Raw genomic sequence first — 56010 nt, 5'->3', positions numbered from 1 at the left:
GCATACATCAACCCCATATAACCAGATCCCACATAAGCCATGACTTTGAACAGCAGGATATTGGGGATAACGTAGGAAATCAGCCCGGAGATGAGGACATAGCGCAGCATATGACGTTTGGGTAGGTGCAGGCGTCTTTGTTTTAACAGGATCGGTAAGAGGATCACCACTGCTCCAAGCGATACCACCATGGCCCAAAGAATGGGGGAGATTTGATTGAGGCTGGCGATTTTGCCAAGCGGCAGATAGAGGCCAAGGAGAAAGCCTGTCATTAACAACAGACTGACGGGGTTTTCCAGCAATTTAGACATGAGTTTGCTTCTCCCACCGTATTTGAAGGTATGTCATCCCAGCGAAGGCAGGGGTCTCGCGATGGAAGATTCCTGCCTTCGCAGGAATGACGAGGAAATTAAACATTGGGAAGGCCTTTTTTAAACGCGATTTCGTCAAAATCTTTACGTTGGCTTGGGCTTTCCATCTGTTGCAGATGTTTTGGTAGATCAGATGGATCACTGCGTTTGCCGACGGCGATGGCGATTTCCAGTTTGAAACGATCCGGTGCGTTTAGTTGCGCTTGGGCTTTATCGAACAAAACGCCTGCCATAGCATGCGCGCTATATCCCATCTGGGTTGCCTGCAGGGCCAGCTGTGCCCAGGCAGCGCCCGCATCAAAGCTATGGTAATTGGAAGGGCGTGGTTCTGTTTCGCCTTCGCGATCCACCAGTTTATCCGACAGCAAAAAGATCAGGGCAGAAGCTTCTTTCGCCCAGGCAGCGTTGAATTCATCCAGAAGTCCGACATAGTCCGGCCATTGGCTGTCTTCACGCTGAATATAGACAAAGCGCCAGGGCTGAATGTTATAGGCACTGGGCGCCCAGCGGGCAGCTTCAAGCATGCTTAAGATGTCTTCTTCAGGCATAGGTTGGGCATCAAAAGCACGTGGGGACCAACGGTTGGTGAAGAGGGGATCGACGGGGTGAGCGCTTTTTCGGATCATATCCATGGTCTTATCCTTTACATAAAGGGGCTGAGAGGCTAATTTGAGTATGTAATTCGATGTAATATAGTTTGATATCGAATTACTTTACATCAAGCTATATAGGATAAGTCTGAGATGAGTCAAGCTTCGGGCACAAAAAATATTGATGATATTCTGGCGCAATGGCGAACGGAACGCCCCGATATCGACCCGACATCCATGGCGATCTGCGGTGATATTTGGCGTGCGGGCGAAATATTGCGCCAGGGCGTGATGGCGAATTTAAAGAACTATGACCTTGATTTTCCACAGTTTGACGTGATCCTGACCCTGCGCCGACAGGGCCGTGGTGAAACACTGTCGCCATCCGTTTTGGCAAAAGAAATGATGCTCTCCACCTCTGCCATGACAAACCGTCTGGATCGTCTGGAAAAACGAGGGCTGATTGAACGGATTACGGACCCTAACGATCGTCGCGGCCTCAAAATCGCCCTGACTGATGCGGGATTCGAGATGGTAGAAGGATTGGTGGTCTCCCATGTCGCCACCGAAGACAAAATGTTGGAAAATTTAAGTGCAGAGGAAAGCGAAACACTGCGTAAATTGTTGGCGAAGATCAGTTAACTTGAAAACTGTTAGAATAATTATTCGTTACTATTTACGGCACAGTTTAAACAATTTTATAGAGAATATAGAATAGTTTATTCGTTTATTCAAATCTTGAAATATATATTTACGAGTATGATTATTTTAAAGTATATTTTTGGTAAATTTTAAACAAGGTTAAGTTTGTTCCGACAATTGTTCAGGAGTTTGATACATGCCAAATGATAAAGTTTCGGTGAAAGTCCCCCCATCATTGTCGGTAAGTGGTTTGCCATTGTTTGCCTCGGAAAAAAGCGCTGAAATTGACGGCATCGGTATGGGCGTTCTTACTAATGGTGTGCCTTATTTGACACAAGCTGGAGTGGCACGACTATGTGGAGTAGGTGCTAGTTCAATTAGGGCTCTTGCGGGTGATTGGAAAAATGAAAGGGACAAACCGCGAGGGCTTTTTATTAATGATATTCTTAAAGAACATAAATATTTCGATGACAACCTTTTCATCAAAGTAGAAGTTGGAACCAATCAAGAGATTAATGCCTTTCCAGATGTCGTGTGTATGGCAATACTTGAGTACTATGCATTTGAAGCACGGACTGAAGAAGCTGTTAAAAGATATAGGTTTTTAGCACGTAAAACCCTACGGGACTTTATTTATGAAAAAGTAGGATATGATCCAGCTCAAGCATTAAATGATAGCTGGAAGCATTATACTGACCGTGTTTCTATACTCAAAGATAGCGTACCTGTGGGGTATTTTTCGATATTCAATGAATCAAATGGAATGATTGTAGATATGATCAAGGCGGGAGTGATTATCAATGATAAGACCGTGCCAGATGGCAGTGTTGGTATTCACTGGGGAAACCTGTGGAGAGATCAAAACTTGGCTGATAAATATGGTGAACGAATTGAATATGATCATTTTTATCCAGAAGCTTTCCGGCAATCTCGTTCAAATCCTCAAAAAGCGAATGCTTATCCAGATGCAGCCTTAGGTGAATTCAGGCGTTGGTTCCGCGAGGTGTATTTACCTACTAAGTTTCCAAAGTATATTCTTAGTAAGCATAAGGCGATTCCAGGCGGCAAGGAAGAAGCAAAAATGATAGCTGACATATATAAGCCGAAAGCGATCAGTTAAAGGATGCTTTCATCCAATCCATGAAGGTTTGACGCATGTCGTCATGCTTTGGGTTTTCATGAAGGTCGGGATTGGTCTCTTCGTCGCGGTAGTTCATCTGGTCTGGTTTTCCTTCGTGGCCTATTACATGACGCATGGAGCCTTCAAGGCCTCGATGTTTAGACCGTAAAGCAAAATTGAAAAAGTGGCGGGGCTATGTCTGCTGGGGCTGGGTGTGAAGTTGTTGGTGAGCCGTTGAGGTCGGTTAAGGTAAGCGTTCCAGTTCGCCTTTGACACGACGCAGCGGTACGGACGTTTCGATGGTTTCCACGCCGGGGATTTTGTTGAAACGTCCGGTCAGGAATGTTTCATATTCGCGCAGGCCCGCTGTTGCAACCCGCAGCAGATAGTCCCGGTTTCCCGTCATCAGCCAGCAATCCACTACTTCGGGAAAAGCTTTAACGGCATTTTCAAACGTCTGCAGCGCATTATCGATCTGTCGGTTAAGGGAAACGGAGATAAAGACAGTGAAAGGATAGCCGGTTTTTTCTTCATCCAGTCGGACGCTATAGCCCGTGATCAGTCCGCTTTCTTCCATGGCCCGAAGGCGACGCGCTACTGGGGTGGGGCTTAGATTTACCCGCGCACTCAGTTCCTGAATACTAAGGCGACCATCCTTTTGCAGCTCAGCCAGGATCGCGCGTGATGTTTCATCGATGTGGTGTTTATCACTCATAATATATAATTTCTTGGTTAATGTCGCTAATAATTGAAAATTTGTAGTGATAATAGCTGAGAAGTGGCGGATTGGCACGCGTATAATGAAAGGGAATAAAGAATTGAAAATATGTGTGCAGAGATTTTGAACAAGGACGAAGACAATGACCATTTCCCATCTGAAAACCATCGAACAACGCTTGCTGTGGCTGTCTCACTGGATGATCCACAATGCCAATAATCTGCGTGTCAAAGAAGATGGGGTCAAAGTCGGCGGTCATCAGGCCTCTTCTGCATCCTGTGTCTCGATCATGACGGCGCTTTATTTCTCTGCGCTGAAACCCGAAGACCGGGTTGCCGTAAAGCCCCATGCCTCGCCCATCTTTCATGCCATGCAGTATCTGATGGGCAATCAGGATCTGGACCGGATGAAGAATTTCCGTGGTTTTGGCGGGGTTCAATCATATCCGTCGCGCATTAAAGATATCGATGATGTCGATTTTTCAACAGGCTCGGTTGGGCTAGGCGTTGCCATCACGGCCTTTGCCTCCATCGTTCAGGATTATGTCGAGGCCAAGAAATGGGGCAAAGACATTCCCTTTGGGCGCATGATTTCACTGGTTGGCGATGCGGAAATGGATGAGGGCAACATCTATGAATGTCTGCAGGAAGGCTGGAAGCATGACCTGCGCAATTGCTGGTGGATCGTTGATTACAATCGTCAGTCGCTAGATGGCGTTGTGCGCGAAGGGTTGTGGGAACGCATTACAGGCGTGTTTCATTCCTTCGGCTGGGAAGTTGTGAAGATCAAATATGGTGTTTTACAACAAGCTGCCTTTCAAAAACCGGGGGGTGAGGCGTTGAAAAACTGGATCGATGCCTGTCCCAACCAGCTTTATTCCGCCCTGACCTATCAAGGTGGTGCGGTCTGGCGTGAACGGTTGCTGGATGATCTGGGGGATCAGGGCGAGGTCACGGCCCTGATTGAAAGCTACAGCGATGATGAATTGGCTGGCCTGATGGAAAATCTCGGTGGGAACTGCGTTGAAACCATGGCGACTGCTTTTGATGCCATTGACCATGACCGCCCGGTTTGCTTCCTGGCTTATACGGTCAAAGGCTGGGGCACGCCTCTGGCAGGTCACAAGGATAATCACGCCGGATTGATGAACAAAACCCAGATGGCCCAATGGCAAAAAGATATGGGTGTGCCTGAAGGGGAGGAATGGGACAAGTTCGCAACGGTAGATCAAAAAGATGAACTGCAGGCCTTTCTGGATGAAGTGCCATTTTTTGCCAAAGGAATGCGGCGTTATTCGGACAAGGTGATTGAAGCACCCATGACCACAGCCTCGTCTGATCGCGAGATTTCCACCCAGATGGCCTTTGGTAAAATCTTGGACGAAATTTCAAAAGGCGATACGGAACTGGCGGAACGGATTGTCACAACCTCACCTGACGTGACGGTGTCCACCAATCTGGGACCGTGGGTGAACCGTCGCGGATTGTTTGACCGTCACGTTTTGAAGGATACATTTCAGGAAGAAAAAATCCCGTCCACACAGAAATGGACCTTCAACAAGGATGGTCAGCATATTGAACTGGGCATTGCGGAAATGAACCTGTTTTTGATGCTGGGGGCAGCCGGGTTATCCCATTCCCTGTTTGGCAAACGTCTGTTGCCCATCGGGACGGTCTATGATCCGTTTGTCTGTCGCGGTCTGGATGCGTTGAATTATGCCTGTTATCAGGATGCGCGATTTATGATTGTCGGCACGCCATCAGGCGTGACTTTGGCACCTGAAGGTGGTGCCCATCAATCTATCGGCACACCGTTAATCGGCATGAGCCAGGATGGTCTGGCCTCGTTTGAACCTGCCTATATGGATGAACTGTCCGTCATTATGAACTGGTCGTTTAACTATATGCAGAAAGACGGGGAAGGTGACCCGGATGAACGGACCTGGTTGCGTGATGAAACGGGCGGTTCAGTCTATCTGCGTCTGACGACGCGCCCCATTGAACAACCGGCCAAACGTCTGGATGATGATTTCAAGCAAGGCACCATTGACGGTGCGTACTGGTGGCGCAAACCGGGGGCGAACTGTGAACTGGTTATTGCTTATCAGGGGGCAGTAGCGCCTGAGGCGTTGGAAGCCGCAGGTTTTCTGGCCTCCCAACGTCGTGATATTGGCGTTTTGGCGGTAACGTCAGCGGATCGACTGAACGCGGGCTGGACGGCGGCGCAAAGAGATCGTGCACGCGGTAATGATCAGGCCACCTGTCATGTGGAGCGACTGTTTCAGGATTTGCCGAAACATTGCGCGATTCTGACGGTGATTGACGGTCATCCGGCAACCCTGGCCTGGCTGGGTTCGGTTGGCGGGCATCGCACGGTTCCGTTAGGTGTTGAACATTTCGGACAAACCGGAACAGTGCAGGATCTTTATAAACATTACGGCATTGATCGTGATGGGATCATCAAGCAAGCCCTGGGTGCCTTGCCTGCATAACGAAAATGCCCCGGTCTTTGACAGGACCGGGGTTTTCCTTGGTCAAAGGGTGACCTTCAAATTCTGCATGACCTTGCCATATCCGCCTGCCATCAGGTTCTGGATTTCTCCGTCTTTGATGTTGAGCTCAACCGTGATCAGGCTGGGTGAGGGGGTATCCATAAATTCGCCCTGTTCAATCAGGAAGGTATCTTTCTTGATATTCAGGTGATCATAAAGCACGCAAGCCAGTGGCCCGGCGGCCATGCCTGTTGCGGCTTCTTCGGCAATTTCATAGCGCGGGGCGAACATGCGGGTGGTGGCGTCACTTGTGTTGGTTTGTGTGGTGAAGATGTAATAGCCAATCAGGTCCAACTTGTCGCTGATCTCTGTGATCTGATTGGGTCTGGTGATCAGTTTCTGCAAGATGGTTTGATCTTTCACGCCGAGCACAAGGAAGTTGTTTCCGGTATTGACTACAAACGGTTCGACATCACCTGCAAGGTCGCCTTCTTGCAGGCCAAGGGAGGTTAACACATCATCCAGCGTTACCCCGTCTTTTTCCCAATCCTTCGCATTGCGATATGCAGGGGCCAATTGTTCCATAAAGGCGGCCCCTTCTTTCAGGATGATTTTGCGTGGGCCGTCCACGGTTTCCTTGGACGTCTCCCCGTCTTCAACCAGTCCAAGGCTCGCCAGATAGGAAAAGGTCGCGATGGTGGCATGGCCGCAATGGGCGATGCGGCGGTTGGGGGTGAAGAAATCCAGCTTGAAGCCCGCAATGTTCGACGCAGAGACAAAGGCCGTTTCAGAAAGGCCAACTTTTTTGGCGATGCTCAGCATGTCAGTGTCTGTCAGGTCATCCGCATTTAAAACCACGCCTGCCGGATTGCCGCCTTGTCCATCCTTGATGAAGGCATTGACGATCTGGATATTTAATGGGTTGGTATTTTCGTTAGATAAATTCATAAATTCTTCCTGATTAAGTTTAGCTATCTTTATAAAAACATGCATACTGAATAGAATTCCATTCATATATAAGTGAGAAAATATCATGAATATGGCAAGGGGTGCGTTTATTTCCAAAATGGGTCAGTCCGCCCCCATGGTTGCTGCCCTTGGCAAGACAGGCAGTTTCAGCAAGGCAGCAGAACTGTTGGGCGTGCAGCAATCGGCCATCAGCCACCGCGTGCGCCTGTTGGAAGAGGCCTTGGGGTTTGCCTTGTTTGAACGTACCACCCGGGTTGTGCAGCTGACCGACATGGGACAGATTCTGTTCGAAGCGGCAACGGATCAGCAGCAACGCTGGCATCAGGCCTATCGGGCGCTGGAAAATTTCAAAACGTCGGAAACTATTCGGCTGTCTGTTTCTTCCTCTCTTGCCATGAAATGGGTTCTGCCGCACTTGTCGAAGGCACGGGAGGCCGGGTTGGATTTGGCGTTGGATATCAATGATGAGGTGGTTGATTTTTCATCCCAGCAGGCAGATGTGGCGATCCGGTTTGGGCGCGGGCCTTATCCTGGGCTTCATTCGACCTTTTTGAAACAGGCCTATCTGGTGCCTGTGGCCTCGCCTGCTTATGGTGATGATGTGTTTGAAAATGCACAGACCCTTTATTTACAGGATCATACGGGACGTGAAGATAAAACCGATTTCAGTTGGTCTTATTATAAATCCCACTGCGGATTTGATTTCCAGATGACCCAGCCAGCAGTCGGGTTTGATCGTGCCGACCTGATGCTGCAGGCTGCCATCAATGGGGTGGGGGTGGGTCTCGGGCGTACCTTGCTGATTGAACAGGATATGGAACAGGGTTTTTTGAAGCTTGTGGGTCCTGCCATTTTGATGGATGCCGCCTACTGGTTGGTTTGCTCGCCTGGATTCGCCGAAACTGCCAGATATAAAGCCCTTTTGGCCTGGCTCAAGGTTTTGTTGAAAGAATGACCCTTAGCTGAGAATTGCTTTCCACAGGGCCTTGGCAACGGGGCCATGGACTTGTGTGCGCTTGCGCATCAGCATCAGTTTGGAATGGCGCACGGGGAATTGTTCCAGGTTAAGGGCAATCAGGTCGCCGGATTTTAATTCATCCTCAATCAGATGTTCCGGCAGACCGCCCCATCCCATGGCTGACATAATGATTTGTTTTTTAGACGCAAAATCAGATACGCTCCAACGTTGGTTTTCTTCAAACAGGTTGCGACTTTGCTGATAGGCGGGTGTGCTTTTATCCGACACAACAATCTGTGGAAAATCGCGCATCTCTGTGCTGACGATTGGCCCTGAAGCTTTCGCGGGTGGATAGTCCTTGTGGCAGACGGGGTAGATGTTGATGGTTTGATAAGGCGCGGAAACCACTTTTTCCGGCACCACCCCGTCAAAAGTTGCGATGATCATGTCCGCGTCATCTTCCATCAGCTTTTCAATCGGTCCACCCATTGCCTCAATCGATAGGCGGATATGGGTGTTTTTAAATCGGCTGCGCACTTGATCGATGATGGACAGCAGCGGGGCAAGCTCACAAGTTGCGGTTATGACCAGATGTAGCTCAGCCTCTTCCTGACCGGAAAGATCATGCGACAGTTCGCTAAGTTCACGTGCTTCCTGCAGGACACGCAGGGCTTTGCGGTGAAAAATTTCGCCAGAGGGGGTCAGGGTCGGGCGGTAGGACGCGCGCGAGATCAGATCAACACCGACTTCTTCTTCCAGTTTCTTGATCATATGGCTAAGCGCGGGTTGGGATTTATTCAGGCGCTGGGCGGCCCCATGGAAAGTGCCTTCTGTGACAATGGCGTTGAGAACGCGCAGCTGTTCCAAAGTCATGGGATGCCTTATGGTAAATTTAAGTAATCATTTTTATGAATTTATAATATTATTTTTTTATAAATAAGCAACATAAGCTTTGTCCATTCCCAAATAAACCAAATGGATTGGACAAAAAATGAAACTCTATTTTAAACCGGGCGCTTGTTCGCTGGCTTCTCACATCATCCTGAATGAAATCGGTCTGGATCATCAGATTGAACAGGTGGATACTGACACCAAACAAACTCAAAGCGGGCAGGATTACCTGAAAATCAACCCGAAAGGCTATGTGCCTGCGTTGGAACTGGAAACGGGCGAAGTCTTGAGCGAAGGGGCTTCTATCCTTCAGTATCTGGCAGAACAGGGCACCGATTTCTATGCGCCAAAAAGCGGAACGATTGAAAAGGCGCGCATTCAGGAACATTTGAACTACACAGCCTCTGAACTGCATAAAGCTTTCGGTCCGTTCTTTTCTGCGGCGGCAACGGATGCGGATAAAGAAAAAGCCGGCAAACAGGTTGCCACAAAATTTGATTATGTGGAAAGTCTGTTGGCCGATGGGCGTGACTATCTATTGGGGCAGGATTTCTCGGTTGCCGATGCCTATCTGTTTGTGGTCAGCAATTGGGCAAATTTCGTCAATATCGACCTTGCGAATTGGCCCAATCTGTCAGAATTTGTACAACGTGTGGCGGGACGAGCGGCGACCCAAAAAGCCATGGCGGCGGAAGGGTTGGTGTGATGACGGATCGACGCGAGGACACCAACCAAATCTTTGATTTGCTTTCTATCTATTTCGATGCGCTTTATGAGGCAGATGCGAGCAAGCTGGCAACTGTTCTGCGCACAGACGGGATTTATGTCAGCACCACCAACGGGGATTACCTGAACCGCACCATCCCTGATTATCTGGCGGTGGTGACCGGGCGGGAACCACCGAAAGCGCGCGGTGAGCAGCGCGATGAAAGGGTCACCACCATCGAATTTGGCGGCCCGAACATGGCCTTTGTGCGTTTGAATATGTCTATGATGGGCCGACGCTATACCGATTTCCTCACCCTTTATAAGGAAGACGGGGTCTGGAAAATCATGGCGAAGATTTTCTCTTATAATCCGGAGGTTGCCTAGATGCCTTATGTAAATATCAAAGTCACCCGCGAAGGCGGCCCTGATAATCAGGGGCCGAGTGCTGAGCAGAAGGCAGCCCTGATTAGAGGCGTCAGTGACTTATTGGAACAGGTTTTGAACAAAGATCCGACCACAACCTTCGTGGTCATCGATGAAGTCGCCCTGGAAGACTGGGGTATCGCTGGTTTACCCGTGCTGGATTACCGAAGATCGAAGGACTGAGAATGTAAAAGGGGTGGAGGTTTCTGCCCCTTTTTATTGTGTTGAAGCAGGAGGTATGAATAATGCAGATATCAATATCTGCCCTGACCCTATGACGCCGTCTCTTTCCTGAAAAAATCAAGCGAAGCAATGACGGCACCGCCTGTGATCAAAAGACAAGCCGCACCCAAAGCCCAGGTGGCACTTGCCTGTCCGGTCATGGTGAGCAACAGGGTGCTGAGCAAGGGCGCGCCATAAGACAGAACTCCAAGCATTTTGATGTTGCCGTGTTTGGTGCCAAAATCCCAGGTGTAGAAGGCCGCACCCACAGGGCCAATACCTAAGCCGAGAATGGCAATCCATTGCGCGGGCGGTGGCGTGACCCATTGTTCAAACATAAGGTGACAGAGAAAGGCCAGAAGGGCGGTCAGAATGCAAAACCCGGCCACCGTTTCAGTCGGTACAGACCCTTGTGTGCGGTTCAGGACGGAATAGATCGACCATGTCAGCGCGCATCCAACAGCAGCGAGATAGCCGAAGCTATAGTCTGCGGAAAAAGACAGGTTGCCTTTTTGAAGAACAAGTAAAGCAGCGCCACATAATCCGGTCAGGGCACCTGCCACATGAAACCATTTAAGACGTTCCCCGGGGAGAAAGGCAGAGAACAGCACGATTAACAAGGGCCAGAGATAGGCGATCAGACTGGCATCGACCACAGGGGCGTTGGACAAGGCGGTGAAATAGAGGAAGTGATAACCAAACAATCCCCCCACCCCAAGTGCCCAGGCCGAAAGCGGCTGTTTGAGTTTCTGGAAACCTTCACGCCCCCGTCTGAACAGATAAATCAGCCCGACGGTGCCACCAACCAGGAAGCTTAAGGCGAGCAGTTGGAAAGGCGGAATACCTTGGGTATGGGCGGTGAAGAGGGCGAGAAGGGACCACATGATGATGGCGCTGATCCCGGTAAGTGTTGCTTTGTTTTTCATGATTGAGACCGTGTTCGATAAAGATCTCAGAATCTTGCATATGATTGAGGGAAGGGTCTCTGCAGAGGCTACGGTTTTTTGGTTTCAAGCTCTTGTTTGCGCCATTTGGCGGGCGACAGGCCATAGGTTTTCTGAAAAGCGCGACCAAAGCTGCTTTGATCGGCAAACCCGACATCCTGTGCGATGGTGGAAACAGTATCGCCCTGCAGTAAAAGCCGTTTTGCCATTTTCAAGCGCGATTGCGTGAGATACTGCTGGGGCGTGACCCCGGTTGCCTTTCGAAACAATTCGTAAAAGCGTGCGGGCGACAGGCAACTGGCATCTGCCAGGTCCGCATTACTGATCTTTCGCCCGAGATTGGCTTGCATGAAATGAATGGCTTTTTCGATGCGCGCAGGCAGGGCGGGCAGATCGTTGACCAGATCACATTCCAGTGTGGTGAGGAAAAGCTGCTGCCAGGTTTCCAGCCAGTTGCCCGGCATGTTGTCCTTTGCGCAGAAAGCGGCATAATCGCTTAAGCTCAACAACGCCTGGGACATGGTGTGAAAAGGGGTCTCGCTGGCTCGTACCCAGATATCTTCCAGTTCATGCTGGGCAAAGCTTTCATCAATATCCATGACCAGAAAGCTGTTGTTGCCCTGGGCGCGAAAGGCATGGCTTTCGCCTTGCGTGACCATACCGATGGTTTGCCCGGCAACGGCCCCTGCCTGTCCGTCAATTTCCAGTTCCAGATTGCCGGTGATGGGCAGGATGATCTGGTGAAACCCGTCATGGCTGTGACAGGTTTCAGCACTTTGATATTTGCGGATAAAATCAGACATGGGATCATGATAGCATCAATACTATTGATTTTCATGTCACAAACCATATGTCTCAATCGTCTTGGTTAAGTGAAACTCATTTGCCAATATTCTGTGCTTATTTTGCAGTTTTAAGATTGTGCGCCTTCAGAACTTCATGGAGAAGCTCATCTTTTTTGGCGAGCTCACCCAGAATGGTTTCGACGAGAATAGCAAATCGGCGATTTTTGTAACTGGACAAATGCATGGCGACAATGGACCATTCGCCCTGTTTATCTTTTTGCAGAATTGGATTACCGGATATAAAGGCGTGACCGCATTTGCTGGATATTAACGGACCGTGTGTGTCATAGTTGCAATGGGTATTGAAGGTGATTTTATGTTTTTCTGTCAAGAGATAGCCCATATTTAGTGTGGTTTCGGCCTCTGATGAAAAGGGACGGAAGCTGGGAGGCGGGGTACTGAGGTTGACTTTCTTTTCCAGCCTTAAAAGAGCCCAATTGTGTTTCTGTTGCCCAAGCTTTTTGACTTTTGTGAAGTCAAATTCGTCAGGGAAGATCATTTCGCGACCTTTTGCGTGCATGATAAAGGCACCACGCTCATATCCTTGCAGAAAATGGAGTGTTTCAGGCGCAACCAGGGTGCCATCTTTTTTTGTGGAATAAAAACAATGTCCTCCCGTAAGTACGAGATCAGGCACAATTAAAATACCTGTGCAAAAACCCCCGATTTCTTTGTTCAGGCGACCTATGTATTGGACAAGTTGTTCCTGTTCATAAGATTTTCGCAATGGGTTTTTGTCGATTGTTGTATGTTGTACATTGCAGGCCGATAGTCCGAATAGGGCGATGGCAATACCACTCAGCCTAAACCACAATTTTATCAGTTTTATCAATTTTATCCTCTTTGATATCTGTAAAGTCCCAATCGACGTCACCGGGTTGAGAGAGTTCGTGTTTGGGATGTAACCTTTGAAGAAGGCGAATGAGATAGGTTCTGGTTTCACGTGAAAGGCTTCCACCAAAATAAGCATCTATGTTTTTGCCATCTATGGCGATGTAATAAATGTCTATGGCATTCCTTTGATTGGCATAATCGTGGCAATTCAAGCCTTCGTAAATTGAAGTAGCGTCCTGCCAGTCAAAGTCTGTTGTCGAACTGACTAATCCGGCTTCTGAATTGGCTTTTCCCCTGATGCCGTCGGTTTTTATAACAAGACGGCCTTTGACGGGCCAATAAACTAGCAGGTAAAAGGCAAGGCCACTCACATATAAAACGGTGTAAAAAGTGAGTGCTGCTTCCATTGAAAATCGTGGTGGAAAGAAGGTAAGAAGCGCGATACCGCCCACAATGGCAAACATTACAAAACGAACGAGTTTAATCGTTTGTGGGCGTGATCTGGGGATTGAAATTGAAAAACCGCTTTGACGATAGGTCAGGGTTAAATCTTCAGGGGGCGGGAACATGCCCAGCTCTTTTAAGTTCTTATTGGACTGTTCTTTTTCACGTTTGATCTGTTTTTTCTTTTGTAACTTTTCAAGTTCCTCTGAAAATTTGTAAGACGTACCGCATTGGCTGAAAATTCTCTCATCACGATGCATGGTGAGCCGCGCATCATCGGACGGATGGGCGCATTTGGGGCATTCAACAGATTGTGTTGGCGTGATTTGCATGGGAAATTGTGAACGCTTTTGCGGCAGATAAAAAATTGGGGTGTAATCAAGATGATCACACCCCAAATGGAACGGTTTTCTCTTATTCTGCAGGTGCTTTAATCTCATCCGTCAGAACGAGTTCGTCACCGGTAGCGGCAATCGCCGGGGCCGGAGTATCGGACTGCTGATCCGTCAGCGTGTCAGACAAAGCAGCCGTGATGCTGTTGATGTCCCCACCATTGATGCCAACTTCTTTCAACAGAGAGTCGAGCAGTGGTGCCTGCGCGCGATAACGGAGAGCGCTGTTGACCACATTATCAGCCAGGTTGCCGCCGCCAGATGCGCCAGCACCACCATTTCCGCCAGAGCCGCCACCGGTTAGACCATCGACTTGAACGATCTTGATGCCATCGATATTTTCCATCGGTTTGACGCTTTCGCGGATGATCTGATCCAGATTTTCAATCAGTTTAACCTTGATCTGCATGGCGATTTGTTCAGCTGAGAGAACGTTTTGAGCCTCGTTGATGGAACGTGTCCCTTCCGCATCGACCTTATAGCGAATTTCCGCAGCTTCAGCGCGCAGTTTTTCTGCCATGGCTTCACCTTCTGCTTCTTCGCGAAGGGCTTCTGCTTTGTCGGCTGCGGCCATTTTTTCAGCTTCGGCGGCAACCTTGATACTGATTGCCTGACGTTCAGCTTCTTTGCGTGCTTCGATCAGTTCAATCGCTTTATGGCGTTCCGCGATTTCGTTTTCACGGGCTGTCACAACTTTTTCTTCCGCCTGCACCGCTTTGGCGCGTGCTGTGTCGGCTTCGGATTGTGCTTCGGATTGTTCTTTAGATTTTTCCGCAATGGCAATGGCGCGAACCTGTTCGGCCAGCTCTACAGATTTCTGCTTTTCAATCTCTTTTTCACGAACCAGTTTTTCCATTTCGATACGTTCTTCAGAAACGGCTTTGTCCGCAGTAATTTTGGATTTTTCTACATGCTGAACAGAAGAGATTTCCGCCTGTTTGGCTTCTTGTTCTTTTTCCGCACGGTGCTTGGAAATTTCGGCAGCCTGGGCGGCTTTGCGGACTTCGACTTCGCGTTCTTGTTCCAGACGTGCGTATTCTTCTTCACGCTGGATATCCAGACGCAACTTTTCACTTTCCAGGTTTTTGGTTTTGATCTGGATCTGTGTGTCCTGTTCAATGTCGTTGCGGATTTTCTTGCGTTGTTCAATCTCTTCGGTCAGACGGGTCAGACCTTCGGCGTCAAACGCGTTGGACGGGTTGAAATATTCCATGCTGGTCTGATCAAGACCGGTCAGGGAGACAGATTCCAGTTCCAGACCGTTTTTCAGCAAATCTTCGGTCACTGCCTGTTGTACTTTTTGCACAAAATCCGTGCGCTTTTCATGGAGCTCTTCCATGGTCATTTCAGCAGCTACGGAACGCAGGGAGTCAACAAACTTACCTTCAACCAGTTCTTTCAGCTGATCCGGGCGCATGGTGCGCTGACCCAATGTCTGGGCGGCAGCTGCGATGGATTCAGCGGTTGGCTGGGCGCGGACATAAAATTCAGCGACCACATCAACACGCATACGATCACGCGTAATCAGGGCCTGATTATTGTCACGGCGCACTTCAAGGCGCAGGGTGTTCATATTGACCGGGATGGTCTCATGAAGAACCGGGAACACCAATGCGCCGCCATTCATAATGACACGCTGGCCACCAAAACCGGTACGTACAAATGAAATTTCTTTTGATGCACGTACATAAAGACGCATCAGGATCATGCCAATTGCCAACAGGGCGACAACAATAATTACAGCGGTGGCACCTACGCCCACAATGCCGTCAAACATGTTACCTATTCCGTTCATTTTTTAACTCCAAGTTATTTAATCGTTATGTTTATTCATCTGACAAGGCATCAGATGTGTTTTGGATACCGAAGTATGTGGTGTTATCGCGTCGTACCAACAAAAGGCGACTGCCTTGTGTGAAAGTTTCATGATCATTATCTGGGCAGATCATGATGTAGTGAGTCTGATCATATTCATCTTTGACCTTGGCCTGAGCGGGAAAGTCTTTTTTGGCTTCTCCAAGGGTGATTTCGGCCATTTTCCCGATCAGACTGTCCTGCGAAACGGCTGAGGTTTCATCCTGGGGGATAATCTTGGATAAAATCGTATTGCCAACGCTTAAGACAGGCAGCGCCAATAGGGTTGTCGGGATCATGGCAATCAGGACAGGCAAGGGACTGCCAAACACTGATTTGACCATCCCCTGGAGCGAAAGCCCGATCAGGCCAAACGACACCAGAAAGACAATGAGAGAGATGATTACAGGTACTCTGTCAATGCGAAGCCAGGTCAGCGAGCTTCCCAAAATGGAGGGATCACTGAAATCGGGGGCATCCACATCCACTTCCAGATCAACATCCGGGAGAAGGGCGTCCAGGAAGCTGAAAATGCCGACTCCGACCAAGAGGCCAACTCCTTCAAGGGCAGCCAGAATGGTGACAACGAACAAAGCAACGGAGAAAGGAAAATTCGCTGCGTCGTTGAAGTAAGACAGAAATACCATGCGTTTTATTTGCCCAGTTTAGATTTAATGGCGGCCAGTCGCTCATTTACTCTGTTTTTTTGCGTCAGTTGTTCAAGTTCCTGAAGCTGTGCTGCTGATTTGGGTGACGTCATGCCGCCCGCAATTGTATTGCCCTGGCGTTCCATCACCCGTTCAAAGGCTTTTGTTGCTTTGGAAACATCACCGCCGGGGGTGCCAGGGGTCGCTGTGCCTGCCGTATCAACAGAACTGGCAATTTTTGCTTCACGAAAGGCTTTCAGTTCTTCCTGCATTTCACGCTTGCGGGCCTGCAGGGCAGCCACATAGCCTTCCAGTTCGCGTTCTTTTTCTGCAGATTCAGAGATACTGTGTTCCAGCACCGGAATTTGCGCTTCGATATCAAGCTGATGAGACACCGCAGCTTCGGCCAGATCTTCACGATTTTCTGCCAGAGCGATTTCAATCTTTTCCGTCAGGCTCTCATGCTGAGAATTTTTGTCGGAAAGTTTTTTGTTTGCCAGATGTTTGGCCGCAATCACTTTACCCAGTTCTGCGCGCACTTCTTCAATCGCATCGTCCACTTCGCGAATGGATTGTTCCATGATGGCTTCGGGGGCAGCGTCTTCCACGGCATCGAGGATGGCATTTAAACTACCGCTGATAATGCGTCCTACGCGGCTGGTCAGTCCTTCAGTCATGGGCGTTTTTCTCCTTGGTTTTGAGAGTCGATAATGTGCGCAAGTTCAACGATACGTTTGGTGCCCTTTTTCATCAAATCAGGGGCAAAGCAGCGTGCATCGTCTGTAATGGCCAAGCGCAGGCTATGTTCGGTTAACTTAAAAATCTGCTTGGCGAGCCTGGCTTCGAACTTGTCCATATCTTTTTCTGAAGACGGACCGGTCTGAAATTCAGCCAAAGCTTCACAAAGCCATTCACTCATAAAATGCAGGATTTCTGATTCTTTATCCTGTGCGCGTTCCAACTCCCGGATCCGGTCAATGGAGGGGCGCAGGTTTTCCTGAGACGACTTTAGGTTCAGGTTGTAATCCTGTCCGGTTTCGTTTCTCAGGCGGGCCTCAGAAATGATATGACGGATTTTGTCGCTGGGCGTTACCGCGCCCGTAATATTTAAAGACGCAACAAATTCAGCATCATCCTGTGATAGTCGAACGCTAAATGGGACTGATTTATTTGGCAAATTTCAACTCCATATACTTTCGAATAAACTCTATAGCATTAGCATCGTAATTAAAACGTGAAATTATATTGGTACAGCTTTTAAGGGTTGTCAATGACAATTGTAAACATTTGTATACAAATCAACAAAAGTGTAATTATTTCTTAATCTTGCTGGAGGGGTGTTTGGTTCTTAAATGTCAGAAAAGGCAATATTCCAAGGATGACAGCCATGGCGAAATATAAAGACCGGGTCCTGGAAAATGTTGATGGCCCCTATTATGTGGATAAAACCTGTGTCAATTGCGGGGTCAGTCGCCATTTCGCGCCGGATCATTTTGGCGATACGGGAGACTTCGCCTTCGTCAAAAAGCAGCCCACAAGTTGGGTGCAAGAACAAGATGTTCAACGCGCCTTACTCGCCTGTCCAACTGCCTCCATTGGCATGCAGGGAAAACGATCACTGATTGAAGCGAAAAACTCCCTGCCGTTGGAATTGGCACCGGATGTTTTTATCAACGGTTTTAACCATCGTGACTCCTTTGGGGCACATAGCTATATCGTACGTTCAGATGCAGGAAACTGGCTGATCGATTCACCGCGCTTTACCATCCATCTTGTTGACAAATTCAAAGAGATGGGCGGGATTAAGTATATTTTTCTGACTCACCGTGATGACGTCAGCGATGCCCATCTCTATGCCAAAGAATTCGGGGCCAAGCGCATCATTCATGAATGGGATGCAGAAGCTGCGCCGGATGCAGAGATGATTGTGAAAGGGGATGATTCCGTCACACTAGACAGTGCGGAGCTTCATCTGACACCCGGCCATACCCGTGGCCATATGGTGATGGTCTGGGCGGGGAAATATCTGTTCAGCGGGGATCATTACGCCTGGATCATGCGCGATCGTCGTTTTGGTTCGTTCCGGTCGGCCTGCTGGTATTCCTGGGAGGAACAAATAGCATCGGTCGAGAAGATGAAGACGTTCAGCGACATCGAATGGGTCTTTCCCGACCATGGCCGCTGGGGGCCTGTTGCTAAGGGAGCCTTCCCTGAAATAATCCGCCAATCTGTGGCGCGGATGAAAGAACAGGCAGATTAAATGAATTTAGGGTCAGTCGAATGGCATTAGGTTTGAAACCTGCATTGTGACAGGGTAAAAAGACGCGCCTTCAAAGAATCAATGGTTAGGAATGAGGATATCGCAATGGCTGATAACGAATGGGATGACTATGCGCAAGACTGGGATGGAAATCCGCAGACAGGCCTCTATGCCGCCAAAGCTTTTGAAGAACTGCAGAAAATTTCGCCCATAAAAGGTCTTCGCATTTTTGATTTTGGCTGTGGAACCGGACTGTTGAGCGAGAAAATGTCGCCAATGGCAAATGAGATCGTTGCTTTGGATGGCTCCGCTAAAATGATAGATATTCTGAACAACAAGGCACTCTCCAATGTCAAAACTATAGCAGATTTTCTAAGTGCTGATCTCCTGAAGGCACAAAGTGACTTACAGAATAGCTTCGATCTGGTTGTCGCCTCCTCTGTCTGTGCCTTTGTGCCGGATTATCCCGCGACCTTGAAACTGCTGAAATCCCTGCTCGTTGAAGGGGGCACATTTGTGCAATGGGACTGGCTGGTCTCAGAAGGCGAAATGGGTTTTGCCGCTGAAGAATTGCGATCTGAACTGCAGAGCGCATCCTTCTCAAATATTGAAATCACAGTTCCTTTTCAGATTGAAGGCAGGCAGGTGGTCATGGCTTCTGCGGTGCATTTGTAAGGTCCATAATCATTCTTTTTCGTCACAGCCAATTAACTTTCCTTTTCGCAATCGGTGGCGATGAAAAATCGAGTAGTGTACAACTGCATGGTTCTGAGCGAAATCTGAAAGAGTTGATGCAATAAGGGCTCTATGATACCTATCGCTCATTCCTAACATGAGATTTCTCCCATGCTTAACTACGACATGCCGCTTTACCGTCCGCCGTCTGAAGGCAATAATCTGATTATTCAGGCGACGCTTGGGTGCAGTTTTAATCAGTGTTCTTTCTGTTCCATGTATAAGACGAAGGACTATGTGGCGCGCCCGCTGGAGGATGTGTTTGCTGATATTGATCAGGCCGCGCGTGTTTGGCCGGAAGCGCATCGGATTTTTCTGGCCGATGGTGATGCCTTGACCTTGCCGATGGATAGCTTGCGTGCCATTCTGGATAAGCTGCATGATACGTTCCCGAACCTCAACCGGGTATCAGCCTATGCCACACCGGGCAATATTTTGAAGAAAAAGCCGGAAGAACTGAAGGAACTCGCAGAGCGCAAGATGCCGCTGTTTTATGTGGGCATTGAATCCGGTGCGCCTGTAATGTTGAAAAAGATCACCAAGGGGGCATCACAAAAAGGTATTGCGGAAAGTCTGATCAAGGCGCGCGAATGTGGGTTGAAAATCTCTGCCACGGTGATCCTTGGGCTTGGCGGGCAGAAATATTGGGAAGATCATATTGATGGCACTGTGGAATTATTGTCCATGGCACCTGTGACCTATCTTTCCACGCTGCAGCTCTATCTGGAAGAAATCGCTTATGATGAGTTCATGACCAAATTTGGCGAACCGTTTGAACCGCAGGAAGATATGGCGATCCTGGCAGAACTGGAACGTCTTCTTACGAACATCAAACCACCCGCACCCGTAATTTTCCGCTCCAATCATGCCTCAAACGCGCTGGCGTTGGCAGGAAATTTGCCGAAGGATCAGGATCGATTGGTCAGGCAGGTGCAAGGGGCTATGGCCGGGGTGCATGCAATCCGGCCAAGTTTTATGCGCCAACTTTAGCCGACCTCTTGGTTCTTCAATTCTGTTATAGAAGATTACCAAACAATCGGCATGACACCGATAATCGGTTCATGGGCATGGAATAGACCAACCCATAAGACAATCGCGACAAGCCAGCGAAGAATGCCAATATGTGGCAAACCTGTCTCTGTTTGATCGACCAGAGCCTGCCATTGTTCTCGTCCCATTTTTTTCTGGCGTTTCTGGTTCAATGAAAAGGGGCCATAGAGACTAAGCGCGCCCATCAATCCGAAAAACACAACAGATGCCAGATCTCCGTTTGGCAGAATATGTGCGAATGACCATAGCGCAAAAGCAACAAAGGCCGGATGTTTGGTCAGGGATACAATGCCCGGATTTTTAGGGTCAAATCCTTTTGCCCCTTTTCCCAATGAAAAAGGATTTGGTTGGGAAAAGGTGCAGACCAAAAGCAAGCAGACAAAAAACATCACGCCGATAACCACATGACGCATCCAGTCTTCAATCATCCATAACTCAATATAGGGCGCATCCAGATAGGTCATGATCAGCCAGACAAACATGACGAGTGAGATCACCCCATAGACCGACATAAAAATGCGTTCCCCCATTTTTGATACCAATGCGTGGCGCAGGGGCTGATAGGATGGGATGATATGGGCTGCCAGGAAAACAGCGGTTGCAAAAAGAAGATCAGACATAATCTTTGCAATATACCTATGAGAAAGTTACTGTGGAGATAACTTATAGAACAAGGGGACCGATATGGCCAATAATGCCGAACTTGCAGCCAAACTTTTACGTGCTGCTTCCAATTTTTTCCGCGCAGTCGGCGAACAAAACCCCGATCTCAAAGAACAAATGACCACCAATGCCGAGGCCTGCGATTTAATTGCAGATCGTGTCGAGGTTGATCCGCTGGGCGAACCTGCGGAAGGTGAGACACCGACGCCGGATCAGTTGAATTAGGCCTAAACCTCCGTCACAAATTTTTTCACATTGTTACGCTGAACTGGTTAAGGGGATGATTGGGCTAAATTAACATTTGACGGTTGTAATTTCCCCTGTCTATAGTCCCACCCACATAGCCAACAGGTGCCGTGACCGATCTGGGTCAGGGATAATCGGGAAAGCGGTGAGAGACCGCTACGTGCCCAACGCTGTAAAGGGGACTGTTTTGATGTTATGACCACTGAACGTCGGTTTGGGAAGGTTTTCAAAACGGGAAGATCCAAAGTCAGAAGACCGGCCTGTCGGAATTTTAGGAACGACATGGATACTCGTTACCTGCATGCCATTGAAGGGGAATATCAAATGGATGCACATGTTTTGCCGACTCAAAAAGAAATCGATTTTTGTGATGACCACCGCACCGGGGTCTATCGCGCCATCTTTGAACGCCGTGATGTGCGTGGACAGTTCTTGCCGGACGAAATCCCGGATGAGGTGATCAGCCGTATTTTGATGGCGGCACATCACGCCCCATCCGTGGGCTTTATGCAGCCCTGGGATTTCATGATGATCAAATCAGGAGATGTGAAACAGAAAGTTCATGGCCTGTTCAAAAAAGCCCATGATGAAGCGGCTGAAATGTTTGATGAAGAACGCCGTGAAACCTATCGCAATCTCAAGCTGGAAGGCATTCTGGAAAGCCCGCTCAATATCGTGATCACCTGTGATCGGGATCGTTCCGGCCCTGTCGTTGTGGGCAGAACGCATCAGAAGACCATGGACCTTTATTCCAGTGTCTGTGCCGTCCAAAACCTGTGGCTGGCTGCCCGTGCCGAAGGGTTAGGTGTGGGCTGGGTCAGCATTATGGATGAACCTGCCTTGAAAGAAGTTTTGGGCATCCCCAAACGTATCACGGTGATTGGCTATTTGTGTGTCGGGTATGTGTCGCACTTTTACCAGAAGCCGGAACTGGAAATGGCCAAATGGCGCGAACGTCTGCCGATGGACAAGATCATGCATTTTGACCAGTGGGGGAATGCGGAGGAAAATGATCTGACGGAACAGGTCAGGAAAGATCAGGCTGTTGCCCAGGAAGGACGTTTTCTGGAAGACGTGGTTTAGAAACAAAAAGGGCGGCTCTGGATAAAACCGGAGCCGCCTTTTTATTTCATCATTATTATCGTAATCCAACCGTCACTCCTGCGCAGGCAGGAGTCTTGTCCATCATGAGATTCCTGCCTGCGCAGGAATGACGGCTGAGTAGATAGGAATGACGGGTGTTTCTTAACGCATCAGGTGTCGTTCAACGAAGCGTTCGACCGCTTCATCGTTGAGACCCTGTTTTTTCAGGTCTTTGCGGATGTTGTTGATGTCCACGTTTGGATAGGTGTGGCAGTCTTCAATTTCGTTGGTTTTGGCATCGATGATGCGGAAGTCATATGCGCGTTCTTCGCTGCGATAGACGTCATATTTCAATACCTGATCAACTTCGTTATCTGGCAGATACGTCAGGATGGTGGGTTGCAGGTCGTAAAGGTCTTCAGGCTTCAGGTAATCAGCAGAACAGATGATGACCTCGTCACCTTTTTGGCACGTTCGTGCAGCGGCGCCATTGAGGATACAGCATTTGGAACCAGGTTCGCCAAAGATAACGTAAGTGGAGATACGCGCACCGCTTTGTTTGTTCCAGATATCGACAAATTCCATCGGATAGATGCCTGCGAGTTCGCATTGTTCTGGGTCTAGGGTGATCGAACCGTGGTAGTTCAGGTCTGCACCGGTAACGCGGATGCCATGCAATTTGGCGCGCACAACTTTCATCATGGTTTTTATCTCTTAATGGTCGTGTCGAATGTTCGGACGTAAATCAGTTGATGGGGTTATAGCGTTTTTTCGCTTTTGAGCCAGCATATTTTATACATTCTTTACCAGTGACGCGCTAAAAATATGCAGTTTTATGATTTTTAGGGAAATATGATGGCCTTGCTGCGCTCCATTGCGACTGTCGGTGGCTTTACGATGCTGAGCCGAATTCTGGGCTTTGTGCGTGATATTCTGGTCGCAGCCATTCTGGGGGCTGGCCCGGTGGCGGATGCGTTTTTCATCGCGTTCAAATTTCCCAATGTGTTTCGCCGTCTCTTTGCCGAAGGGGCCTTTAACGCAGCCTTTGTGCCCTTATTTGCGGGCAAGATGGAAGAAGATGGGGCCTCGGTTGCCAAAGAATTTGCCGAAAAAGCTTTTGCCTTCCTGTTCTGGATTTTGCTGATCCTGCTCCTCATCATGGAACTGACCATGCCGATTATGATGACGTTGTTTGCGCCCGGCTTTATGGAAGATCCGGCGAAATTTGATCTGGCGGTTCATCTGACGCGTATCACTTTTCCGTACCTGCTGTTTATCTCGCTTGTCTCTTTAATGGCAGGGGTGCTGAACTCGCTGAATAAATTCGCAGCGGCTGCGGCGACCCCGGTCTTGTTAAATATCTGTCTGATCGGGGCCATCCTTGGGCTGACACCCCATATGGAAACACCGGGTCATGCCCTGGCCTGGGGCGTGTTTGCGGCAGGCGTGGTGCAGTTTGTCTGGTTGTTCTGGAATTGTATGAAGAACAATATGACCCTGAAATTGCGCCTGTTCAGCTGGGGTGAAGACGTCAAGGTGATGGTTAAACGGATCATTCCGGGGGCCATTGGGGCGGGTATTTATCAGGTCAACATGCTGGTCGATATGATCATCGCGACTTTGCTGCCGACCGGGTCGATCTCGTTTCTGTTCTATGCCGATCGGATCAACCAGTTGCCACTGGGCGTGGTCGGGGTGGCAGTCGGCACGGCCTTGTTGCCGATGTTGTCCAGGCAGCTGCGCGCTGGCGATGATGCGGCTGCCATGAACAGTCTGAATAGAGCGTTGGAGTTTTCCCTGTTTCTGACTTTACCCGCAGCAGTTGCCTATATGGTGATTGCGGACCCGATTGTCAGCATCCTGTTTGAACGCAATGAATTTACGGCCACAGATAGTCAGGCGACAGCGGCAGCCTTGTTTGTCTATGCGTTCGGCCTGCCAGCTTATGTGCTGAACAAAGCCCTGACACCAGGTTTCTTTGCCCGAGGTGATACCAAGACACCGATGATTATTGCGGCCATTTGTATGGTGGTGAATATTGTCTTTAACTTGATCCTGATGGGCCCGTTCCTGCATGTGGGTCTGGCGATGGCGACCGTGATTTCTGCCTGGACGAATACGGTGTTGCTGGCCGTTGTGTTGAAGAAACGCGGCTATATGACCCTTGATCGTCGTCTGAAATCCAAGGTCTGGCGGATCCTGCTTTGTTGTGTTGTGATGGGGGGCGTTCTGTTTGGTCTTCAGATGAACATGACAGACTTTATTTCTGGTTCGCAGTTGGAGAGAATCCTGTCCCTGATCACGCTGGTGATGGTTGGAATAATCACCTATTTCGTGTGTGGGCATGTCACAGGTGCACAACGGTTATCCGAGATTAAAAAGCTGATGAAACGCGGATAGAACAGGCGTTTTGGCACCAAAGGACTAAGTCATAATGATGGGGTCTTTTGTTATTTTTTTGTTACAAATAGATGAACTTCCTATGTCCTTATCTATCTTGAATTGACATTGATATTGCGGCGCGTCATCTACTACGTAAGTCCACGTAGGACGCAAAAATAATCATTTAGGTGAATAGAATATGGCTGCCGATCGTTTGTCGATTTCCCATCGCATTTATATGGGATTTGGATTTTTAATTTGTGCGTTGTTGGGTCTGGGGGCATTTGCCACCGTCCAGTTTGATGAAATGGCGGGCTCGACCGAGATCATTGGCGAGAAAATTACCCTTGTGGGTAAGGCCAATGATTATGCGCTCAGCCTGCAGGAATTGTCGGATGCTATCCTGCTTTATGCGCAGTCCACAAAGGCAGAAGATCGCAAGACTGTCGATAAACAGTTGAAAAAAACCAAGGCGGTTGAACTGGCCTTTGTTCAAACCCTGAATGAAAAAGGTCTCGCCAGTAAGGCCAAAGAGGTTGAAGTCTCAGAAGCGGCTTATCTTGAAACGCTGGACCCCCTGTTGCTGCGTATCGAAAATATTGGCGCGTCGGCAGATATGATCCTGATGGGGGCGAACCAGTTGGTGTTGTCTTCCCCGGAATTGGCGGTCAAGCTGAATAAAATTGCGGTTGAAAAGCCGGATTATGAAGGGCTGTCCGCACTTGCCAGCCAGATCATTGTGGCTTCCAATAAAGCTTTGCTGGAAACCATGACCTACGCCATCAAGCCAAGCGAAGAGACACTGGCAAATGCGCGAAGTGCGACTTCGGCTGTGGATGATGTGTTGGCTGAGACCAAAGAAGGTATGAAGGGCCTGTCACGTCGGGACCGTAAAGCGTTGAAATTCCTGGGCCGTGACAATGATTTGCTGAAACAGGGCTATGTACAGTTTCAGGGGTCAAATCTGGGTCTGATCCAGTCGTTTGACGCTTTCCGCGTTGCCATTGAAAACACCATGAAACTGGCATCTGATATCCGGACCACAGCGATTGAAGAACAGAATTCAACCACTCAGATGGTGTCGCAAGCCTCTGAATCCACCATCACCAGCTATATCATCACCATGGGCGTGGTGGCTGTGATCGCTGTTCTGCTGGGGGCGGTGACGTCACGCAGTATCCTGGGGCCGCTTAAGCGTGTGACAGGGGACATGAAACGTCTGGGCGATGGCGATACTGATATCGAAGTGATTGATCGCGAACGCCGCGATGAAGTTGGCACCATGGCACAGGCGGTCGTGATCTTCCGCCAAAACGCCATGGATGTGGAACGTCTGACCCAGCAGCGTCTGGAAGACCAGAAACGTGAGGAAGAAAAACGCAGTGCTTCTTTGATGGCGATGGCCGATACCATTGAATCTGAAACAGGCGTTGTCCTGGAAAAAGTGGCGGTCCACACCAAAGAACTGGGGGATGCGGTTGGCACTATGGCAAGTTCATCCCAGCAAGTTTCGGATCGCGCCGATGATGTGGCCGATCAGGCGAAATCTTCGTTGGAACTGGCTGAACGTGTTGCAACGGCGGCGCAAAATCTTGCAGGCTCCATCGACATGGTGTCTGAACGGGTGGAACGTCAGCGCAATATCGCCAATACGGCCATGACCCAAGCGGGTAAATCATCCAAATCCGTTGAAAGTCTGAGTGTGGCAGCAGACAGTATCGGCAGTGTGGTTGCGATGATTAATGATATTGCCGCCCAGACTAACATGCTGGCGCTGAATGCAACGATTGAAGCTGAACGTGCTGGTGCCAGCGGGAAAGGCTTTGGCGTGGTTGCTAATGAAGTGAAGCAATTGGCCAAACAAACTTCTAAAGCCACGGCTGAAATTTCCCGCCAAATCGCCGATGTGCGCAATGTGGCACGACAGTGCACAGCCTCCATCGAAGAAGTGAATACGATCATTTCTGATATGGCGAATATTTCCGCTGATGTGTCCAGAAGTGTGGCTGAACAATCGCAGGAAACTCGTCAGATCACAGCCAATATTCAGGATTCCTTTGAAGTTTCAGAACGTCTGAACAAAAATATCACCGAAGCTTCCCATGAAATGCAGGGTGTGCGCAGTCTAAGTGATCAATTAGGACAAGTGTCCCACCGTGTGTCGTCCATGGTGGAAAGCCTGCAGATGTCTTTGAATACGGCTGTGCGTTCAGCCTCCAACACCATGACGCAGCAGGAAGAAAAGTACATTCTGGCCCATCAGAATGTGAAAGTAACCCTGAGCGGTGAAAAAGGCACCTTTACGTCTGATCTGCTGGATATTTCCAACAATGGTTTTGCGCTATATCCACCGGTGGATGTGCGTGTGGGTGATGAATTCTCTGCCCGTATTGATGGGTTTGCCGATGAATATCAGGTGGAAATTCTCAGCAAGCGTGGTCTGGAATCACCCAAAACCCGCATTCGTTTTGTTGCGGACATGGAAGAACGTGCCGAGGTCGTCCAGTATGTTATCAAACTGTGGGCGGAAAGCCTGCGTGATGAACTGTTGGGTGATCATGAAGTGGTTAATCTTTCAGATTACCGTCACGCGGCAGAGTAATGCTTGACCCATTGAGGGTGGCATTGCATAAGTTGTCCCACATTTAATTGGGTGCGTCTCCACAGCGCACCTTCGGGACATCTATTTGAAGCGGGACACATCCAATGGATCGCATTTTTTCTGGCGTACAGCCATCTGGTAATCTGACTTTGGGCAACTATCTTGGGGCAATTCGCAACTGGGTAAAACTGCAGGACGACTATGAAAGCATTTTCTGTGTCGTTGACATGCACGCCATTACCGTCTGGCAAGATCCCGAAGCGCTTCGCCGCGCCACCCGTGAAGTGGCTGCTGGCATGCTGGCCTCTGGCGTTGACCCGAAAAAGAACATTATTTTTAACCAGTCTGCGGTTTCCGGTCATGCGGAACTGGGCTGGGTGATGAACTGCGTGGCCCGTCTGGGTTGGTTGAACCGCATGACCCAGTTCAAGGAAAAAGCAGGCAAGCATAAAGAGAACGCATCCTGCGGCCTTTACGTTTATCCAAACCTGATGGCGGCGGACATCCTGCTTTATAAGGCAACCCACGTTCCTGTTGGGGATGATCAGAAACAGCACCTGGAACTGGCGCGTGATATTGCGCAGAAATTCAACAATGATTTCGGCAAGGAAGTTTTCCCACAGCCGGAACCGATGATTTTCGGGACAGCCACACGTGTGATGTCTTTGCGTGACGGGTCCAAGAAAATGTCTAAATCTGATCCATCGGAAAAGTCACGCATTGGCATGACGGATGATGCGGACACAATCGCTTTGAAACTTCGCAAAGCCAAAACTGATCCGCATCCAATTCCGGCGTCAGTGGAAGAATTTGAAGACCGTCTGGAAGCCAAAAATCTGATGAACATTTATGCAGCGCTCAATGATCAGAAGCTGGAAGATGTTTGCAACGAGTATGGTGGTCAGAGCTTTGCCGATTTTAAAAAGGCGCTGACGGATCTGGCAGTTGCCAAACTATCCCCGATTTCACAAGAAATGCAGCGTTATATGGATGATCCGGCTCAAGTGGATGCGATCCTGCGCGATGGGGCAGAACGGGCAAATACGATTGCACAACCTGTTCTGGATGAAGTGAAAGACGTGGTGGGTTTCTTGCGCCCTTAAGATCCATCTGGAAAAAAACAAAAGGCAGAGAAAGGACTTTCACTTTCTCTGCCTTTTTTTATTTAGCTTCCAAAGATCAGGCTGCGGCCAAAGACCATAAACAGGATCAGGAAGATCAGGCCAAACACATAAAACGGTAAATTGCCGTCACTTAACAGTTTGGCAAGCCAGTCGCGTGGATTAAGCAGCATAACAAACCCCCATGTTGCGTTGCTTCCTGACTATATATTAGCATTTTATGTATAAGTCGAGCAAATCCTCTTTAGCGTTCTTGACGTCATGCATACCATTCAGAAAGACGGGTAGGTTGGACTATTGTAATAAGAGAGAAGCCAGGTCGCTTTCTCATTGCCAGCGGCTTCAGCTGGTGTGGCTTCTTTCAGTTCGGTGAATAGAATCGGAAATGTGGCTGCAATCAAAATCAGATTGTTTGCATGGATCAATGAACACGACGGTTTCATAGTTGAAAAGCGCCTCGGATTCACTTGCCTAGAAGCTGGGCAGAACGTTCCATCATCAGGACAAAAGCCTGGCGGACATCCGGATTTTTCAATGCATCGAAGTGTTTGAGAAGATTGATGGATTCTTTGTTCAAAAGAGGCTCGTAAGAGGTCTTTGGATCCTCGCTTTCCTGTAGTCCATTCTTGTTAAAAAAGAAAGCAACATTGACCTGGAATATCTCTGTGAGTTGAAAGAGTATACCAGCGGGGATCGATTTTGCACCGGATTCAAATTGTCCGATCTTTATGCGTGAGACACCGAGCATTTCGCCCAGTCTGATTTGACTGTACCCTTCCAGTTCTCTTTTAAGCCGCAAGCGTTGACCAACAAACTGATCGATGGGATCAACAATTTTCGACTGACGTTGCATGCTTAGCGGGTCCCCATATTTATAACACCAATAACGTGCGCCTGTTTTTCATTCACAAATTGATGCTATAACACGGAGGGGGCGAAAGCCAAACAAACTATTTCCTTTTGGAGGTGTATTGATCAATTTTACTATCTATTAGTGTTTTCTTGATGTGGGTGTATTGTTTTTTAGGCATCGTTTTCAGGACCGTCTTCGTCGTGGGGGTGGTTGGTCATACTGTTGGCGAGCGCACGCATGAACTGTCCCACGCGCTGCCGCAGTTCAGTATCGGGGATACGATGGAAGTCATGAACCAGTGAAATGGATTCACGGGATGACAAAGGGTCGTCATTAAAAGGTTCGGTTGCGGATTCAGTGAGCCCGAATGGGTCAGCGTTGGACGCTTCATACAAATCTTCTGGCATGTCTTGGAAGAAATATTCTACGAGAGTGCCTAGTTGGCGTGCGATCTTGTAGAGATTGCTCGCTCCAATACGGTTGGTGCCGTTTTCATATTTTTGGATCTGCTGGAAGGTCACGCCAATCGCATCGCCCAGTTTTGTCTGTGAGATACGTAAGCCGACGCGGCGCGCCCGTACACGCGAACCCACATATTTGTCAATGGGGTCGGGTGATGTTCTGGGTGGTCTTCTGCTCATTTGAAAATCTCATCGCGTAATTTAGACATAAATATATGTTTTACTCGCAAACATAGGTGTATGGGCAAGTGATAGCACATATTATCGTTGTAATGCATTACATTTTTCGTTCATTTTCAAATAGATAATGATAAGTTGAATGAAGTTTTAAGATGCGCGATGCAACAAGTGATTGTATTTGCAGCAAGAATTCAGGTGCGCCCGCTATAGTCGAAAAAAAGCCAAAAAATTAGGTTTGGATTTTGAACAGATAAAAAGAGTGATTTTCAACTAGAAAATGCGTACACTACAAATGAAAGTATTATAATTTTTTTGTTACTGGATAAGGCAATGCTCGAAATCGGACAACGTTTCAGCGAAATACGCAAAAATTTAGGTTTGACGCAAAAAGAATTTTCACACCAATTAGGTGTATCAATTGGTTCAGTCCAAGGTTATGAGCGTGATCAAATCCCGAAGGGGGATGTTTTAAAAACTTTATCCGATTGGGGCTATGATCTGAATTGGTTTTTCACCGGTTTGGGCAAAATGAAACTGACTGATGAAACAAGAACGGCCAGCCTTCAACGTGATGTTGCATGGAACGTGGCGTACTATTTATGCAAACGCACAGGCGCTGCGCGCGATGCAGAGAAATTCGCCGATACTTTTATGGAAATCCACGACTGGATCGCTGAAAATCAGAGCAAATCTGAAAAAGAACGTGCGCCGGAAGATATGACAGCGAAAATTATCGACTTTGCCATGTTGCGCCTGAACGCCGGCTAAATAAGCGACCACCCCAATAAAGGGTGGTCGCAGTTTAGAATTTAGGCAGTACGTTGTAATTGTTGATGACTGAAGTCAATTAGCTTGCTTGGCTCAAAGTGGACCATCCCATATTCCGGGATATCGACATTGTTGATGCGCCGATTCCGTGCGATCATTTTTTTGAAGCCAAGCCGTTCATACCAACGCCAAATTTTATTTTTTTGGAATGCCCAGCAACAAATGGGGGACAAATCACGCTCGACTAGGTACTTTGATAGCGTGTATGCGGCAAGATAACTCACACCAAAGGTGCGTGCCTCGGGCAACACATAGAGTGCGTGGATTTCACCGCGTGCTCCGATGAGCGTGTCATCCTGATTTGGTTTGCACATACAAAAGCCGATGGTTTTGTTCTCCTGTTCGAATACAAAAAGACCTTCATCTGCGTCCATTTTGTTTTCATTGAACCAGTTTTGCCATTGTCTTGCTCTGAAGTTCTTGTCCCGTTTGTTCAGGACTTCATCGGGCATGAAATTATAGGCATCACGCCAACAAACCTCATGAATATGTGCGATGGTGTTAATGTCCTGTGGGCAAGCAGCACGTATGGTAAGCATTTTTATTCTCCTTTTCGTGTTAAAGTAAGGATAAAAATGTACGAAAAATTTTGTTCTTTTGCTGTTCGCAATCTATGATAAAGTGTTAAAACGTGTTATGCATAGGGATGCTTAAAACTAAAGAGTGTGAAATGATTAATCATGACATCCAAAAAGCCTTATCTGAGTTGGACGCTGGCTCCAAGGCTACCCGACATAATCGCTATTTGATGGGCGCCCTGTTTGGATTCGCCCTTGTCGTCTCTGGACTCGGTGTTGGGTTTACGTATAAGCAATCCGGTCCCGACGTCAGCACTGAGCATCTATCCCGTCTTATTGTTATTGCATCCAGAACCAGTAAAAATGATCCTGTGCGTCTGCTGGGGGATGTGGAACGTTACATGGGAAAGCGGGTTCATACCCTGTCAGGGGAGGAACGTATGGCCGCCTTAGGTTTCCTGATCAAGCATATTGAGCTGAATCATAATAAGCAGGAATTGATCACCTATTAAACTTTGGTGCCCACATGTGCAACTGGTCTGGATAATTGTACGGCCCGGCAGCTTATTTGTATCTGGAATAGAGCAGGACAAGACCGAAGTCTGCAATTTTCACCCAGATGGTATCTGTATCTAATCCATTGATTTTGTAGGGAAATTGCACGTTAGCGGTGTTGTTGCGCATCAATGTCTTTATATCATGACGGTGCTGGCTCTGCCCCGGGAAGGTCACGAGGTTTTCTCCACTCGTTTTATAAATGGAGACCATGCATTTCTTACAGATTTTGTCGCGCTTGAGAAGTTGATCCGGGATCATAATCCCCGCCACAACGCCTCTGATTTCGCCTTGCAGTGAGAAAATGGGTTTTGAAATGGGTAGGCTTGCGAAGTTGACAAACTGATTCTTAAGCGGGGGAGAGATCAAAAGCTCGCGCGCGTCAAGACCGAAAGCTTCTTTAATATAGTTACGCGATTTCAAGTTTGTATTCAGGGTCGGATATCTGAAACTGTCATTGCGCAAAATTCCCTGTGTATCGGTCACGATAATGGCGCGCAGTCCCGGAACCCGACTGATATAGCGGTTCAGGGTTTCATGAATGATCAACTCGTCAATTTCATTGATCTTTTGTTTGGCGAAAATGTCGATGACGCCATGTAAGGTAATGTCGGTTGCACGGATCAGACTTTCTGCATGGATTGCCTGATAGATTGCAGACAGCTTGATATTGTCGCGTGCCAAAACGGGCGACGTGATAATCAGGCTGCCTATCAGGACGAGCAGAAATTGAAAACAGTACCGAGACATCTGTATGCTTACTGTTCTGTCATGAACGTGCTGACAATTATGCTGAGTGGAAATTTCTCAGAATGGATCACCCAAGAATGAAGTGTTTGACCATTGGTTTGGGCTTCGTGAAATCCATTTTTTTTGGAGTCCAAAAAGGCATTAAGCGACTCGACTTTATAAGACGCCGTAGAAGGATAGGTGATCAGCGGCGTGTTATCATTGCGAAAGACGCCTGAAAAACACTGGTTACACAACATATCCTGCTTAATCAGAATTTCCGGTGTCAGGATGCCTGCAATCACACCGTAGGCCTTGTTATTGCGATCAAGAATCGGCTGAGAGATTGGTACAAACGGCACGCCGGAGCTGCGGCCAACAACAGGCTTGCTGATATAAAGCTTTTGTTCTGTTGAATTCATAGACTGTTTTACATATTCACGATCTTTAAGTTTTATCTTGCGTGCGGGGTAGGTGAAGCTGTCTGCCTTGAGGTCACCTTTCTCATTGACATATATAATGGCGCGCAGCCCTGGGGTACGATCCACATATTTTGCCAGCGTATTGTGTTGAAGCATTTCATCGGCTTCCGGATTACGTCCCAGAAAGTCACTGGTTTCTGTCAGCGAGAGACTAATTGCTTCCATGGTTGTTTCAACGTAAAGGGCCTGAAGTTCAGCATATTGTTTAAGTTCATCATCGCCAAAAGCCTGTGGGATGATGAACAAGGATGCGAAGATTAAGAATAAGGCGCGCATAATTCATCCATTGATCGTGTTTTCCTTAGCATAAACTAATCTTCTTTGAATCGCAAAACAAGCGCACTTTTGCTTGACTCTTATGTATGTACCCCGTAAAAGGGCGCACAAATTCAATACCTCTTTGACATTTTTGTCACCTTAAGGGGTGCCGTCAGTCCTCGAGTTTCGAGCACTGGCGCGTTTTGCGTTGGGATAATTTTTGTATGTTTGAGAACTTACAGGGTCGCCTGGGCGACATTTTTGACAAGCTGACACGACGTGGTGCTTTATCTGAAGCTGACGTAAATGAGGCTATGCGTGAAGTACGCGTTGCTTTGCTGGAAGCCGACGTGGCGCTTCCAGTCGTGAAAGACTTCGTCAAAAAAGCCAAGGAACAGGCCGTTGGTGAAGAAGTTCTCAAAGGCATCAACCCTGGTCAGATGGTCATCAAGATCGTTCATGACTGTATGGTGGAGATGCTGGGCGCAGAAGAAACAGCGATCAATCTGAAAGCTGTTCCGCCTGTCGCCATCCTGATGGTTGGTCTGCAGGGTGCGGGTAAAACCACCACTTCTGCCAAGATCGGCCTGATGCTCAAGAAGAAAGAGCGTAAAAAAGTTTTGCTGGCCAGCCTGGACGTTTATCGCCCGGCGGCCCAGCAGCAGCTTGAGGTCCTCGCCAAACAGGCTGAGTTGACTTCGCTGCCGATTATCATGGGCGAACAGCCTGTTTCCATCGCCAAACGCGCGATGAGTGAAGGCCGTAAAGGTGGCTATGACGTTGTCATTCTGGATACCGCGGGTCGCCTGCATATCGATGATAAACTGATGCAGGAAGTTGCAGATGTTCGCGATGTGGCAAAACCAGCGGAAACCTTGTTGGTGACAGATGCCATGACCGGTCAGGACTCGGTCAATGTAGCGAAAGAATTTAATGACAAGATAGGTATCACTGGTATTGCGCTGACCCGTGTGGACGGTGATGCGCGCGGTGGTGCAGCCCTTTCCATGAAGGAAGTCACGGGCGCGCCGATCAAGGTCATGGGTGTCGGTGAAAAAATCGACGAACTGGAAGCCTTCCACGCAGACCGTGTTGCCAGCCGAATCCTCGGCATGGGTGATGTGGTCTCTCTGGTGGAAAAAGCCCAGGAAACTATTGAACAGGATAAAGCGGAAGCGCTTGCCAAACGGGTCATGAAAGGCCTGTTTACGCTTGAAGACATGCTCGAACAGCTCAACCAGATCCGTAACATGGGTGATGTTGATGGCTTGCTCGGCATGCTGCCAGGCATTGGCAAAATGAAAAAGCAGCTCGCTGAAGCAAAAGTGGATGACAAGATGATTGCCCGCCAACAGGCCATCATCCTGTCCATGACGGTGAAAGAACGTCAAAATCCAAAACTCATTAAAGCCTCACGCAAGCAGCGTATCGCTGCGGGCTGTGGCCTCTCGGTTCAGGACGTAAACAAGCTGTTGAAACAATATCAGCAGACTGCGACCGTCATGAAGAAAGTTGGAAAGATGAACAAGAAAGGTCTGCTCGGCAAAATGGGCGCCATGATGGGCGGTGCAGGGGGGCAGATGCCACCCGGCGGTCTTCAGGGTATGCCCGGACTGGATGGACTTGGTGGCGGCCAGGGTGGATTACCACCGGGGCTTCCCCCCTTCAAAAAGTGAAGACCTGACCTGTTTCTGAATTTCGATTAATTTTTTTACTAACCCAAACCATAGGAAAGACCAACACATGGCTCTTACAATCCGTTTGGCACGTGGCGGGGCTAAAAAGCGCCCGTTCTACCGTATCGTTGTTGCTGACAAGCGCATGCCGCGCGATGGCCGTTTCATTGAGAAACTGGGCACATACAACCCGATGCTCGCCAAAGATAACGAAAACCGCGTTCAGATGAACGAAGAACGTATCGATTACTGGCTCGGCCAGGGCGCTAAGCCTTCTGATCGTGTTCTGCGTTTCCTCGTTGCTGCTGGTAAAGCAGAACGTGCGATCCCTCAGCAAACCAAGAAAGCTGAACAGTCTGAAAAGACTAAGATGCGTATCGAAGAAAAAGCTGAAAAGAAACGCGAAGCTGAAGAAGCTGCAAAAGCTGCTGCTGAAGAAGCCGCTGCTGAAGCTGCCGCTGCAGCAGAAGCACCAGCTGAAGAAGCTGCTGAAGCATAAGTTTTTTCAAGAATTTTCCAGATTTGAGATAAAGAGTTTCAATCTATGTCATCCAATACACACAGCCCGGATAAAGATGATGCGCGCGTTTGCGTCGCTGCCTTTTCGTCTGCGCATGGCGTGAGCGGGGCATTGCGTCTGAAAAGCTTTACTGAAAATCCGGATGATGTTGCCCAATATGGTCAGCTGGAAAGCGAAGATGCCAGTAAAATCTATGACATTGAAGTCGTCAGCCACACCGGCAAAGGTGAATTGATTGTCAAGGTGGATGGTGTTGAAAGCCGCGATGCAGCTGAACTGTTAAAAGGCGAACGTCTTTATGTCTCACGCGCCAAACTGCCGGATGCGGGGGAAGAGGAATTTTACCATGCTGATCTGATCGGCCTGTCTGTGAAAACAGTCAGTGGCAAAACCCTTGGAACCGTGCGTGCCGTGTTTGATTTTGGTGCGGGCGATATGCTGGAAATCTTGCCGAAAGAAGGTGCCCTGATTATGGTCCCCTTCACCAAGGAAGCGGTTCCGATTGTGGATATTGAAAAAGGACGCATTGTCGTCGATCCACCGGAAGGACTGCTGCCGGAAGCAAAAAAGAAGAAGAACAAAAAGCCCAAAAAGGCAAAGAAAGAGGAGCCGGACACATGAGCCCGCAACTCTTGCCCTGGAAGGCCTGCGTTCTGACCCTTTTCCCGGAAATGTTTCCGGGGATGCTGGGGCATTCTTTGGTTGGACGTGCATTGGATGAAGGTCGCTGGTCCCTGGATACCATCCAGATCCGTGATTTCGCCAATGACAAACATAATACTGTGGACGATACCCCGTGCGGGGGTGGTGCCGGTATGGTGATGCGTCCGGATGTGGTGACCGGTGGACTGGATGAAGCTGTAAAGCGTTATCCATTGGCCAAAAAGGTGTTTTTGACACCACGTGGTCGTCCGCTGACACAGGAAAAAGTGCACGAACTGGCCGATGCGCCAGGGGTGATTTTGCTCTGTGGTCGCTATGAAGGTATCGATCAGCGTGTTCTGGATGAACATGATGATATCGAAGAGATCAGCATTGGTGACTATGTTCTTTCCGGCGGTGAATCTGCCGCAACCGTGCTTCTGGATGCCTGTGTGCGTCTGTTGCCTGGTGTGATCGGCAAAGAAGCCAGCCATGAAGATGAAAGCTTTGAAGCAGGGCTTCTGGAATATCCGCATTATACCCGCCCCAGAAACTGGCGCGGCCGCGAAGTTCCCGAAGTTCTATTGTCCGGACATCATGAGAAAATTCTGACCTGGCGTAAGAACCAGGCACAACGCATTACACAGGAACGTCGCCCTGATTTATGGGCGAAATACTGTGAAGAAGTAAAAGGAAGTGCCTGAGATTGGCACCTCTCCATTTGTTAGAGTTCACCCCTTTTTTAGAAGGTCGAGACCATGAATATTGTTGAACAAATCGGCAAAGAGCAAATTGCAAAGCAAACTGCCGAGCGTGAAGTACCAGAATTTGGCGCAGGTGACACCATCCGCGTTCAAGTTAAAGTAAAAGAAGGTAGCCGCGAGCGTCTGCAGGCGTTTGAAGGTGTTTGTATTGCCCGTAAAAACGACGGCATCAACTCTTCTTTCACACTACGTAAAATCTCTTTCGGTGAAGGCGTGGAGCGTGTGTTCCCTGTCTACTCACCAAACCTGGCAGAAATCAACGTCGTACGCCGTGGTGACGTTCGTCGCGCGAAACTGTACTACTTGCGTGGTCGCACAGGTAAAGCTGCTCGTATTACTGAGAAGAAAACCTGGTAGTCATTTTTGTGCCCCGGTGCAGACCGGGGCCTTGATGATCCTGGTCCCGATCTTTTTTTCGGGACAACCTTCTCGGTCTCTCTTCTGATAGAGAGCCAGTGTTGATACGCCGTGTCTTTTGCTCACATGTCGAGCGCAAAAAGGCACGGCGTTTCCTCGTTCTGAAACCCGTTTTTCCTAGAGAACGGTTTTTCCAATCCAGATCACATGGCCGATGATGGCCAGATGGTGCATTTCTTTAATCGGGATTGTGTGCGGGGGATAGAGCGATTTATTGTCGCTGACAATTTCAAGCCCATCCAATGTCTGGATCACACGCTTGATCGAAATCACATCCTTGAAAATAAAGGCCATCAGCCCGTCGGTCAGGGCCGTTTTGCTGCGATCTACCAGCACGAAATCGCCATCTCTTGCAGTGGGTTCCATGGCATCGCCACTGATTTCCAGGATACAGAGCTGATCATGGTCTTCGCGGTGCAGTCGTTTGTTTAAAAAACTGGCCGAAAAGGGGACATGGTCATTAACCACAAGCCGTTGCAGGGGCTGGCGTGAAGATGTTTTTAGTGTGGGGGAGATCAGCGGGATTTTGACTGTGTCTTCATCACTATGACGGCGTGAGCCCAGCAGCAATTTGGGTTTGGCACCGCTGACAATCCAGTCAATGGTGACGCCTGCAGCATTGGCGATGGCTGAGATACCGATGATTTTGGGTTCGCTTGACCCAGACAGCCAGTTGGCAAATGTGCGTTCTGAAATGCCTGACTGCTCACACAGCGCGCGGTTGCCGCCACATTCCTTTGCGAGTTCTTTTAAGCGCGATTGAAAGCTGTCAGTCACGTGCAATCTCCAAAGACGCGATTATTTCTGAAATCATTCTATCGCAAAGGGTAGATTGGGGGTGATTAATAAAATCTCTGGCTTTATTTTTCCCATATATGGCATACTGTCCCTTGCGGGATGAAAAAGCTTGCTTATCAATATGGTCAGGCATGGAGGTTGTCCCGTTCGTGATAGTCTAAACCTTAAAAAAACCGACCACAAAGGTCGGTGACCACTATTGGGGTCCATATGCCGTACTCAAATAACCCTGCCCACAATACACATCCGGAAGACGTGAAAGCGGCAGTTCGTAAGAAGTTTGGTTCCTTAGCAGCCTTGGCAAGGCAACATGGCGTATCGGACTCAGTTGTCCGCGCCGCGTTGATCAGGCCTCAACCTACTGGGAATCGTCTCATTGCCGACTGTCTTGGTTTGCCTCTCCACGAATTATGGCCGGAATGGTACAGGGACGACGGTAGTAGAATCTCCTCAAGTGATTGATAAGATCATAAGCATAGAATCGCTATTTTCCAAACGAGAATAGAGCGTTGCGCAAGAAAAAGACTGCATCCAACTTACGGGTTCTTTTGATGTATTGCCTATCAATTATAAATTTAAAATATAGCAATAAATTCAGGGCACTACGACGAATTTTGTCAAAACCTTACAGGATTCAACAACTGTACAACTTTCCGAAAGTCCTGTTTAATTTACCGTCTCAATCATAACTCGTAACGCAGGTAAGAAATCGACCGATTCGCCCTATAATTTTGGTATATTGCATCCATCCAGCGTTGATTTTTGAAAACAAACTTCACATAAACGCCTTTAGTCCCTATCTGAGAGTAAAAGTGCGTGACCTTTCGCTCCAAAACTTCTATAGAAGGGGCGCATTTCTTACATGTAAGCAATTATATCTGACTCATTCGGAGAAGAACGAAAATGGGCAACCCCCGCACACTTTTTGACAAGATCTGGGACAACCATTTGATCGAAACCCAAGAAGACGGCACAAGCCTGATCTTCATCGATCGCCACATGGTTCACGAAGTCACCTCCCCGCAGGCCTTTGAAGGGCTACGTATGTCGGGTCGCAAGGTGCGTCACCCGGAACTCACCCTCGCTGTCGCTGACCACAACGTACCAACGTCTGACCGTTCCAACGGTATTGTGATTACCAACGAAGAATCACGCGTTCAGGTCGAAGCACTGGAAAACAACGTTGCTGAATTTGGCGTTCCTTATTTTGCGATGGATGACCTGCGTCAGGGTGTTGTGCATATTGTGGGTCCGGAACAGGGCTTCACGCTGCCCGGTGCGACAATCGTTTGTGGGGATAGCCACACAGCGACACACGGTGCGTTTGGCTCTCTCGCCTTCGGGATCGGCACGTCAGAAGTAGAACACGTTCTTGCGACACAAACGCTGCTGCAGAAAAAATCCAAAAACATGGAAGTCCGTGTTGAAGGTTCCCTGCCAGAAGGCGTTACTGCAAAAGACTTGGTTTTGGCCATCATTGGTAAAATCGGCACAGCGGGCGGCACAGGATGCGTGATCGAATTTACAGGTCAGGCGATTATGGATCTGTCCATGGAAGGTCGTATGACTGTGTGTAACATGGCGATTGAAGGCGGTGCACGTGCTGGTTTGATCGCGGTTGATGACAAGACAATCGATTATGTTCGTGGCCGTCCAATGGCACCGAAAGGCGCAGCCTTTGAAGCGGCTGAAAGCTACTGGCGTACGCTGACGTCTGATGAAGGCGCTGTTTATGATGAAACAGTCATCATCAAGGCGGAAGAACTCGTTCCGTTCGTCACCTGGGGCACAAGCCCGGAAGATGCGCTGCCAATCACGGGCAAGGTGCCTTCCCCTGCTGATGCGCGTGACGAAGGTAAAGCAGGCGCGATCGAACGAGCTTTGAACTACATGGGTCTGGAAGCAGGCACACCGTTGAATGAAATTCCGGTGACACGCGTCTTTATCGGATCCTGCACAAACGGCCGTATCGAAGACTTGCGCGCTGCAGCGGCTGTTGCCAAAGGCAATAAAGTTGCAGAAGGCATGAATGCGATGGTTGTTCCTGGTTCCGGTCTGGTAAAAGAAATCGCTGAAGAAGAGGGTCTGGATCAGATTTTCACAGATGCTGGTTTTGACTGGCGTGAAGCAGGCTGTTCCATGTGTCTGGCGATGAATGATGACCGCCTGGCACCCGGGGAGCGTTGCGCCTCCACATCCAACCGTAACTTCGAAGGTCGTCAGGGCCGTGACAGCCGTACACACCTGGTCAGCCCAGCAATGGCTGCCGCAGCGGCGATCACAGGTAAACTGACAGACGTTCGCGAATTCTTGAAGAAGGGGAACTAAGAGCATGGAAAAGTTCACCACACTGACAGGTGTTGCTGCACCTATGCCTCTGATCAACATCGACACAGATATGATCATCCCGAAATTGTTCCTCAAGACCATTAAACGTTCCGGTCTGGGTGCAAACCTGTTTGACGAAATGCGTTTTAATCAGGACGGTTCTGAAAAGCCGGACTTTATCCTGAACCAGGATGGGTACCGCAATTCTCAGATCATCATCGCTGGTGACAACTTCGGTTGCGGATCAAGCCGTGAGCATGCCCCATGGGCCATCGCTGACTTCGGCATCCGTTGCATTATCTCAACCAGCTTTGCTGATATCTTCCACAACAACTGTTTCAAGAACGGCATCCTGCCGATCCGTCTTCCAAAAGAAGATGTGGACAAGTTGATGGATGATGCGTCGCGTGGTGCAAATGCAACCATCACCATTGATTTGGAAAACCAGGAAATCAAAGGCCCGGATGGCGGCGTCATCAAATTTGACGTTGACCCGTTCCGCAAGCACTGTCTGCTGGAAGGCCTGGATGATGTAGGCCTGACCCTTCAAAAGAAAGAGAAAATCGAAGCTTTTGAAGATCAGTACACACAATCCATGCCCTGGATGGCACGTTAATTAAATTATTGTCATTCCCGCGAAAGCGGGAATCTAATCTGGGTCCCCGCTTTCGCGGGGATGACGCTTTTTAAGGAAATAAAGAATGTCCGACGCTAAAAATCTATTGTTCTTGCCGGGTGACGGCATTGGTCCGGAAGTTATGGGTCAGGTTCGCAAAATCATGGAATGGTTGGCGAAAAACCGCAGCGTAAACTTCAATATCAACGAAGGCCTGGTGGGTGGTGCTTGTTACGAAGCCCACAAATCTGCTGTGACTGACGAAACGGTACAGGACGCACTGGATGCTGATGCGGTGATGCTGGGTGCTGTTGGTGGTCCACAGTGGGATGATGTTGAACGTCACGCGCGTCCTGAAGCTGGCCTTTTGCGTCTGCGCAAGGAAATGGATTTGTTTGCCAACCTGCGCCCAGCCATGGTGTTTGATGCGCTGGTTGATGCATCTACTCTGAAAGACGAAGTTGTACGCGGTCTGGACATCATGATCATGCGTGAGCTGACATCCGGTGTGTACTTTGGTGAACCGCGCGGCACCGAAGATCTGCCAGGTGGTGGTCGCAAAGGCTTTGACACACAGGTTTATACTGATGCTGAAATTATCCGTGCAGCTGATGTTGCGTTCGATCTGGCGAAAAAGCGTAACAACAAGGTTCATTCCGTTGAAAAAGCCAACGTGATGGAATCCGGCAAGTTCTGGCGTGAAATCGTCACAAACCACCATGCGGCAAACTATGCAGATGTGGAACTGGAACATATGTACGCTGATAACTGCGCCATGCAGTTGGTGCGTAACCCAAAACAGTTTGACGTGATTCTGACAGACAACCTGTTTGGTGACCTGCTGTCAGATTGTGCGGCCATGCTGACAGGTTCTTTAGGTATGCTGCCGTCTGCGTCTTTGTCCGGTAAGGATGAAAATGGCAAGGTACGCGCGATGTACGAACCGGTACATGGTTCTGCCCCTGATATTGCAGGTAAAGACCTGGCCAACCCACTGGCAACCATTCTGTCCTTCTCCATGTGTCTGCGTTACAGTTTTGACATGGCTGCAGAAGCTGATCTGCTGGATCAGGGCGTACAAAACGTCCTGGCTGCTGGCGTTCGTACAGGCGATATCATGCAGGACGGCATGAAACAGATCGGTTGTACAGCCATGGGCGATGCCCTGATTGCAGAGCTGGATAAGCTCGTATAATCAATATATTATAGCTTTCTTAAAGCCCGGTGGGATGTGATCCTGCCGGGCTTTTTGCTGCACTGCACAAAAAACTTCACAAACTTTGGGGCGAAAGTGGTATAGTGTAGTTCTTATGTTAGAAGAAACACTCAATGCCTTGGGCTTGGGCGACAACCGCTACAAGCAATTAAACCTCGCACTGCAAGGCGGCGGGGCCCATGGGGCTTATACCTGGGGCGTGCTGGACCGTCTGTTGGAAGATGATGCCATTTCCTTTGATACCATCAGCGGTACAAGCGCAGGTGCGGTCAATGCGGTTGCCTTGGCTGATGGGTATCGTCTGGACGGGGCAGCAGGCGCACGGGCCAAGCTGGAAGATGTCTGGAAAGCGATATCGAAAGCGGGGGATTTCATGTCGGTACCGACCAATCCGGCCGATATGATGAAATGGGCGGTCAATGGCATGATGATGCCGTTTGATCACAATCCGCTGGATTATGACCCGCTTCGTAAAATTCTGATAGATCACATTGATTTTCAGGCCTTGCGCAAGGAAAGCGACATTGGTCTTTATATTGCAGCAACGCAAGTCTCCAACGGGAACGCCAAGATTTTCACAACCGAAGAAATATCGGTTGAAACGGTGCTGGCTTCAACCTGCCTGCCATTTGTTTCCAAATCTATCGTGATTGATGGGGAGCCTTATTGGGACGGTGGGTTTTCAGCGAACCCCGCACTACGCCCCGTGATTTTGAATTCCAATACGGATGATACGCTTTTGGTGCAAATCAGTCCGGTGGATTATCAGCTGCCGTCCCACATCGGCGGGATGCGCACGCATTTGAACCACTTGACGTTCTCACAGTCGCTTCGTCGGGAGATTGAATTGATTGAAGAAGGGCGCGATGTGTCCAAATCCGGCATTGCCTTTGGGGAAAAGGCACGCAGGTTAGGGCGTCACCGTTTCCATCTGATCGATGGTTCCCCCATCACATCAAAAATGAACCCGGGTAGCGAGATGACACCGAATTGGGAAATGCTTAGTGAATTGTTTGAACAAGGGCGATTGGGGGCTGAAACTTTCCTGATCACCCATCGTGATGAGATCGGGCGTCAGTCCTCAACGGATTTGAAAGAACATTTCAGCCTTTAAGCATTAGCCTTGTTTCCAGGGTAGACCTGCTACTTTCCAGCCATTGATGGTGCCACGATGTTCGTCATCATTCTTGTCGCCTTCAAATCCGCCAGCCACGTTAAAACAGGTCTGATAGCCGCAGGCTGTCAGGGCGATGGCGGCATGTTTGGAACGAACGCCTGATCGGCACAGCAATAGGACAGGGATGTCTTTTTGCGGCAGAACGGCTTCTACGTCAGAAACAAAACCTTCGTTTGGCACACCACCGGGGAAACGGATCCATTCCACATTGAAATGTTGTTTACCCAGGCTTGAAAGGTCAGCTTGCCCAACCCAGGCCCATTCGGCTTCGGTACGCACGTCAATCAGAACGGCCTCTTTGTCGTTCGTTAACTTGTCCCATGCTTCTTGTGGGGTGATATCGCCTGCGTATGTATCTGTCATGAGGTTCTCCTGTTTCTCTTTACAGGTATAGAGGATTTCGTCAGACTGAAAAGAAAAAAACGGCTGTTCATGACACATGGGGACGTGACATGGTTGAATTATGCCTTTCACACGGACTGGCCTTCGAAGATCTTTATTCTCGTGATGGTCTTCAGAAAATCGATGTGGTTTTTTTTAAGCTGCTGGAACAACGCAGACCCACCCTTTATGAACGTTTGATGGCGGCCCGTGCCGCCCCTGATGTGATTTCCCGTCAGGAACGATCCGGTCTTTTATTGTCGCTGTCTCCCATTGTGGATGAATTTATCGCGGACCTTTTTCAGATCACGGACGTGCATCAGCAGGAAAAGGCCGATCATCTCGCCTTTGATGCCTATATTGAATGTCGCCGCAAATTCATCCAGCGAAAGGCGATCAAGGCCTATAAAGCCGACGAAGCGGTAACCTTTGACGGGGCGGCCCTTGAAAAACAACTGGGCGGGCCTTTTGACGACATCGTCTTTGCCCAGAAAGCCATGGGCTGGCTAACAGATGAAGTGGCCAACGCCGATATGCTGGAAGCCGCGACAAAATATGCCGCCTGGGCCTATCACACCAAAGCCTTCCCCAATAGCAAGCTTTTCTGGGCGGCGGGCAAGACGGATTATGACCTGCTGGTGGAAACCGATCATGCAGGGGCGGATGGTTATTATAACGATCCGGTTCATCTGGATGCGCGCGCCGGATTTTCCCTGACCGATAGCGGGTGTGACCGTACCGAGGCCATGGCCGAGGCGTCCTATTGTGTCCATTGTCATGAACGTAACCGCGATTCTTGCTCCCAAGGGCTCTATGTCAAAAAGACGGAAGAGATTGATAAAAACCCGCTGGGTGTGGCTTTGGAAGGCTGCCCGCTGGATGAGATGATCTCGGAAATGCATGTGGCCAAGCTGGGTGGGAACTTTATCGCGGCGGTGGCGCTGGCCTGTGTGGATAATCCGATGATGGCGGGCACGGGTCATCGTATCTGTAATGACTGTATGACCGCCTGTATCTATCAAAAGCAGGATACGGTAGAAATCCCCCAAGCCGAGACCCGGATTTTAAAAGATGTGCTGGCGCTGCCCTGGGGATTTGAGGTTTATAGCCTTCTGACCCGCTGGAACCCGTTGAACATTGATCGTCCCTTCGTCAAAGAACATAGCGGGCGTAAGGTGCTGGTTGTTGGCTTGGGTCCGGCTGGATACACACTGGCCCATCATCTGATGAATGATGGGCATCAGGTAGTGGCGATTGATGGCTTGAAAATTGAACCTTTGCCCATTGAAATCTCCGGTGTGGATGAAGCAGGCGCGCGGCATTCCTTTCAACCCATCCATGATATCAAAGCGCTTTATGAAGATTTGAACAGCCGCACTATGGCAGGTTTCGGCGGGGTGGCAGAATATGGCATCACCGTGCGCTGGGATAAGAACTTCCTGAAAATCATCCGGCTTTTGCTGGAACGCAGGCCACGCTTTACCATGTTTGGCGGGGTGCGTTTTGGCGGGACCATGACGGTGGAAGATGCTTATCAAATGGGGTTTGACCATATTGCGTTATGTGCAGGTGCGGGGGCCCCGACTGTGCTGGATATCCCCAACAATCTTGCCCCCGGTGTGCGTCAGGCTTCTGACTTCCTGATGGGACTGCAGTTGGGTGGGGCCGCGCGTGAAGATACCATTGCCAACCTGCATCTGCGCCTGCCTGTTGTTGTAGTTGGCGGTGGGCTGACGGCCATTGATGCCTGTACGGAAAGTCTGGCTTATTATCCTGTTCAGGTGGAAAAGTTCCTGAAACGCTATGAAACCTTATGTGAAAGCCTGGGCGAAGAGACAGTAAAGGCCAGTTGGACAGCGCAGGAAAGCGAAATCGCCGAAGAATTTATCAGTCACGCCCACGCCATCCGCGCAGAGAAAAAGAAGGATAAACCGAATGTCCTCGGCTTGCTGCAAAGCTGGGGCGGGGCGCAGATTGCGTATCGTCGCCGCCTTCAGGAGGCACCGAGCTATCGTTTGAACGCAGATGAAGTCACCTATGCCCTGAAAGAAGGGATTGTCATCAATGAACTTCTGTCTCCGGTTGCGGTGGAGGTGGATGACTATGGTCATGCCGCAGGCTTAAGGCTGGCGCGACAGCCTACAGGGGACGAAATCACCATGGCGGCCAAGACCATTATTGTAGCGGCAGGCACCAAACCCAATACAGTTCTGGCACGGGAATGTCCCGAGATCGGTCTGGAACTGGATGGTAAATATTATCAGGCATTGGATGAAGAGGGGCGGGTGGTTCAGCCGGAATGGACGCCGAAACCGAAAGAAGCCTATATGCTTGCCCATATTGCAGATGATGGCCGCGCGATCAGTTATTTTGGTGATCTGCACCCAAGCTTTGCCGGAAATGTGGTAAGTGCGATGGCAAGTGCCAAGCGCGGTTATCCGGTGGTCAGCCGCATGATGGCGAAGTTGCCAAAGAATCGATGTGATGGGCTGCGTCTGATCAAGGATTTGAACGAAAATCTGCGTGCCCGTGTGGTGAAAGTTATTCGCTTAACGCCAACCATCGTGGAAATCATCATTAAGGCTCCGGCGGCCGCGCGTAAATTTCAGCCCGGTCAGTTCTATCGTTTGCAGAATTTTGAAAATCATGCGTTGCGCGGACCGGATGGGACCTTGTTGTCGATGGAAGGGCTTGCATTGACAGGTGCGCATGTGGATGAACGTCGCGGGCTGATTTCCCTGATCGTTTTGGAAATGGGTGGGTCCTCCAATCTCTGTACCCATCTTAAAAAGGATGAACCTGTCATTCTGATGGGGCCAACAGGGGCACCGACGGAAATCCCGGATGGGGAAACTGTCCTGCTGGCAGGCGGCGGATTGGGGAATGCGGTGCTTTTTTCCATCGGGCAGGCCATGCGCGCACGGGGCAATCGGGTGCTTTATTTTGCCGCCTATAAAACGACGCAGGATCGCTATCATATTGAAAATATAGAAAAAGCAGCGGACGCCATCGTCTGGTGTTGTGATCAGAACCCGGGGTTCGTTCCGGGCCGGGATCAGGATTTCACCTTTGTTGGCAATGTGGTGCAGGCCATGCGCGCCTATCAGGATGGAGACCTGGGGGAGGTGACGATTGGTCTTGGTGAGGTTGACCGGATCATTGCCATTGGATCAGACATGATGATGCGCGCGGTGGCACAGGCCCGTCATGACGTTTTGAAAGACTGTTTTACGGATCATCATATGGCGATTGGGTCCATCAACTCCCCCATGCAATGTATGCTGAAAGAGATTTGCGCCCAGTGTCTGCAAAAACATATTGATCCGCTGACAGGTGAGGAAAAGGTGGTCTTTTCTTGTTTCAACCAGGATCAGGATTTGGATTCTGTGTCGTTTGATGTGTTACGCGCACGCCTGTCGCAAAACAGTCTGCAGGAAAAACTGACCAAGCTGTGGATTGCACGCAGTCTGGAAACTTAATCCAGGAAAAGCGTATCTTCGGGCAACCTGTCGATCAAATCAGGGGCAATTTTTGTCAACGACGCGCGATTGGCAAGGAAGCGGCCCTGCATGTTTTTGACAATTGGCTGGGCTGAGACGTCCGCCCCTTTTTCAATGGCGATTACTTGTTTCGCAAGATTTCTGCCTAAAGCACCATAATCACTATCGATTCCTAAAGGGAATCCTGCTTTGACATATTTGCTTTGTGATCCAATGCCCAGCATTTTTTTGTCCAGCAAATAATCAGCGATGAAGTTTGCTTCGGACAGCAGGAAGCTATCCCAGGTGCAATAAACCACATCGATTTTCTCTTCCTGTCCAAAGGCATAATCAAGCTGCTGCTTCAAGACTTGAGGGTCTGGTTTTGTGCGTACCGGGACAATCTCGATATTATAGGCTTTGGCGGTTTTGCTGAGACCATCAAGCAAGGGTGCGTTCTGAGGTTCGCGGATATTAAAGGGGACAGCTACCTGTTTGAGCGATAGCAATTTGGCAAAAGCATCAAAAAAGGCGTGGTCCGGGATGCTGGTTTGACCCAGAAGCAAGCGTTCTTTGCTGGTGGGACGTGCCGTAAAGGCATCCAGAAGTGTGCTGCTGTTGCTGAGCGCGACCAAAACGCCTTTGAAATCGGTCTGGGCCAGAGTTTTTCTGACCTGAATGGCGTTACGCGATCCAAAGGCAAAAAGATAATCCATCTCGGCCAGTTTATTTTTCCAGGTGACTTGAATGGTTTCGACCGTTTTGCGGATGTTTTGTGCGGCATTGGCTTGCGCCACTTTCAGGTCGGGATAGGTCTCTTTCAGGGTCTTTATAAACATCTGGTCCGCAGCTGTGGGCCCACGCCAAAGCATCACCCCGATATTCAGAGGTTGGGCGAGTGCAAACGTGTTCATTCCCAGCAATGCCACAAGCGCAAGCGCCATGACAGTCAGGAAAGGCGACCCGTTTCCCCGGTGTTTTTCTGTCTCTACCTTCCACATAGGATTTAGTATTTCAACAAATCATATCTACGTAAAGGTGATTTTGGGACATAAAGTATCACAAACCTGTGAAGGGTTGTGACATGCTTTTTATGAGCTACCTCTGTATCGTCTAAGAGAAATTGGTTCAGTTTATAAAAAGTAATCGATCATGGCGCTGTTTAAGGTTTTTTCCCCCCAACATATCATCGGAGCACTCTCCAGGTGCAGACTGTGTCGCCAGGTAACAGGTGCGGTCTTTTTGGCAATCCTGATCGTTGAAGGGGCAATTCTGATCTTCTCGGTCAATAACTTTGAACGTGATCGCTTGCTTGAGGTGGAACGCGAAGGTTTATCTGTTGTGCGTTCTTGGTTGCAGATCAGCAGTGAAAGTCCGGAAACCCTGAACAAGATGGCCCCGATGATCGGCAACGGATCGGTTTTACTGTCGGCGGAAGTGCAGGATAAAACGGGTCAGGAGATCGCCAGCCTGATGAATTATTCCATCCTCGCCCCGGTGCAAGAAAGCTTTGAGGTTGAGTGGGGCGAAGAAGAACTGGGTTATCCGCTCACCGTCAAAGCCATGCTGGATAAAACCGAAATCCCCAATCAGATTAACGATTTTATCTGGCGGATTGTCGGGCTTGTCCTTGTAATTTCTTTCTTTGTTACCGCCGTCACCATGGTGATTCTGGAACGATTTATGCTCTCACCCATCCGCACATTACGTGGGAAAATGAATGAGGCCACAACCGATCTGGCGCACCCTGAAGACCATTTGATGTCCAAAATGCGCGATGACGAGTTGGGCGATGTGGCGATTTCGTATAATGGTTTGCTGCAACGGCTATCTTCGGCCTTTGCAGAAATCCGTGTGCAGCAGGACAATCTGCTCAGTAACAATGAAAAACTGGAAAGCGAAGTCTCTGCGCGCACCAAAGAACTAAAAGCTGTTGTGCAGGACCTGCGCCGCGAAGCTGCGGAACGCGAACGTGCGGAAAAAGCGCTGGATGCAAGCAATGGCGCCATGTCAGCCGAGCATCTTAAAAAAATTGCCTATACCGATACACTGACCGGCCTTGCCAATCGTGATCTCTTTATGGATCGCTGTAACGTGATGCTGCGTCAAATGAAACGCACGGATTTAAGTGCCGCTGTGCATCTGATTGATCTCGATGGTTTTAACGCTATTAACCAGAATTATGGACAGCATGCGGGTGATACGGTCTTGCAGACTGTGGCGGACCGATTGAATGAATTGGTACGTGATTCTGATACCTTGGCACGTCTCAGTGCCGATGAGTTCGCGCTGGTGCAATTGGATGTGGAAGGCACTGATGGGGCGTCCATTCTTGCGCAACGTATTGTGGATCGCATCAGCCAGCCCATTGAATGTGACGATGAAATGATCGAAGTTACCTGTTCTATTGGCATCACGCTTCTGACCCGTGAAGATGATACGGCTGAAGATGTGCTGCATCACGTAACTTTGGCTCGCCGTCGCGCCAAAGAAGAAAGCGGGTCCAGCTATCAGTTCTATGTGGAAGAAATGAACCGCGAAGCCATGGAACGCCAAGCCATTGAGCGTGATTTGAAAAAAGCCATCGCCAACAATGAACTGGAAGTCTATTACCAGCCCAAGCTGGATGTGCACACAGGTCAGGTGTCCGGTATGGAAGCGCTGATCCGCTGGAACCACCCTGAACGAGGCTTTATGTCCCCCGGCCTCTTTATCCCGATTGCGGAACGCAGTTCCCTGATCGTCAGTATTGGTGACTGGGTTCTGCGTGAAGCCACCCGACAGGCACGTCGCTGGCAGGCCGAAGGTCTGGGCGAGCTGAAAGTTGCTGTGAATGTATCAGCGGTGCAGTTAAAAGAGATTTGCATGGTGACACAGGTACGTCAGGTCCTGCTGGAAAGTGGCCTGCAGCCTCACTTGCTGGAACTGGAAATTACCGAAAGTGCTGTGATGGAAGATGTGGAACATACCATTTCTGTGCTGGAAGATTTGCGTTCCCTGGGGGTGTCGCTGTCTATCGATGATTTTGGCACCGGATATTCCAGTCTCAATTACATCAAACGCTTCCCGGTAAAACGTATCAAGATCGACAAGGCTTTTGTGGATGAAATCGTTGATGAAAGCAGCGATGGGGTGATTGCGCGCGCCGTCATTACCATGGGTCACAGCATGGGGATGGAAATCACGGCAGAAGGGGTGGAAGACAGCTTCCAGCATAACTTCCTGTCAGCCCATGGCGTAGATGAAATTCAGGGATTTTTGTTTGGCAAACCGATGAATGCCACAGACTTTGAAGATTTTGTTATTCAGCAAAGCAAAGCCGCGCTTGCCGCCTAATGATTTAGGTGGACAAAACCTTTGAAAAGGCCATAATGCGCGGCGTTATTTTGCAATGCACGCAGGTCTGAAATTCCCATGACAACGCCTATCGAACTTTCTGTTGTTGTTCCGGTCAAAAATGAAGCGGAAAACATCCAGCCATTGATTGAAGAGATTATGGCGGCCCTTGAAGGCAAGCTGGAGTATCAGATCGTTTATGTGGATGACGGCAGTGATGATGACACGCCGCAACGTTTGTTGGATATGCAGGCCAAAACCGACCGCTTGCTGATTGTGACCCACAAAAATTCCTGCGGTCAAAGCACGGCTGTGCGCACGGGCGTAAAACATGCCTCTGGCCGTGTGATTGCGACATTGGACGGTGATGGTCAGAATGATCCGGCGGATATTCCAGCCCTTTATGACGTGTTGGTTCAGGCGGAAGATCAGGATTTCCTGCTAATGGCGGGCTGGCGTGCAAAACGTCATGATAGTGCGTTTAAGCTATGGCAGTCGCGCAACGCCAATAAAATCCGCGCTAAACTGCTGGGCGATGATACGCCTGATACGGGCTGCGGGCTGAAAGTCTTTACACGCGAAGCCTTTCTTGATCTACCGTACTTTAATCACATGCACCGTTTCCTGCCTGCGCTGATGATACGTCGCGGCGGACGCGTGCAGTCGGTCAAAGTAAACCACCGCGCACGTGAACGCGGTGTTTCCAAATACGGCATGTGGAACCGGCTTTGGGTCGGTATCGTCGATATTATGGGGCTGAAATGGCTTCAGGCCCGCGGCAAGGTGCCTGTCATCGTTGCGCCTAAGGATCCTTCATGAATTATAAGCTCTTCATTAAAGGGCTGATGTTTCTGGGCGTGCTGGCAGGCGCGGCCTATCTGCTGACCCATGGCATTGATGAAAGTTTTATCGACACCTATGTGCGCGGTCAGGGCCTGAAAGGCTGGGTGATCTTTATCTCGATCGGCGGCTTGCTGACGGCTGTGGGCTTCCCGCGTCAGGTTCTCTCATTTCTGGGGGGGTATGCATTCGGTGTGGTTAAGGGTACGACGATTGCGGTGCTGGCAACCGCCTTGGGCTGTTCGCTGACTTTTTTCTATGCGCGCTTTTTTGGTCGTGCCTGGGTGCAACGAAAATTCCCGCGCAAGATCAAACGCATTGATGACTTTCTCAGCGATAGCCCCTTTGCCATGACTTTACTGATCCGGCTTCTGCCTGTGGGCAATAATATGGCAACCAGTGCGGCTGCTGGTGTTTCTGGTGTCTCGCCTTTTGCCTTTATCTTTGGCTCCATGATCGGCTATATCCCGCAGACGCTGGTCTTTGCGCTGGCCGGAAGCGGGGTGGAACTTAATCCCGAATGGAATATTGCCCTCAGTGTGATCTTATTCATTGTCTCCGGTCTGTTAGGTGTGTATCTCTATCGTCGCTATCGCCACGGCAAGACGCTGGGGCGCGAGATTGAAAGCCAGCTTACTGGTGATGAAGAAGAAGCTGAAGCGATCGTTCGTGAAGGCGAGAACAGAGTTTAAAGATATTGTCATCTCAAGTTTTCATCGTCATCCCGGCGAAGGCCGGGATCTCGTTGATGCCTTGAAATGAAACAGATTCCGGCCTTCGCCGGAATGACAGCCTATTTTGAAATATAGATAAGTATTAATGCAAAAGAACTGGTCCCCCCTTACATTTACGCTTTTCTGGCTGATCCTTGTGATTGTGGCGGTTGTCACCCGTCCGGCCCTGCCTGTGGATGAAACCCGTTATCTCGCCGTTGCCTGGGAAATGTGGATGCGCGGCGATTTTATCGTTCCGCATTTGAATGGGGAAACCTATAGCCATAAGCCGCCATTGTTGTTCTGGATCATGAATCTGGGCTGGGCGGTCTTTGGTGTGAATGACTGGTGGCCGCCGCTTGTGGCCCCGCTTTTTGGCTTGGGCTGCCTGTTTCTTACCCGTTCCATGGCGCAAAAGCTCTGGCCGGATGAACCTTTGATCGCGGACTTGTCTCCGCTGATCCTGCTGGGGGCGGCGTTTTGGACCGTCTTTACAACCGTCACCATGTTCGACATGCTGGTCGCGGCCTGTACATTGTGGGCCTTGCTGGGTCTGTTGATTTCCTGGCGCGACGGGGGATCAAAGGGCTGGTGGTATCTTGCCCTTGCCATTGGTCTGGGCGTCCTTGCCAAAGGTCCGGTGATTTTGCTTCAAGTGTTGCCCATCGCCCTGCTGGCCCCAGTCTGGGACCGTGACGGGCTGATCAAACAGCATTATGGCGGCTGGAAAACCTGGTATCTGCGCATCCTGTTGGCCGTTTTGGGCGGGGCTGTGATTGGTTTGGCCTGGGCCATCCCTGCCGGGATTTATGGTGGGGAAGAATATCGCAACGCCATCTTCTGGGGGCAAACCGCAGGCCGTGTAGTGAAATCTTTTGCCCATGCGCGTCCCTGGTGGTGGTATCTGGCCGTCATCGGTCCATTGTTGTTGCCGTGGATGATCTGGCCGACCATGTGGCGTGCGGCCTTTATGCGTGGGCGTGCTCTCTGGTCGGAAGCTCAAGCGCGGTTCTGTATCCTGTGGTTTGTGCCAATCTTTGTGGCTTTCTCCCTCATCAGCGGCAAGCAGCTGCATTACCTTCTACCCATCTTCCCTGCCTGTGCTTTCCTGATCAGCCGCTGGATAGTAAAGGAAGATGTGTCTGACAGTCGTATTGCGCGCATCCTGCCTGCAGGTTTGTTTGTTGTTCTTGGCACTTTGTTGATCGCGTTACCTTATCTGCCGATCAAGAAACTCCCGGACTGGGCATTGGCGTTGCCGACTTACTGGATGGCCCTGCCTGTTCTCGCAGCCTTGTTCGTGATTGTCAGACCCATCGGGGCGTTAAAGAACACCATTCTTGGTTTGGTTGCCATGATGTCCCTGTTTGTTGTCGCGCTGCATCTGGTCATTGCGCCTTACCTTGCCAATGATTTCGACCTGAATGAAATGTCACGCCAGATCAAATCCTATCAGGATAAAGGCTATGACGTGGCCTTTGTGGGGAAATATCACGGGACTTTCCAATATCTGGGGCGTCTGGAGAAGCCGATTGCAGAACTGGGCAGCAACCGCACAGGCATTGGTGTGGAAGACTGGGTGAAAGATCATCCCAAAAGCATGGTGATCACTCTTTGGAAGCAGGACCCACCTGCGACTCCGGCTGTTGCTTATGTGCAGAATTTCCGCAGTAACAATTTCATCATCTTTGATAGCAGCAAGCTTGAGGGTGATCTTAAGCTGTTGCAAAGACGTGGGAAAAAGAAGAAATAGTTGCCTTGTGTTTTTGCGGCGCACAACAAGTTTTTCCCAAGAAATTAGATTCAAAACTTGACACAAATAGGTCGTCCGCTTACCTCTGTTAGCACTCGAACTGAACGAGTGCTAACACTGACTCGTTTGGGTCTTCCACTTTGGTGAATATCACGGAGTTAAAATTATGAAATTTCGTCCTTTGCACGACCGCGTTCTCGTAAAACGTCTGGAGCAAGAAACGAAAACTGCTGGCGGGATCATCCTTCCAGAAGCTGCACAAGAAAAACCATCTGAAGGCGAAGTTGTCGCTGTTGGTTCTGGTGTGCGCGGTGACAATGGTGAATTTGTTGCGCTTGACGTTAAAGCTGGCGATCAGGTTCTGTTCGGCAAATGGTCTGGTACTGAGATCAAGGTCGATGGCCAGGATCTGCTGATCATGCAAGAAAAAGACATCCTGGGTGTTGTTGAGAAGTAAGTTCTCGAAACCTCGTCACAATATTATTTTAAATTGACTGCTTAACATAAGGGTCTGGCTAAAATGGCTAAAGAAATCAAATTCGGCACGGACGCACGTGCTAAAATGCTCGAAGGTGTTGACCTTCTGGCGAACGCTGTAAAAGTAACACTCGGTCCAAAGGGTCGTAACGTTGTTCTGGACAAATCTTTTGGCGCACCACGCGTAACAAAAGACGGTGTTTCTGTAGCGAAAGAAATCGATCTGGAAGACAAGTTCCAGAACATGGGCGCACAAATGATCAAAGAAGTTGCGTCTAAAACAGCTGATCTGGCTGGTGATGGTACAACAACTGCAACTGTTCTGGCGCAAGCTATCGTACGTGAAGGTACAAAAGCTGTTGCTGCCGGCATGAACCCAATGGATCTGAAACGTGGTATCGACCTTGCTGTTTCTGCTGTTGTTGAAGACGTTAAAGGCCGTTCCAAGCCTGTTGCAACAAACGAAGAAGTTGCCCAGGTTGGTACAATCTCTGCAAACGGTGAAAAAACTGTTGGTGATCTGATCGCACAAGCCATGGATAAAGTTGGCAACGAAGGCGTGATCACAGTAGAAGAAGCCAAAGGTCTGGACACAACACTCGACGTTGTTGAAGGCATGCAGTTCGACCGTGGTTACACATCTCCTTACTTCGTAACCAACTCTGAAAAAATGATCTGTGAGCTGGACAACCCATACATCCTGATCAACGAAGGCAAACTGACTTCTCTGCAGCCTATGCTGCCCCTGCTGGAAGCTTCTGTACAAGCCTCTCGCCCTCTGCTGATTATTGCTGAAGACATCGAAGGCGAAGCACTGGCTACTCTGGTTGTCAACAAACTGCGCGGCGGCCTGAAAGTTGCTGCAGTTAAAGCCCCTGGTTTCGGTGATCGTCGTAAAGCTATGTTGCAGGATATTGCGATCCTGACAAACGGTCAGCTGGTTTCTGAAGAACTGGGCGTTAAGCTTGAAAATGTTTCTATCGACATGCTGGGTACTGCCAAGTCTGTTGTTATCACCAAAGAAGAAACAACAATCGTTGAAGGTGCTGGTGACAGCGCTGAGATCGAAGCACGTTGCAACCAGATCAAGGCACAAGCTGAAGAATCTACTTCTGACTACGACCGTGAGAAAATGCAGGAACGTCTGGCTAAACTGGCTGGCGGTGTTGCTGTTATCCAGGTTGGTGGTGCAACTGAGATCGAAGTGAAAGAACGCAAAGACCGCGTTGACGATGCCCTGCACGCTACACGCGCTGCTGTTGAAGAAGGTATCATCTCCGGTGGTGGTACGGCGCTGCTGTACGCAACACGCGCTCTTGAAGGTATCGAAGGTGACAATGCTGACCAGAAAGTTGGTGTTGATATCATCCGTCGTGCCCTGCAAGCCCCGATCCGTCAGATCGCTGAAAACGCTGGTCACGACGGTGCGGTTGTTGCTGGTAAACTTCTGGAAGGCGACGCTTCCGTTGGTTTCAACGCACAAACTGGTGAATATACTGACCTGGTCGCTGCTGGTGTTGTTGACCCTGTTAAAGTTGTTCGCGCTGCCCTGCAGGACGCGGCATCTGTTGCAGGTCTGCTGATCACAACTGAAGCTATGGTTGCTGACAAGCCTGAGCCTGCGGGTTCTGCACCTGCTATGCCTGACATGGGCGGCATGGGCGGCATGGGCGGCGGCATGGGCTTCTAAGCCACCCGCACCCTAGTAGCTTTAAAGCTGACCCGTCCTAAAATACGTTGACGGTTTTAGGTTAAGCCCGTTGCTTTTGGCAGCGGGCTTTTCTGTGCATTTGGTTTGGCGTTTTCAT

At 49.3% G+C, this 56010-nt stretch carries 60 protein-coding genes and 1 riboswitch (1 of these 61 only partly in view); of the genes, 34 read left to right on the top strand and 26 right to left on the bottom strand.

Features of this window, described 5'->3' with window-relative positions; all coding sequences use genetic code 11:
• Positions 1-311: the beginning of a DMT family transporter gene (locus RYZ26_RS12875; RefSeq protein WP_317683627.1), read on the bottom strand. Its footprint begins 598 nt before the window's first position; the window shows 311 of its 909 coding nt (coding positions 1-311); it begins with the start codon at positions 309-311; its stop codon lies off the left edge, out of view.
• 98 nt (positions 312-409) lie between these two features.
• Entirely contained in the window at positions 410-1003 is a 594-nt protein-coding gene (locus RYZ26_RS12870) for a nitroreductase family protein (protein WP_317683626.1), read from the bottom strand.
• Positions 1004-1114: 111 nt separating this feature from the next.
• On the opposite strand from RYZ26_RS12870, the gene RYZ26_RS12865 reads away from it, so the two are divergent.
• Both RYZ26_RS12865 and RYZ26_RS12860 read left to right on the top strand, forming a co-directional pair.
• Positions 1115-1603 carry a MarR family winged helix-turn-helix transcriptional regulator gene (locus tag RYZ26_RS12865; RefSeq protein WP_317683625.1) on the top strand — a complete coding sequence of 163 codons (489 nt, stop codon included), beginning with the start codon at positions 1115-1117 and terminating at the stop codon, positions 1601-1603.
• Between the two features lie 196 nt (positions 1604-1799).
• Entirely contained in the window at positions 1800-2723 is a 924-nt protein-coding gene (locus tag RYZ26_RS12860; RefSeq protein WP_317683624.1) for a BstA C-terminal domain-containing protein, read from the top strand.
• Here the strand turns inward: RYZ26_RS12860 and RYZ26_RS12855 are convergent.
• Together RYZ26_RS12855 and RYZ26_RS12850 are read right to left on the bottom strand one after the other, a co-directional pair.
• Positions 2716-2859, bottom strand: a complete 144-nt coding sequence (locus tag RYZ26_RS12855; protein ID WP_317683623.1) for a hypothetical protein — start codon at positions 2857-2859, stop codon at positions 2716-2718. The genes RYZ26_RS12860 and RYZ26_RS12855 overlap by 8 nt on opposite strands.
• 108 nt (positions 2860-2967) lie before the next feature.
• On the bottom strand, positions 2968-3438 hold the full coding sequence (locus tag RYZ26_RS12850; protein ID WP_317683622.1) for an Lrp/AsnC family transcriptional regulator: 471 nt from the start codon (positions 3436-3438) through the stop codon (positions 2968-2970).
• A gap of 145 nt (positions 3439-3583) precedes the next feature.
• Here RYZ26_RS12850 and RYZ26_RS12845 point away from each other — a divergent pair, with 145 nt between their 5' ends.
• A complete protein-coding gene (locus RYZ26_RS12845; protein WP_317683621.1) occupies positions 3584-5932 on the top strand; it encodes a transketolase in 2349 nt (782 codons plus the stop codon).
• A 42-nt stretch (positions 5933-5974) separates the two neighbouring features.
• Here RYZ26_RS12845 and RYZ26_RS12840 read toward each other — a convergent pair whose 3' ends face one another.
• Positions 5975-6880, bottom strand: a complete 906-nt coding sequence (locus tag RYZ26_RS12840) for a PhzF family phenazine biosynthesis protein (RefSeq protein ID WP_317683620.1) — start codon at positions 6878-6880, stop codon at positions 5975-5977.
• Between the two features lie 85 nt (positions 6881-6965).
• Between RYZ26_RS12840 and RYZ26_RS12835 the strand changes: the two genes are divergently transcribed.
• Positions 6966-7856, top strand: a complete 891-nt coding sequence (locus RYZ26_RS12835) for a LysR substrate-binding domain-containing protein (RefSeq protein ID WP_317683619.1) — start codon at positions 6966-6968, stop codon at positions 7854-7856.
• Positions 7857-7859: 3 nt separating this feature from the next.
• Here the strand turns inward: RYZ26_RS12835 and RYZ26_RS12830 are convergent, their stop codons facing one another.
• A complete protein-coding gene (locus RYZ26_RS12830; protein ID WP_317683618.1) occupies positions 7860-8732 on the bottom strand; it encodes a LysR family transcriptional regulator in 873 nt (290 codons plus the stop codon).
• A 118-nt stretch (positions 8733-8850) separates the two neighbouring features.
• Between RYZ26_RS12830 and gstA the strand changes: the two genes are divergently transcribed.
• Genes gstA through RYZ26_RS12815 form a run of 3 tightly spaced genes read left to right on the top strand, consistent with a single transcriptional unit; the run spans position 8851 to position 10064 of the window.
• Positions 8851-9456 (top strand): glutathione transferase GstA, encoded by a 606-nt coding sequence (gene gstA / locus RYZ26_RS12825; RefSeq protein WP_317683617.1) that lies wholly within the window; start codon positions 8851-8853, stop codon positions 9454-9456.
• A complete protein-coding gene (locus RYZ26_RS12820; protein ID WP_317683616.1) occupies positions 9456-9842 on the top strand; it encodes a nuclear transport factor 2 family protein in 387 nt (128 codons plus the stop codon). The genes gstA and RYZ26_RS12820 overlap by 1 nt, the downstream gene beginning before the upstream one ends.
• A complete protein-coding gene (locus RYZ26_RS12815) occupies positions 9843-10064 on the top strand; it encodes a tautomerase family protein (RefSeq protein WP_317683615.1) in 222 nt (73 codons plus the stop codon).
• Between the two features lie 89 nt (positions 10065-10153).
• Here RYZ26_RS12815 and yddG read toward each other — a convergent pair whose 3' ends face one another.
• The 8 genes from yddG to RYZ26_RS12775 form a co-directional block, all read right to left on the bottom strand.
• The gene (yddG, locus tag RYZ26_RS12810; protein ID WP_317683614.1) at positions 10154-11029 is read right to left on the bottom strand and encodes an aromatic amino acid exporter YddG; all 876 of its coding nucleotides are present in this window, start codon (positions 11027-11029) and stop codon (positions 10154-10156) included.
• 68 nt (positions 11030-11097) lie between these two features.
• Positions 11098-11850, bottom strand: coding sequence for an AraC family transcriptional regulator (locus tag RYZ26_RS12805; RefSeq protein ID WP_317683613.1), 753 nt, complete (start codon positions 11848-11850; stop codon positions 11098-11100).
• Between the two features lie 97 nt (positions 11851-11947).
• Positions 11948-12766 (bottom strand): trypsin-like serine peptidase, encoded by an 819-nt coding sequence (locus RYZ26_RS12800; RefSeq protein WP_317683680.1) that lies wholly within the window; start codon positions 12764-12766, stop codon positions 11948-11950.
• The gene (locus RYZ26_RS12795; protein WP_317683612.1) at positions 12696-13502 is read right to left on the bottom strand and encodes a hypothetical protein; all 807 of its coding nucleotides are present in this window, start codon (positions 13500-13502) and stop codon (positions 12696-12698) included. Before RYZ26_RS12795 ends, RYZ26_RS12800 begins: the two co-directional genes overlap by 71 nt.
• An 82-nt stretch (positions 13503-13584) precedes the next feature.
• A complete protein-coding gene (locus RYZ26_RS12790; protein ID WP_317683611.1) occupies positions 13585-15357 on the bottom strand; it encodes a flotillin family protein in 1773 nt (590 codons plus the stop codon).
• A gap of 31 nt (positions 15358-15388) precedes the next feature.
• Complete coding sequence (locus RYZ26_RS12785) at positions 15389-16063, bottom strand: YqiJ family protein (protein ID WP_317683610.1); 675 nt, start codon at positions 16061-16063, stop codon at positions 15389-15391.
• 5 nt (positions 16064-16068) lie between these two features.
• Positions 16069-16740 (bottom strand): PspA/IM30 family protein, encoded by a 672-nt coding sequence (locus RYZ26_RS12780; RefSeq protein ID WP_317683609.1) that lies wholly within the window; start codon positions 16738-16740, stop codon positions 16069-16071.
• Complete coding sequence (locus RYZ26_RS12775; protein ID WP_317683608.1) at positions 16737-17240, bottom strand: hypothetical protein; 504 nt, start codon at positions 17238-17240, stop codon at positions 16737-16739. The genes RYZ26_RS12780 and RYZ26_RS12775 overlap by 4 nt, the downstream gene beginning before the upstream one ends.
• A 210-nt stretch (positions 17241-17450) precedes the next feature.
• On the opposite strand from RYZ26_RS12775, the gene RYZ26_RS12770 reads away from it, so the two are divergent.
• The 3 genes from RYZ26_RS12770 (at position 17451) to RYZ26_RS12760 (ending at position 20048) form a co-directional block, all read left to right on the top strand.
• Positions 17451-18323: an MBL fold metallo-hydrolase gene (locus RYZ26_RS12770; protein WP_317683607.1), complete on the top strand. Its 873-nt coding sequence runs from the start codon at positions 17451-17453 to the stop codon at positions 18321-18323.
• Between the two features lie 105 nt (positions 18324-18428).
• A complete protein-coding gene (locus RYZ26_RS12765; protein WP_317683606.1) occupies positions 18429-18998 on the top strand; it encodes a class I SAM-dependent DNA methyltransferase in 570 nt (189 codons plus the stop codon).
• 171 nt (positions 18999-19169) lie between these two features.
• The gene (locus RYZ26_RS12760) at positions 19170-20048 is read left to right on the top strand and encodes a radical SAM protein (protein ID WP_317683605.1); all 879 of its coding nucleotides are present in this window, start codon (positions 19170-19172) and stop codon (positions 20046-20048) included.
• A gap of 35 nt (positions 20049-20083) precedes the next feature.
• On the opposite strand, the gene RYZ26_RS12755 is transcribed toward RYZ26_RS12760, so the two are convergent.
• A complete protein-coding gene (locus RYZ26_RS12755; protein WP_317683604.1) occupies positions 20084-20728 on the bottom strand; it encodes an NnrU family protein in 645 nt (214 codons plus the stop codon).
• A 64-nt stretch (positions 20729-20792) separates the two neighbouring features.
• Between RYZ26_RS12755 and RYZ26_RS12750 the strand changes: the two genes are divergently transcribed.
• Both RYZ26_RS12750 and bluB read left to right on the top strand, forming a co-directional pair.
• Positions 20793-20996 (top strand): hypothetical protein, encoded by a 204-nt coding sequence (locus tag RYZ26_RS12750; RefSeq protein WP_317683603.1) that lies wholly within the window; start codon positions 20793-20795, stop codon positions 20994-20996.
• 107 nt (positions 20997-21103) lie between these two features.
• Positions 21104-21295: riboswitch (cobalamin riboswitch) on the top strand.
• Between the two features lie 4 nt (positions 21296-21299).
• Positions 21300-22100: a 5,6-dimethylbenzimidazole synthase gene (gene bluB / locus RYZ26_RS12745; protein ID WP_317683602.1), complete on the top strand. Its 801-nt coding sequence runs from the start codon at positions 21300-21302 to the stop codon at positions 22098-22100.
• A 162-nt stretch (positions 22101-22262) separates the two neighbouring features.
• On the opposite strand, the gene RYZ26_RS12740 is transcribed toward bluB, so the two are convergent.
• On the bottom strand, positions 22263-22802 hold the full coding sequence (locus RYZ26_RS12740; protein WP_317683601.1) for an aspartate 1-decarboxylase: 540 nt from the start codon (positions 22800-22802) through the stop codon (positions 22263-22265).
• Positions 22803-22955: 153 nt separating this feature from the next.
• Here RYZ26_RS12740 and murJ point away from each other — a divergent pair, with 153 nt between their 5' ends.
• The 3 genes from murJ to trpS all read left to right on the top strand — a co-directional run bounded on the left by murJ (position 22956) and on the right by trpS (position 28187).
• Positions 22956-24500: a murein biosynthesis integral membrane protein MurJ gene (murJ, locus tag RYZ26_RS12735; RefSeq protein ID WP_317683600.1), complete on the top strand. Its 1545-nt coding sequence runs from the start codon at positions 22956-22958 to the stop codon at positions 24498-24500.
• Between the two features lie 181 nt (positions 24501-24681).
• Entirely contained in the window at positions 24682-27084 is a 2403-nt protein-coding gene (locus RYZ26_RS12730; RefSeq protein WP_317683599.1) for a methyl-accepting chemotaxis protein, read from the top strand.
• Between the two features lie 104 nt (positions 27085-27188).
• Positions 27189-28187: a tryptophan--tRNA ligase gene (gene trpS / locus RYZ26_RS12725; RefSeq protein ID WP_317683598.1), complete on the top strand. Its 999-nt coding sequence runs from the start codon at positions 27189-27191 to the stop codon at positions 28185-28187.
• 62 nt (positions 28188-28249) lie between these two features.
• Here trpS and RYZ26_RS12720 read toward each other — a convergent pair whose 3' ends face one another.
• From RYZ26_RS12720 to RYZ26_RS12705, 4 genes are all read right to left on the bottom strand, one after another.
• Positions 28250-28378 (bottom strand): hypothetical protein, encoded by a 129-nt coding sequence (locus tag RYZ26_RS12720; RefSeq protein WP_317683597.1) that lies wholly within the window; start codon positions 28376-28378, stop codon positions 28250-28252.
• Positions 28379-28477: 99 nt separating this feature from the next.
• The gene (locus RYZ26_RS12715) at positions 28478-28648 is read right to left on the bottom strand and encodes a hypothetical protein (RefSeq protein WP_317683596.1); all 171 of its coding nucleotides are present in this window, start codon (positions 28646-28648) and stop codon (positions 28478-28480) included.
• Positions 28649-28668: 20 nt separating this feature from the next.
• The gene (locus RYZ26_RS12710) at positions 28669-29058 is read right to left on the bottom strand and encodes a helix-turn-helix domain-containing protein (protein WP_317683595.1); all 390 of its coding nucleotides are present in this window, start codon (positions 29056-29058) and stop codon (positions 28669-28671) included.
• Positions 29059-29228: 170 nt separating this feature from the next.
• Complete coding sequence (locus tag RYZ26_RS12705) at positions 29229-29699, bottom strand: helix-turn-helix domain-containing protein (protein ID WP_317683594.1); 471 nt, start codon at positions 29697-29699, stop codon at positions 29229-29231.
• Positions 29700-30029: 330 nt separating this feature from the next.
• Here RYZ26_RS12705 and RYZ26_RS12700 point away from each other — a divergent pair, with 330 nt between their 5' ends.
• Positions 30030-30467, top strand: a complete 438-nt coding sequence (locus tag RYZ26_RS12700; RefSeq protein ID WP_317683593.1) for a helix-turn-helix domain-containing protein — start codon at positions 30030-30032, stop codon at positions 30465-30467.
• 41 nt (positions 30468-30508) lie between these two features.
• Here RYZ26_RS12700 and RYZ26_RS12695 read toward each other — a convergent pair whose 3' ends face one another.
• Positions 30509-31066 (bottom strand): GNAT family N-acetyltransferase, encoded by a 558-nt coding sequence (locus RYZ26_RS12695; RefSeq protein WP_317683592.1) that lies wholly within the window; start codon positions 31064-31066, stop codon positions 30509-30511.
• Between the two features lie 131 nt (positions 31067-31197).
• Between RYZ26_RS12695 and RYZ26_RS12690 the strand changes: the two genes are divergently transcribed.
• The gene (locus tag RYZ26_RS12690; RefSeq protein WP_317683591.1) at positions 31198-31557 is read left to right on the top strand and encodes a hypothetical protein; all 360 of its coding nucleotides are present in this window, start codon (positions 31198-31200) and stop codon (positions 31555-31557) included.
• A 52-nt stretch (positions 31558-31609) separates the two neighbouring features.
• On the opposite strand, the gene RYZ26_RS12685 is transcribed toward RYZ26_RS12690, so the two are convergent.
• Both RYZ26_RS12685 and RYZ26_RS12680 read right to left on the bottom strand, forming a co-directional pair.
• Entirely contained in the window at positions 31610-32350 is a 741-nt protein-coding gene (locus RYZ26_RS12685; protein WP_317683590.1) for a PDC sensor domain-containing protein, read from the bottom strand.
• 8 nt (positions 32351-32358) lie between these two features.
• Positions 32359-33087: a PDC sensor domain-containing protein gene (locus RYZ26_RS12680; protein WP_317683589.1), complete on the bottom strand. Its 729-nt coding sequence runs from the start codon at positions 33085-33087 to the stop codon at positions 32359-32361.
• 206 nt (positions 33088-33293) lie between these two features.
• Between RYZ26_RS12680 and ffh the strand changes: the two genes are divergently transcribed.
• The 5 genes from ffh (at position 33294) to rplS (ending at position 37028) form a co-directional block, all read left to right on the top strand.
• Positions 33294-34745: a signal recognition particle protein gene (ffh, locus tag RYZ26_RS12675; RefSeq protein WP_317683588.1), complete on the top strand. Its 1452-nt coding sequence runs from the start codon at positions 33294-33296 to the stop codon at positions 34743-34745.
• Between the two features lie 67 nt (positions 34746-34812).
• A complete protein-coding gene (gene rpsP, locus RYZ26_RS12670; RefSeq protein WP_317683587.1) occupies positions 34813-35244 on the top strand; it encodes a 30S ribosomal protein S16 in 432 nt (143 codons plus the stop codon).
• 45 nt (positions 35245-35289) lie between these two features.
• On the top strand, positions 35290-35886 hold the full coding sequence (rimM, locus tag RYZ26_RS12665) for a ribosome maturation factor RimM (protein ID WP_317683586.1): 597 nt from the start codon (positions 35290-35292) through the stop codon (positions 35884-35886).
• Between the two features lie 11 nt (positions 35887-35897).
• On the top strand, positions 35898-36611 hold the full coding sequence (gene trmD / locus RYZ26_RS12660; protein ID WP_317683679.1) for a tRNA (guanosine(37)-N1)-methyltransferase TrmD: 714 nt from the start codon (positions 35898-35900) through the stop codon (positions 36609-36611).
• A gap of 54 nt (positions 36612-36665) precedes the next feature.
• Complete coding sequence (rplS, locus tag RYZ26_RS12655) at positions 36666-37028, top strand: 50S ribosomal protein L19 (RefSeq protein ID WP_317683585.1); 363 nt, start codon at positions 36666-36668, stop codon at positions 37026-37028.
• 177 nt (positions 37029-37205) lie between these two features.
• Here rplS and RYZ26_RS12650 read toward each other — a convergent pair whose 3' ends face one another.
• Positions 37206-37865 carry an XRE family transcriptional regulator gene (locus RYZ26_RS12650; RefSeq protein WP_317683584.1) on the bottom strand — a complete coding sequence of 220 codons (660 nt, stop codon included), beginning with the start codon at positions 37863-37865 and terminating at the stop codon, positions 37206-37208.
• A gap of 231 nt (positions 37866-38096) precedes the next feature.
• Here RYZ26_RS12650 and RYZ26_RS19960 point away from each other — a divergent pair, with 231 nt between their 5' ends.
• The 5 genes from RYZ26_RS19960 to RYZ26_RS12630 all read left to right on the top strand — a co-directional run bounded on the left by RYZ26_RS19960 (position 38097) and on the right by RYZ26_RS12630 (position 43160).
• Positions 38097-38348, top strand: a complete 252-nt coding sequence (locus RYZ26_RS19960; protein WP_411576870.1) for a helix-turn-helix domain-containing protein — start codon at positions 38097-38099, stop codon at positions 38346-38348.
• A gap of 441 nt (positions 38349-38789) precedes the next feature.
• Positions 38790-40214, top strand: a complete 1425-nt coding sequence (leuC, locus tag RYZ26_RS12645; RefSeq protein ID WP_317683583.1) for a 3-isopropylmalate dehydratase large subunit — start codon at positions 38790-38792, stop codon at positions 40212-40214.
• Between the two features lie 4 nt (positions 40215-40218).
• The gene (leuD, locus tag RYZ26_RS12640) at positions 40219-40830 is read left to right on the top strand and encodes a 3-isopropylmalate dehydratase small subunit (RefSeq protein ID WP_317683582.1); all 612 of its coding nucleotides are present in this window, start codon (positions 40219-40221) and stop codon (positions 40828-40830) included.
• 85 nt (positions 40831-40915) lie between these two features.
• The gene (gene leuB, locus RYZ26_RS12635) at positions 40916-42025 is read left to right on the top strand and encodes a 3-isopropylmalate dehydrogenase (protein WP_317683581.1); all 1110 of its coding nucleotides are present in this window, start codon (positions 40916-40918) and stop codon (positions 42023-42025) included.
• A gap of 115 nt (positions 42026-42140) precedes the next feature.
• Positions 42141-43160 carry a patatin-like phospholipase family protein gene (locus RYZ26_RS12630; protein WP_317683580.1) on the top strand — a complete coding sequence of 340 codons (1020 nt, stop codon included), beginning with the start codon at positions 42141-42143 and terminating at the stop codon, positions 43158-43160.
• A 3-nt stretch (positions 43161-43163) separates the two neighbouring features.
• On the opposite strand, the gene RYZ26_RS12625 is transcribed toward RYZ26_RS12630, so the two are convergent.
• A complete protein-coding gene (locus RYZ26_RS12625) occupies positions 43164-43586 on the bottom strand; it encodes a rhodanese-like domain-containing protein (protein WP_317683579.1) in 423 nt (140 codons plus the stop codon).
• 89 nt (positions 43587-43675) lie between these two features.
• Between RYZ26_RS12625 and RYZ26_RS12620 the strand changes: the two genes are divergently transcribed.
• Positions 43676-47083, top strand: coding sequence for an FAD-dependent oxidoreductase (locus RYZ26_RS12620; RefSeq protein ID WP_317683578.1), 3408 nt, complete (start codon positions 43676-43678; stop codon positions 47081-47083).
• Here RYZ26_RS12620 and RYZ26_RS12615 read toward each other — a convergent pair.
• Positions 47080-48084: a type 1 periplasmic-binding domain-containing protein gene (locus RYZ26_RS12615; RefSeq protein ID WP_317683577.1), complete on the bottom strand. Its 1005-nt coding sequence runs from the start codon at positions 48082-48084 to the stop codon at positions 47080-47082. The two genes, RYZ26_RS12620 and RYZ26_RS12615, sit on opposite strands and share 4 nt — an antisense overlap.
• Positions 48085-48325: 241 nt before the next feature.
• On the opposite strand from RYZ26_RS12615, the gene RYZ26_RS12610 reads away from it, so the two are divergent.
• The 6 genes from RYZ26_RS12610 to groL all read left to right on the top strand — a co-directional run bounded on the left by RYZ26_RS12610 (position 48326) and on the right by groL (position 55892).
• A complete protein-coding gene (locus RYZ26_RS12610; RefSeq protein ID WP_317683576.1) occupies positions 48326-50419 on the top strand; it encodes an EAL domain-containing protein in 2094 nt (697 codons plus the stop codon).
• Positions 50420-50497: 78 nt separating this feature from the next.
• Positions 50498-51238 (top strand): glycosyltransferase family 2 protein, encoded by a 741-nt coding sequence (locus RYZ26_RS12605; protein WP_317683575.1) that lies wholly within the window; start codon positions 50498-50500, stop codon positions 51236-51238.
• On the top strand, positions 51235-51951 hold the full coding sequence (locus tag RYZ26_RS12600; RefSeq protein ID WP_317683574.1) for a TVP38/TMEM64 family protein: 717 nt from the start codon (positions 51235-51237) through the stop codon (positions 51949-51951). Before RYZ26_RS12605 ends, RYZ26_RS12600 begins: the two co-directional genes overlap by 4 nt.
• A gap of 127 nt (positions 51952-52078) precedes the next feature.
• A complete protein-coding gene (locus RYZ26_RS12595; protein WP_317683573.1) occupies positions 52079-53725 on the top strand; it encodes an ArnT family glycosyltransferase in 1647 nt (548 codons plus the stop codon).
• 166 nt (positions 53726-53891) lie between these two features.
• Positions 53892-54182 (top strand): co-chaperone GroES, encoded by a 291-nt coding sequence (gene groES, locus RYZ26_RS12590; RefSeq protein WP_317683572.1) that lies wholly within the window; start codon positions 53892-53894, stop codon positions 54180-54182.
• A 63-nt stretch (positions 54183-54245) separates the two neighbouring features.
• Entirely contained in the window at positions 54246-55892 is a 1647-nt protein-coding gene (gene groL, locus RYZ26_RS12585) for a chaperonin GroEL (protein WP_317683571.1), read from the top strand.
• Positions 55893-56010 lie beyond the last annotated feature (118 nt).

The sequence above is a fragment of the Terasakiella sediminum genome (genome assembly GCF_033100395.1).
GTDB lineage: Bacteria > Pseudomonadota > Alphaproteobacteria > Rhodospirillales > Terasakiellaceae > Terasakiella.
The sequence above is the reverse complement of the archived record's forward strand: the minus strand, read 5'-3'. Positions and strand labels throughout refer to the sequence as shown.

Coding starts and splice junctions, on each gene's coding strand:
- rplS (WP_317683585.1), top strand. CDS start 36,666: ATGAATATTGTTGAACAAATCGGCAAAGAGCAAATTGCAAAGCAAACT.
- RYZ26_RS12615 (WP_317683577.1), bottom strand. CDS start 48,084: ATGTGGAAGGTAGAGACAGAAAAACACCGGGGAAACGGGTCGCCTTTC.
- RYZ26_RS12680 (WP_317683589.1), bottom strand. CDS start 33,087: ATGCGCGCCTTATTCTTAATCTTCGCATCCTTGTTCATCATCCCACAG.
- RYZ26_RS12750 (WP_317683603.1), top strand. CDS start 20,793: ATGGCCAATAATGCCGAACTTGCAGCCAAACTTTTACGTGCTGCTTCC.
- RYZ26_RS12830 (WP_317683618.1), bottom strand. CDS start 8,732: ATGACTTTGGAACAGCTGCGCGTTCTCAACGCCATTGTCACAGAAGGC.
- RYZ26_RS12595 (WP_317683573.1), top strand. CDS start 52,079: ATGCAAAAGAACTGGTCCCCCCTTACATTTACGCTTTTCTGGCTGATC.
- RYZ26_RS12845 (WP_317683621.1), top strand. CDS start 3,584: ATGACCATTTCCCATCTGAAAACCATCGAACAACGCTTGCTGTGGCTG.
- rpsP (WP_317683587.1), top strand. CDS start 34,813: ATGGCTCTTACAATCCGTTTGGCACGTGGCGGGGCTAAAAAGCGCCCG.
- RYZ26_RS12690 (WP_317683591.1), top strand. CDS start 31,198: ATGATTAATCATGACATCCAAAAAGCCTTATCTGAGTTGGACGCTGGC.
- RYZ26_RS12850 (WP_317683622.1), bottom strand. CDS start 3,438: ATGAGTGATAAACACCACATCGATGAAACATCACGCGCGATCCTGGCT.
- RYZ26_RS12795 (WP_317683612.1), bottom strand. CDS start 13,502: ATGCAAATCACGCCAACACAATCTGTTGAATGCCCCAAATGCGCCCAT.
- leuD (WP_317683582.1), top strand. CDS start 40,219: ATGGAAAAGTTCACCACACTGACAGGTGTTGCTGCACCTATGCCTCTG.
- RYZ26_RS12605 (WP_317683575.1), top strand. CDS start 50,498: ATGACAACGCCTATCGAACTTTCTGTTGTTGTTCCGGTCAAAAATGAA.
- RYZ26_RS12870 (WP_317683626.1), bottom strand. CDS start 1,003: ATGGATATGATCCGAAAAAGCGCTCACCCCGTCGATCCCCTCTTCACC.
- RYZ26_RS12815 (WP_317683615.1), top strand. CDS start 9,843: ATGCCTTATGTAAATATCAAAGTCACCCGCGAAGGCGGCCCTGATAAT.
- RYZ26_RS12600 (WP_317683574.1), top strand. CDS start 51,235: ATGAATTATAAGCTCTTCATTAAAGGGCTGATGTTTCTGGGCGTGCTG.
- bluB (WP_317683602.1), top strand. CDS start 21,300: ATGGATACTCGTTACCTGCATGCCATTGAAGGGGAATATCAAATGGAT.
- murJ (WP_317683600.1), top strand. CDS start 22,956: ATGGCCTTGCTGCGCTCCATTGCGACTGTCGGTGGCTTTACGATGCTG.
- RYZ26_RS12700 (WP_317683593.1), top strand. CDS start 30,030: ATGCTCGAAATCGGACAACGTTTCAGCGAAATACGCAAAAATTTAGGT.
- RYZ26_RS12840 (WP_317683620.1), bottom strand. CDS start 6,880: ATGAATTTATCTAACGAAAATACCAACCCATTAAATATCCAGATCGTC.
- RYZ26_RS12620 (WP_317683578.1), top strand. CDS start 43,676: ATGGTTGAATTATGCCTTTCACACGGACTGGCCTTCGAAGATCTTTAT.
- RYZ26_RS12705 (WP_317683594.1), bottom strand. CDS start 29,699: ATGAGCAGAAGACCACCCAGAACATCACCCGACCCCATTGACAAATAT.
- groES (WP_317683572.1), top strand. CDS start 53,892: ATGAAATTTCGTCCTTTGCACGACCGCGTTCTCGTAAAACGTCTGGAG.
- RYZ26_RS12760 (WP_317683605.1), top strand. CDS start 19,170: ATGCTTAACTACGACATGCCGCTTTACCGTCCGCCGTCTGAAGGCAAT.
- RYZ26_RS12695 (WP_317683592.1), bottom strand. CDS start 31,066: ATGCTTACCATACGTGCTGCTTGCCCACAGGACATTAACACCATCGCA.
- RYZ26_RS12855 (WP_317683623.1), bottom strand. CDS start 2,859: ATGCGTCATGTAATAGGCCACGAAGGAAAACCAGACCAGATGAACTAC.
- RYZ26_RS12710 (WP_317683595.1), bottom strand. CDS start 29,058: ATGCAACGTCAGTCGAAAATTGTTGATCCCATCGATCAGTTTGTTGGT.
- leuC (WP_317683583.1), top strand. CDS start 38,790: ATGGGCAACCCCCGCACACTTTTTGACAAGATCTGGGACAACCATTTG.
- RYZ26_RS12730 (WP_317683599.1), top strand. CDS start 24,682: ATGGCTGCCGATCGTTTGTCGATTTCCCATCGCATTTATATGGGATTT.
- leuB (WP_317683581.1), top strand. CDS start 40,916: ATGTCCGACGCTAAAAATCTATTGTTCTTGCCGGGTGACGGCATTGGT.
- RYZ26_RS12625 (WP_317683579.1), bottom strand. CDS start 43,586: ATGACAGATACATACGCAGGCGATATCACCCCACAAGAAGCATGGGAC.
- RYZ26_RS12755 (WP_317683604.1), bottom strand. CDS start 20,728: ATGTCTGATCTTCTTTTTGCAACCGCTGTTTTCCTGGCAGCCCATATC.
- RYZ26_RS12780 (WP_317683609.1), bottom strand. CDS start 16,740: ATGACTGAAGGACTGACCAGCCGCGTAGGACGCATTATCAGCGGTAGT.
- RYZ26_RS12820 (WP_317683616.1), top strand. CDS start 9,456: ATGACGGATCGACGCGAGGACACCAACCAAATCTTTGATTTGCTTTCT.
- RYZ26_RS12740 (WP_317683601.1), bottom strand. CDS start 22,802: ATGATGAAAGTTGTGCGCGCCAAATTGCATGGCATCCGCGTTACCGGT.
- trpS (WP_317683598.1), top strand. CDS start 27,189: ATGGATCGCATTTTTTCTGGCGTACAGCCATCTGGTAATCTGACTTTG.
- yddG (WP_317683614.1), bottom strand. CDS start 11,029: ATGAAAAACAAAGCAACACTTACCGGGATCAGCGCCATCATCATGTGG.
- groL (WP_317683571.1), top strand. CDS start 54,246: ATGGCTAAAGAAATCAAATTCGGCACGGACGCACGTGCTAAAATGCTC.
- RYZ26_RS19960 (WP_411576870.1), top strand. CDS start 38,097: ATGCCGTACTCAAATAACCCTGCCCACAATACACATCCGGAAGACGTG.
- RYZ26_RS12715 (WP_317683596.1), bottom strand. CDS start 28,648: ATGAAACCGTCGTGTTCATTGATCCATGCAAACAATCTGATTTTGATT.
- RYZ26_RS12860 (WP_317683624.1), top strand. CDS start 1,800: ATGCCAAATGATAAAGTTTCGGTGAAAGTCCCCCCATCATTGTCGGTA.
- RYZ26_RS12765 (WP_317683606.1), top strand. CDS start 18,429: ATGGCTGATAACGAATGGGATGACTATGCGCAAGACTGGGATGGAAAT.
- RYZ26_RS12685 (WP_317683590.1), bottom strand. CDS start 32,350: ATGTCTCGGTACTGTTTTCAATTTCTGCTCGTCCTGATAGGCAGCCTG.
- RYZ26_RS12865 (WP_317683625.1), top strand. CDS start 1,115: ATGAGTCAAGCTTCGGGCACAAAAAATATTGATGATATTCTGGCGCAA.
- RYZ26_RS12630 (WP_317683580.1), top strand. CDS start 42,141: ATGTTAGAAGAAACACTCAATGCCTTGGGCTTGGGCGACAACCGCTAC.
- ffh (WP_317683588.1), top strand. CDS start 33,294: ATGTTTGAGAACTTACAGGGTCGCCTGGGCGACATTTTTGACAAGCTG.
- gstA (WP_317683617.1), top strand. CDS start 8,851: ATGAAACTCTATTTTAAACCGGGCGCTTGTTCGCTGGCTTCTCACATC.
- RYZ26_RS12770 (WP_317683607.1), top strand. CDS start 17,451: ATGGCGAAATATAAAGACCGGGTCCTGGAAAATGTTGATGGCCCCTAT.
- RYZ26_RS12805 (WP_317683613.1), bottom strand. CDS start 11,850: ATGTCTGATTTTATCCGCAAATATCAAAGTGCTGAAACCTGTCACAGC.
- RYZ26_RS12785 (WP_317683610.1), bottom strand. CDS start 16,063: ATGGTATTTCTGTCTTACTTCAACGACGCAGCGAATTTTCCTTTCTCC.
- RYZ26_RS12790 (WP_317683611.1), bottom strand. CDS start 15,357: ATGAACGGAATAGGTAACATGTTTGACGGCATTGTGGGCGTAGGTGCC.
- RYZ26_RS12720 (WP_317683597.1), bottom strand. CDS start 28,378: ATGCTGCTTAATCCACGCGACTGGCTTGCCAAACTGTTAAGTGACGGC.
- RYZ26_RS12835 (WP_317683619.1), top strand. CDS start 6,966: ATGAATATGGCAAGGGGTGCGTTTATTTCCAAAATGGGTCAGTCCGCC.
- rimM (WP_317683586.1), top strand. CDS start 35,290: ATGTCATCCAATACACACAGCCCGGATAAAGATGATGCGCGCGTTTGC.